At 52.2% G+C, this 57,671-nt stretch carries 50 protein-coding genes (1 of these 50 running past the window's edge); 24 read left to right on the top strand and 26 right to left on the bottom strand.

Annotated features, from left to right (window positions below; all coding sequences use genetic code 11):
• The 5 genes from DUE52_RS08565 to rny form a co-directional block, all read left to right on the top strand.
• Positions 1-40, top strand: partial view of a DUF1684 domain-containing protein gene (locus DUE52_RS08565; RefSeq protein ID WP_114405582.1) — the 3' end only. Its footprint begins 590 nt before the window's first position; only the last 40 of its 630 coding nucleotides appear in the window; its start codon lies beyond the left edge, outside the window; its stop codon occupies positions 38-40.
• A 134-nt stretch (positions 41-174) separates the two neighbouring features.
• Complete coding sequence (gene pheT, locus DUE52_RS08560) at positions 175-2,607, top strand: phenylalanine--tRNA ligase subunit beta (protein WP_114405581.1); 2,433 nt, start codon at positions 175-177, stop codon at positions 2,605-2,607.
• Positions 2,608-2,687: 80 nt separating this feature from the next.
• On the top strand, positions 2,688-3,047 hold the full coding sequence (locus DUE52_RS08555; protein WP_114405580.1) for a hypothetical protein: 360 nt from the start codon (positions 2,688-2,690) through the stop codon (positions 3,045-3,047).
• Between the two features lie 64 nt (positions 3,048-3,111).
• On the top strand, positions 3,112-3,405 hold the full coding sequence (locus DUE52_RS08550) for a cell division protein ZapA (protein WP_114405579.1): 294 nt from the start codon (positions 3,112-3,114) through the stop codon (positions 3,403-3,405).
• A gap of 141 nt (positions 3,406-3,546) precedes the next feature.
• Entirely contained in the window at positions 3,547-5,118 is a 1,572-nt protein-coding gene (gene rny, locus DUE52_RS08545) for a ribonuclease Y (protein ID WP_114405578.1), read from the top strand.
• A gap of 72 nt (positions 5,119-5,190) precedes the next feature.
• Here rny and DUE52_RS08540 read toward each other — a convergent pair whose 3' ends face one another.
• Positions 5,191-7,113: a tetratricopeptide repeat protein gene (locus DUE52_RS08540; protein WP_229312110.1), complete on the bottom strand. Its 1,923-nt coding sequence runs from the start codon at positions 7,111-7,113 to the stop codon at positions 5,191-5,193.
• 361 nt (positions 7,114-7,474) lie between these two features.
• Between DUE52_RS08540 and DUE52_RS08535 the strand changes: the two genes are divergently transcribed.
• Positions 7,475-7,840: a VOC family protein gene (locus DUE52_RS08535; protein ID WP_114405763.1), complete on the top strand. Its 366-nt coding sequence runs from the start codon at positions 7,475-7,477 to the stop codon at positions 7,838-7,840.
• Between the two features lie 77 nt (positions 7,841-7,917).
• Here the strand turns inward: DUE52_RS08535 and lysM are convergent, their stop codons facing one another.
• A complete protein-coding gene (lysM, locus tag DUE52_RS08530; RefSeq protein ID WP_114405577.1) occupies positions 7,918-8,391 on the bottom strand; it encodes a peptidoglycan-binding protein LysM in 474 nt (157 codons plus the stop codon).
• 191 nt (positions 8,392-8,582) lie between these two features.
• On the opposite strand from lysM, the gene DUE52_RS08525 reads away from it, so the two are divergent.
• Positions 8,583-9,410, top strand: a complete 828-nt coding sequence (locus DUE52_RS08525) for an outer membrane beta-barrel protein (RefSeq protein ID WP_133299794.1) — start codon at positions 8,583-8,585, stop codon at positions 9,408-9,410.
• 53 nt (positions 9,411-9,463) lie between these two features.
• On the opposite strand, the gene DUE52_RS08520 is transcribed toward DUE52_RS08525, so the two are convergent.
• The 3 genes from DUE52_RS08520 to DUE52_RS08510 all read right to left on the bottom strand — a co-directional run bounded on the left by DUE52_RS08520 (position 9,464) and on the right by DUE52_RS08510 (position 14,062).
• Positions 9,464-9,799, bottom strand: coding sequence for a winged helix-turn-helix transcriptional regulator (locus tag DUE52_RS08520; RefSeq protein ID WP_114405575.1), 336 nt, complete (start codon positions 9,797-9,799; stop codon positions 9,464-9,466).
• Between the two features lie 133 nt (positions 9,800-9,932).
• A complete protein-coding gene (locus DUE52_RS08515; protein WP_114405574.1) occupies positions 9,933-10,328 on the bottom strand; it encodes a RidA family protein in 396 nt (131 codons plus the stop codon).
• Between the two features lie 11 nt (positions 10,329-10,339).
• The gene (locus DUE52_RS08510; RefSeq protein ID WP_114405573.1) at positions 10,340-14,062 is read right to left on the bottom strand and encodes a PAS domain S-box protein; all 3,723 of its coding nucleotides are present in this window, start codon (positions 14,060-14,062) and stop codon (positions 10,340-10,342) included.
• Positions 14,063-14,287: 225 nt separating this feature from the next.
• Here DUE52_RS08510 and DUE52_RS08505 point away from each other — a divergent pair, with 225 nt between their 5' ends.
• The 3 genes from DUE52_RS08505 to DUE52_RS08495 are packed head-to-tail and all read left to right on the top strand — an operon-like array spanning position 14,288 to position 16,198.
• The gene (locus DUE52_RS08505) at positions 14,288-14,620 is read left to right on the top strand and encodes a PKD domain-containing protein (protein ID WP_114405572.1); all 333 of its coding nucleotides are present in this window, start codon (positions 14,288-14,290) and stop codon (positions 14,618-14,620) included.
• 14 nt (positions 14,621-14,634) lie between these two features.
• Positions 14,635-15,477 (top strand): hypothetical protein, encoded by an 843-nt coding sequence (locus DUE52_RS08500; RefSeq protein WP_114405571.1) that lies wholly within the window; start codon positions 14,635-14,637, stop codon positions 15,475-15,477.
• Positions 15,478-15,487: 10 nt separating this feature from the next.
• The gene (locus tag DUE52_RS08495; RefSeq protein ID WP_114405570.1) at positions 15,488-16,198 is read left to right on the top strand and encodes a hypothetical protein; all 711 of its coding nucleotides are present in this window, start codon (positions 15,488-15,490) and stop codon (positions 16,196-16,198) included.
• Here DUE52_RS08495 and DUE52_RS08490 read toward each other — a convergent pair.
• The 8 genes from DUE52_RS08490 to DUE52_RS08455 form a co-directional block, all read right to left on the bottom strand.
• On the bottom strand, positions 16,195-17,052 hold the full coding sequence (locus DUE52_RS08490) for a WG repeat-containing protein (protein ID WP_114405569.1): 858 nt from the start codon (positions 17,050-17,052) through the stop codon (positions 16,195-16,197). The two genes, DUE52_RS08495 and DUE52_RS08490, sit on opposite strands and share 4 nt — an antisense overlap.
• A 209-nt stretch (positions 17,053-17,261) precedes the next feature.
• Complete coding sequence (locus DUE52_RS08485; protein WP_114405568.1) at positions 17,262-18,296, bottom strand: hypothetical protein; 1,035 nt, start codon at positions 18,294-18,296, stop codon at positions 17,262-17,264.
• Positions 18,297-18,413: 117 nt separating this feature from the next.
• Positions 18,414-19,685, bottom strand: a complete 1,272-nt coding sequence (locus DUE52_RS08480; protein WP_114405567.1) for a hypothetical protein — start codon at positions 19,683-19,685, stop codon at positions 18,414-18,416.
• A gap of 27 nt (positions 19,686-19,712) precedes the next feature.
• Positions 19,713-23,297, bottom strand: coding sequence for a hypothetical protein (locus DUE52_RS08475; protein ID WP_114405566.1), 3,585 nt, complete (start codon positions 23,295-23,297; stop codon positions 19,713-19,715).
• 131 nt (positions 23,298-23,428) lie between these two features.
• Positions 23,429-24,925, bottom strand: a complete 1,497-nt coding sequence (locus DUE52_RS08470) for a hypothetical protein (protein ID WP_114405565.1) — start codon at positions 24,923-24,925, stop codon at positions 23,429-23,431.
• A gap of 111 nt (positions 24,926-25,036) precedes the next feature.
• Complete coding sequence (locus DUE52_RS08465; RefSeq protein WP_114405564.1) at positions 25,037-25,411, bottom strand: hypothetical protein; 375 nt, start codon at positions 25,409-25,411, stop codon at positions 25,037-25,039.
• A gap of 130 nt (positions 25,412-25,541) precedes the next feature.
• A complete protein-coding gene (locus DUE52_RS08460; RefSeq protein WP_133299793.1) occupies positions 25,542-26,813 on the bottom strand; it encodes a hypothetical protein in 1,272 nt (423 codons plus the stop codon).
• 178 nt (positions 26,814-26,991) lie between these two features.
• Entirely contained in the window at positions 26,992-27,612 is a 621-nt protein-coding gene (locus DUE52_RS08455) for a hypothetical protein (RefSeq protein ID WP_114405562.1), read from the bottom strand.
• Positions 27,613-27,733: 121 nt separating this feature from the next.
• Here DUE52_RS08455 and rsmA point away from each other — a divergent pair, with 121 nt between their 5' ends.
• The 6 genes from rsmA (at position 27,734) to DUE52_RS08425 (ending at position 37,570) form a co-directional block, all read left to right on the top strand.
• Complete coding sequence (gene rsmA / locus DUE52_RS08450) at positions 27,734-28,582, top strand: 16S rRNA (adenine(1518)-N(6)/adenine(1519)-N(6))-dimethyltransferase RsmA (RefSeq protein ID WP_114405561.1); 849 nt, start codon at positions 27,734-27,736, stop codon at positions 28,580-28,582.
• A gap of 68 nt (positions 28,583-28,650) precedes the next feature.
• Positions 28,651-30,003, top strand: a complete 1,353-nt coding sequence (gene mgtE, locus DUE52_RS08445) for a magnesium transporter (protein ID WP_114405560.1) — start codon at positions 28,651-28,653, stop codon at positions 30,001-30,003.
• 127 nt (positions 30,004-30,130) lie between these two features.
• On the top strand, positions 30,131-30,583 hold the full coding sequence (gene dtd, locus DUE52_RS08440; RefSeq protein WP_114405559.1) for a D-aminoacyl-tRNA deacylase: 453 nt from the start codon (positions 30,131-30,133) through the stop codon (positions 30,581-30,583).
• A 917-nt stretch (positions 30,584-31,500) separates the two neighbouring features.
• Positions 31,501-34,797 carry a SusC/RagA family TonB-linked outer membrane protein gene (locus DUE52_RS08435; protein WP_114405558.1) on the top strand — a complete coding sequence of 1,099 codons (3,297 nt, stop codon included), beginning with the start codon at positions 31,501-31,503 and terminating at the stop codon, positions 34,795-34,797.
• Positions 34,798-34,816: 19 nt separating this feature from the next.
• A complete protein-coding gene (locus tag DUE52_RS08430) occupies positions 34,817-36,589 on the top strand; it encodes a RagB/SusD family nutrient uptake outer membrane protein (RefSeq protein ID WP_114405557.1) in 1,773 nt (590 codons plus the stop codon).
• A gap of 138 nt (positions 36,590-36,727) precedes the next feature.
• Positions 36,728-37,570 (top strand): endonuclease/exonuclease/phosphatase family protein, encoded by an 843-nt coding sequence (locus DUE52_RS08425; RefSeq protein ID WP_114405556.1) that lies wholly within the window; start codon positions 36,728-36,730, stop codon positions 37,568-37,570.
• 654 nt (positions 37,571-38,224) lie between these two features.
• On the opposite strand, the gene DUE52_RS08420 is transcribed toward DUE52_RS08425, so the two are convergent.
• The 5 genes from DUE52_RS08420 to DUE52_RS08400 all read right to left on the bottom strand — a co-directional run bounded on the left by DUE52_RS08420 (position 38,225) and on the right by DUE52_RS08400 (position 46,446).
• Complete coding sequence (locus DUE52_RS08420) at positions 38,225-39,499, bottom strand: hypothetical protein (protein ID WP_114405555.1); 1,275 nt, start codon at positions 39,497-39,499, stop codon at positions 38,225-38,227.
• 176 nt (positions 39,500-39,675) lie between these two features.
• Positions 39,676-41,118 carry a RagB/SusD family nutrient uptake outer membrane protein gene (locus tag DUE52_RS08415; RefSeq protein WP_114405554.1) on the bottom strand — a complete coding sequence of 481 codons (1,443 nt, stop codon included), beginning with the start codon at positions 41,116-41,118 and terminating at the stop codon, positions 39,676-39,678.
• A 12-nt stretch (positions 41,119-41,130) separates the two neighbouring features.
• Positions 41,131-44,730 (bottom strand): SusC/RagA family TonB-linked outer membrane protein, encoded by a 3,600-nt coding sequence (locus DUE52_RS08410; protein WP_229312109.1) that lies wholly within the window; start codon positions 44,728-44,730, stop codon positions 41,131-41,133.
• On the bottom strand, positions 44,723-45,748 hold the full coding sequence (locus tag DUE52_RS08405) for a FecR family protein (RefSeq protein WP_114405553.1): 1,026 nt from the start codon (positions 45,746-45,748) through the stop codon (positions 44,723-44,725). Before DUE52_RS08405 ends, DUE52_RS08410 begins: the two co-directional genes overlap by 8 nt.
• 86 nt (positions 45,749-45,834) lie before the next feature.
• Complete coding sequence (locus DUE52_RS08400) at positions 45,835-46,446, bottom strand: RNA polymerase sigma factor (protein WP_114405552.1); 612 nt, start codon at positions 46,444-46,446, stop codon at positions 45,835-45,837.
• 195 nt (positions 46,447-46,641) lie between these two features.
• On the opposite strand from DUE52_RS08400, the gene DUE52_RS08395 reads away from it, so the two are divergent.
• A complete protein-coding gene (locus DUE52_RS08395; protein ID WP_114405761.1) occupies positions 46,642-46,968 on the top strand; it encodes a nucleotide pyrophosphohydrolase in 327 nt (108 codons plus the stop codon).
• 60 nt (positions 46,969-47,028) lie between these two features.
• On the opposite strand, the gene DUE52_RS08390 is transcribed toward DUE52_RS08395, so the two are convergent.
• A complete protein-coding gene (locus DUE52_RS08390) occupies positions 47,029-47,274 on the bottom strand; it encodes a hypothetical protein (RefSeq protein WP_133299792.1) in 246 nt (81 codons plus the stop codon).
• 386 nt (positions 47,275-47,660) lie between these two features.
• On the opposite strand from DUE52_RS08390, the gene DUE52_RS08385 reads away from it, so the two are divergent.
• Together DUE52_RS08385 and DUE52_RS08380 are read left to right on the top strand one after the other, a co-directional pair.
• Positions 47,661-48,416, top strand: coding sequence for a DUF5602 domain-containing protein (locus tag DUE52_RS08385; protein WP_114405550.1), 756 nt, complete (start codon positions 47,661-47,663; stop codon positions 48,414-48,416).
• A 61-nt stretch (positions 48,417-48,477) separates the two neighbouring features.
• Positions 48,478-49,074: a c-type cytochrome gene (locus DUE52_RS08380; protein ID WP_114405549.1), complete on the top strand. Its 597-nt coding sequence runs from the start codon at positions 48,478-48,480 to the stop codon at positions 49,072-49,074.
• Between the two features lie 50 nt (positions 49,075-49,124).
• Here DUE52_RS08380 and DUE52_RS32360 read toward each other — a convergent pair whose 3' ends face one another.
• Complete coding sequence (locus DUE52_RS32360; RefSeq protein ID WP_165840897.1) at positions 49,125-49,265, bottom strand: hypothetical protein; 141 nt, start codon at positions 49,263-49,265, stop codon at positions 49,125-49,127.
• A 119-nt stretch (positions 49,266-49,384) separates the two neighbouring features.
• Here DUE52_RS32360 and DUE52_RS08375 point away from each other — a divergent pair, with 119 nt between their 5' ends.
• Complete coding sequence (locus DUE52_RS08375) at positions 49,385-49,633, top strand: hypothetical protein (RefSeq protein ID WP_114405548.1); 249 nt, start codon at positions 49,385-49,387, stop codon at positions 49,631-49,633.
• Positions 49,634-49,762: 129 nt separating this feature from the next.
• Here the strand turns inward: DUE52_RS08375 and DUE52_RS08370 are convergent, their stop codons facing one another.
• Positions 49,763-50,116: a hypothetical protein gene (locus tag DUE52_RS08370; protein WP_114405547.1), complete on the bottom strand. Its 354-nt coding sequence runs from the start codon at positions 50,114-50,116 to the stop codon at positions 49,763-49,765.
• 127 nt (positions 50,117-50,243) lie between these two features.
• Here DUE52_RS08370 and DUE52_RS08365 point away from each other — a divergent pair, with 127 nt between their 5' ends.
• On the top strand, positions 50,244-50,714 hold the full coding sequence (locus DUE52_RS08365) for a hypothetical protein (protein ID WP_133299791.1): 471 nt from the start codon (positions 50,244-50,246) through the stop codon (positions 50,712-50,714).
• Between the two features lie 26 nt (positions 50,715-50,740).
• Here the strand turns inward: DUE52_RS08365 and DUE52_RS08360 are convergent, their stop codons facing one another.
• From DUE52_RS08360 to yidD, 3 genes are all read right to left on the bottom strand, one after another.
• The gene (locus DUE52_RS08360) at positions 50,741-51,181 is read right to left on the bottom strand and encodes a DUF4174 domain-containing protein (RefSeq protein ID WP_229312108.1); all 441 of its coding nucleotides are present in this window, start codon (positions 51,179-51,181) and stop codon (positions 50,741-50,743) included.
• Between the two features lie 52 nt (positions 51,182-51,233).
• Positions 51,234-51,611, bottom strand: a complete 378-nt coding sequence (locus DUE52_RS08355; RefSeq protein WP_114405545.1) for a co-chaperone GroES — start codon at positions 51,609-51,611, stop codon at positions 51,234-51,236.
• Between the two features lie 117 nt (positions 51,612-51,728).
• Positions 51,729-51,938, bottom strand: a complete 210-nt coding sequence (gene yidD, locus DUE52_RS08350; RefSeq protein WP_222930262.1) for a membrane protein insertion efficiency factor YidD — start codon at positions 51,936-51,938, stop codon at positions 51,729-51,731.
• A 145-nt stretch (positions 51,939-52,083) separates the two neighbouring features.
• Here yidD and lgt point away from each other — a divergent pair, with 145 nt between their 5' ends.
• Both lgt and DUE52_RS08340 read left to right on the top strand, forming a co-directional pair.
• On the top strand, positions 52,084-52,917 hold the full coding sequence (gene lgt / locus DUE52_RS08345; protein ID WP_114405543.1) for a prolipoprotein diacylglyceryl transferase: 834 nt from the start codon (positions 52,084-52,086) through the stop codon (positions 52,915-52,917).
• A gap of 131 nt (positions 52,918-53,048) precedes the next feature.
• Positions 53,049-53,681: a transposase gene (locus tag DUE52_RS08340; RefSeq protein WP_114405542.1), complete on the top strand. Its 633-nt coding sequence runs from the start codon at positions 53,049-53,051 to the stop codon at positions 53,679-53,681.
• A gap of 94 nt (positions 53,682-53,775) precedes the next feature.
• Here DUE52_RS08340 and DUE52_RS08335 read toward each other — a convergent pair whose 3' ends face one another.
• Entirely contained in the window at positions 53,776-55,128 is a 1,353-nt protein-coding gene (locus DUE52_RS08335; protein WP_114405541.1) for an MFS transporter, read from the bottom strand.
• A 162-nt stretch (positions 55,129-55,290) separates the two neighbouring features.
• Between DUE52_RS08335 and DUE52_RS08330 the strand changes: the two genes are divergently transcribed.
• Positions 55,291-56,712 (top strand): BamA/TamA family outer membrane protein, encoded by a 1,422-nt coding sequence (locus DUE52_RS08330; protein ID WP_114405540.1) that lies wholly within the window; start codon positions 55,291-55,293, stop codon positions 56,710-56,712.
• A 58-nt stretch (positions 56,713-56,770) separates the two neighbouring features.
• On the opposite strand, the gene DUE52_RS08325 is transcribed toward DUE52_RS08330, so the two are convergent.
• On the bottom strand, positions 56,771-57,226 hold the full coding sequence (locus DUE52_RS08325) for a DUF4488 domain-containing protein (protein ID WP_165840896.1): 456 nt from the start codon (positions 57,224-57,226) through the stop codon (positions 56,771-56,773).
• Positions 57,227-57,671: the final 445 nt, after the last annotated feature.

Genomic DNA, 57,671 nt, shown 5'->3' with positions numbered 1-57,671 from the left:
TGCGGTTCGGGCGGGGGAGAAATATGTTGAAATTAAATGATGAATGATGAACGATGAATGCTTTACAACCATCCATTCATCGTTCATCATTCATCATCCATCATTAAAATCAGGCCAATCAGCTTCATCAAGGTTCAAGACTCGTTATCTTTGTCATTCATTTTTAGTTACTGTATGAAGATTTCCTATAAATGGCTCAATCAACTGATTAGCCTGAGTGAAAGCCCGGAAAACGTTGGTAAAATCCTGACTGATACGGGCTTAGAAGTTGAAAGTATCGAGAAAATAGAGTCTGTTCCGGGCGGTTTGGAAGGGGTCGTGATCGGTGAAGTGCTAACCTGCGAAAAACACCCCGAAGCCGATAAACTGAGCCTGACGATGGTTGATGCCGGTCAGGGAGCGCCATTGCACATCGTCTGCGGGGCGCCCAACGTGCGGGCCGGGCAGAAAGTGGTCGTGGCACTCGTGGGAGCCACCCTGTACCCGGTCAGCGGAGAGCCGTTTACGATCAAAAAAGCGAAGATTCGGGGTGCCGCTTCCGAAGGCATGATTTGCGCAGAAGATGAAATCGGGCTGGGTATCTCGCACGCCGGGGTGATGGTGCTGGATACGGACCTGCCAAACGGAACGCCCGCTGTCCGTTATTTTGGCCTGGAAGCCGACTACCAGATTGAAATTGGACTGACGCCTAACCGCGCCGACGCGGCCTCCCACCTTGGCGTGGCCCGCGACCTGAAAGCCGTGTTGAAACGACCGGTTCAGTGGCCGTCGGTCGATGCGTTCAAAATTGACAATCAGAATCTGCCGATTTCCGTTTCGGTCGAAAGCCCGGAAGGCGCTCCCCGCTACGCCGGATTGACCATCGACGGGTTGACCGTTGGTGAGTCGCCCGACTGGCTGAAACAGCGGTTGCGGGCCATCGGCCTGAACCCGATCAACAACATTGTCGATGTAACGAATTACGTCTGCCATGAACTCGGTCAGCCACTGCACGCCTTTGACGCTGATCGAATTACAGGCAATCAAGTGATTGTTAAAACCGTGGCCGAAGGCACGCCGTTTGTGACCCTCGACGGAATTGAACGGAAGTTGTCGGCCAACGACCTGATGATCTGCAACGCCAGCGAACCGATGTGCATTGCGGGTGTTTTTGGCGGTCAGCAATCGGGCGTGAAAGCGCAGACGACCCGGATTTTTCTGGAATCGGCCTATTTCAGTCCGGCCTGGATTCGGAAAACCTCGCAGTACCACGGCCTGAAAACCGATGCGTCGTTCCGCTTTGAACGCGGCACCGACCCGAACATGCCGGTTTTTGCGCTCAAACGGGCCGCTCTGCTCATTCAGGAAGTGGCCGGCGGAACCGTCAGTTCGGAAATCATCGACCTCTATCCTACCCCGGTTTCGGACCGCACGGTTGCGATTCGGTACAAGAATGTTGACCGGCTCATCGGCATTCCAATCGACCGGGCCGAAATCCTCCGGATTCTGGAAAGTCTGGATATTCAAATCAGTGACCAAACCGACCTGGGCTTCACGGCGCTGGTGCCGCCCTACCGCGTCGATGTGGAACGGGAGGTGGATGTGATCGAGGAAATTCTGCGGATTTACGGTCTCGGCAATGTTCCGCTTTCGGACCATCTTTCCTCAGATTTCCTTTCGGAGTTTCCCGAAACCGATCCTGACCAATTGCAGGAACGCGCCAGCCAGCTTCTGGCGGCCAACGGTTTTTACGAAACCCTGAGCAACTCGCTGACCCGCCCGGCCTACCACGAAGCCATTCGGGCGAGTTTGCCGAACGCGGATGTACAGTTGTTGAACCCGTTGAGTGAAGAACTCTCGGTGATGCGGCAGACGCTGCTGTTTTCCGGTCTGGAAACGTTGGTATACAACATCAACCGGCGGCAGAAAGACCTGAAAATTTTCGAGTTTGGCAAGACCTACAGCCGCGACGGCGAGCGGTTTTTCGAACGACCCCGGCTGGGAATCTGGATGGCCGGTCGTCTGCAACCGGAAAGCTGGCTCACCGGAAACCAGCGTTCCGGCGAAACGGCCTTAAACTATCACGACCTTGCGGGTGTTGTACAAAAAGTCTTAACTTCGTTTCGGGTTAAAACGACTGATAACCAACCCGCTGACCCGGCTATCTTCCAGTATGGCTTGACTTTGCTGGTTAACAAAAAACCGCTGGTTTCGTTGGGTCTGGTAAAGGCCGGTTTAACAAGACGGGTTGAACTGAAGAACACCCCGGTTTTTTACGCAGATTTCGACTGGCAATACCTGTTGAAGTTGTATAACGCCAAAGTGGTTTTCGAAGAAGTGTCGCGGTTTCCGGAAGTTCGGCGCGATTTGTCGCTGGTGCTGGATACCGGCGTCACCTACGCACAAATCAGCCGACTGGCCTACCAAACCGAGCGGAAGCTGCTTCGGGACCTGAACGTATTCGATGTGTATGAGGGCGAAAATCTGGAGCGCGGCAAAAAATCGTATTCGGTCAGTTTCATCCTGCAGGATGCCGGGCAGACGCTGAACGATGCGGTTATCGACAAAACGATGAACCGGCTGATGTCGGCTTTTGAGCGGGAACTGGGGGCCGTGATCAGAAAATAAGATTTGATGGGTGATTCCTTTCTGATTCAGAAAAGAATCCGTTCCAACTGGTACCTTAGCCCGGAAATTTCAACGCAACCATGAGCAATACGTCGTCGGTTTTATCGCAACTGGACTCCTTCGAGGACAAGGCGAATCGCCTGGTCGAACTGGTCAAAGCGGGGCGGCAACGGATTAGCGAACTGGAGCAGGAGAACAGCGCCCTGGAGCGTGAAAAGGCCAAATTGACCAATGAGGTAACAAAACATCAAAATCAACTGAGGCAATTGGAAAAAATGGTGAATAATTCATCAAAAGAGTTTTCTAAACCAACAAATATTCCTAAGATTGTAAATAACAAACACAATGACGCAGAGACTACTGCCGAATTGAAGCAACAGCTCACGGTTTACATCGAAGAATTGGATCGTTGTATTGCCTATTTGAGTGACTTGTCATAAATCACTTGCCGGAAGGTTAGAAACGTCTGATGCGTTTCTGGCACCGGATGGACAAGCTGTACGGATGGAAGAGTTATTGTCAATAAATATCCGAATTGCAGGCCGGAACTACCCGCTTAGCGTTCTTCCAGAAGACGAAGAAACCGCCCGGGAAGCCGGACGTCTCGTCAATGAACGCTTTTTAGGGGAGAAGAATAAGAAAAAAAAGCGCGATGACATGGATATTCTGGCGGTAATTGCCGTCATGAATACCGTACGATGGCTAAACGCTCGCAGTGAAAAACTGGCGCTGCAAGAAAAGATAACGCAACGGATAACCCGTTTAGACGAGTTAATTGACTCGACGTTAACTACTTAACTAGTGAGTAGAAAACCAAACGCGAAAACCGCCTTCTTCCCGTACTCCCGACGCTGACTGCCTGAACAGTCGGCTTGCTTCATTTCTTCGGCACTGTAGTTGTCTGTGAAAACTATATTTTTCACACAAACGTCTACGGACATGAATAAAATTGATTTCTGGGTGATGCTCCTGTCGGATATAATCTCGATTGCAGTGGGCGTCTACATTGGCAGAAGGCTTCTAGGCCGCCTGTTTGCCCAGCGTGAGAAGGATGCCGAAACCCGATCGGCAGAGATCATCAAAAACGCCGAATTGACGGCTGAGAATATCAAGAAAGATCGCATTCTCGAAGCACGGGAAAAGTACCTCAAATTAAAAGCGGAGTTTGAAGAAGACACCAACCGGAAGAAGAACATTCTGATTACCAACGAAAACAAGCTCAAACAACGCGAGCAACAGCTTCAGCAACAAGCCGACCAGAGCAAACGCAAGGAAGCCGAACTCGACCAGCAGAAGCAACAACTGGCCCAGCAACAGGAAGCCATCGGCAAACGCCGGGAAGAGGCCGAGCGCATGCGCCTGCAACAGGTCGAAGCCCTGGAGAAAATTGCCAACCTTACCGCCGAACAGGCCCGCGAACAACTTGTGGATGCCCTGAAAGCCGAAGCCGATTCGCGCGCATCGTCCTACATCAAAAGTGTGGTGGAAGAAGCCAAACTGACGGCAACGAAAGAAGCCAAAAAGGTGGTGATCGAAACCATTCAGCGGACGGCCACGGAACACGCCATCGAAAACTGCGTGTCGGTGTTCAACATCGAAAGCGACGACATCAAAGGGAAAGTGATTGGTCGCGAAGGGCGAAACATCCGGGCGCTGGAAGCGGCTACGGGCGTTGAAATCATCGTCGACGACACGCCGGAAGCCATCATCATTTCCGGTTTCGACCCTGTCCGACGCGAAATTGCCCGCTTATCACTCCATCGGCTCGTTCAGGATGGCCGGATTCACCCCGCCCGGATTGAGGAAATCGTGGCCAAAACCCGCAAGAACATCGAAGATGAGATTGTCGAAATTGGCGAACGGACGGTGATCGACCTCGGAATTCACGGTTTGCACCCCGAACTGATCAAGATGATCGGCCGGATGCGTTTCCGCTCCAGCTACGGTCAGAACCTGTTGCAACACTCCCGCGAGGTGGCCAAACTCTGCGCCACCATGGCGGCCGAACTGGGCTTAAACGCCAAATTAGCCAAACGCGCCGGGTTGTTGCACGACATTGGGAAAGTATGGCCCGAAGAAGCTGAACTGCCGCACGCGGTTTTGGGAATGGAACTGGCCAAGAAATACAAGGAACACCCGGAAGTTTGTAACGCGATTGGGGCTCACCACGACGAAATCGAGATGACCACCCTGATTTCGCCCATTGTGCAGGTGTGTGATGCCGTTTCGGGGTCTCGCCCGGGCGCACGTCGGGAGATGATGGAGTCGTATATCCGACGACTGAAAGAACTCGAAGAACTGGCGATGAACTTCCAGGGCGTCATCAAGTGCTACGCCATTCAGGCGGGTCGCGAGCTGCGGGTGATGGTGGATGCGGAGAATGTTACGGACGAAAAAGCCAACACCCTCTCGTTCGATATTTCGCAGAAAATTGAGAAGGAAATGCAGTATCCCGGTCAGATCAAAATCACGGTTATCCGTGAAATGCGGTCGGTGGCATACGCTAAATAGGTTTAAGGTTTGAAGTTTAAGGTTTAACGTTGCTCATTTCCGTTAAACCTTAAACTTCAAACCTTAAACTTTTTACCTCACCGGAAACCGCAGGGCCGGAACTGCCGTTGGCGCGGGAGCGCCGGGTAACACAGCTTCGTTTTTCAGACTATCCGGTAAGATCTTCACATCCAGTCCAAGCTGTTTTTTCAGACCTTCCCAGTTATTCCGACCATCCTGATAGGCCGGGTTTACCATCATCGACATGTTGTAGAAGTACGAAGCGAGGTGATAGCGACGTTCGTTCTGGTAAATCACGCCGAGGTTATTGTAGGCCGGTGCGTAATTGGAGGACGCCCGAATCGCCTGTTTGTAGAAATACACCGCCGAGTCCCGGTTTGGAATCAGCTTCTGGTACGAATAGGCAATCGAGAAAAAAGCTTCCCCGAAACCGGGGTAAATCTCCGTCGACCGCTGTAGGTGATAAATGGCTTTGTTGAAGTAAAACCGCTTTTGCTTCGGGTCTTTTTCCTCCGCGCACTTGTTGATCCACTCATTGGCTACGTGCCGGTTGACCTGACAACTGTTGGAAGCATACTCCAGCCCGCTGTTGAAGAGCGTAAAGTTATCCTTCCAGTCTTCATTCCGAACCACCGTCCGGAAGCTGAACAACCCGCCAACCACCACACACAGGCCGATCAAAACACCGTATCGTTTGAGCATGGGCGCACTGTCGGACAGGTTCAGCCGTTTGGCCAGCAACAGATCCAGCCCGGCAATGGCAGCAATGACGAAGCCCAGAATCGGGGAATACAGAAACCGTTCGGCCAGAATCCCCCCCCGGAACAGCACAAAGCCCAAACCGGGAGTCATGGTGATGAACATCCACGTCAGGCCAAAGCCCCAGAGTGATCGTTGCCAGAAGCCTTTCCAGGCCAGCCAAACCAGTCCTCCAAAGGAAAACAGCCCCAGCAGGGTTTCCCAATCGCTCAGTTTGCCGGAAGGAATGACGTTGTAGGAATAATCGTAGGACAAATGAAGCGGAAAAATGAGCAGACGGGCGTACTGCGCGAAGAATTTGAAGGTGGTCAAAAATTTCGTGTTTTCGAGCGCATACGGATAGTTGGCCCAGTCGACCGGCGGATTCCCGCTCAGGGTTCCGATCATTTCCTTTTTCTGCCAGAAAAACAGGGCCGTCACCACCAGATACGGCCAGATGCTGATGATTGACTGGAAAAAATTCCGTTTGGCGAATGTATACTGCATAATTACGATCAGCCCCAATCCCACCAGCGACGATTCTTTCGAGAGATACGTCAGGTACATCCAGAAGGCCGAAAAGACAACCCAGCCCTTTTGCTGGGTTTCCAGGTATTTCCAGTAGGTCAGCATGACCAGCGTGATGAACAGAAAACTCAGCATTTCATCCCGGCTTTTGATGTTGGCAACCACCTCGGTATGAAGCGGATGTGCCATAAAGAGCAGTGCAATCAGGGTAGTCAGGACGGTGCGGCCCGGCAACCATTTCTGCAACAGAATCACCAGAAACAAACCGGTCAGGGCATAGATTCCCGCGTTGATCATGTGGCTGATGTGCGGATCACCGTTAAAATATTCCTTTTCCAGCGCAAAGGTGATGAGTGCCAGCGGTCGGTAATAGCCGAGTGAAATGTTGCTGAAGTGCCAGAACTCGGTCTTGAGCAGATCCGGAATGCCTTCGATGCCTTTCTGAACGAACAGGTTCTGCGTAATGGCCGCAATGTCGTCCAGCGCCAGTCCGTGGTTGAACGTGTTGGCATAGAGGGCAAATCCGGCGACGGCCACCAGCAAAGCCCAGGGCCATTGAATGGGCCGGGGTGTCAATGGTTCCGGGACGGTTGGAGACGCCTGTTTAGTCGGGGAAGCTGCGGGGCGCGAAGCCGCCGATACCGGGCGGGGTGTGGGCTTGGTTCCCCCATTGGATGTTGGCCGAATGAGGGGTTTTTGACTCGACGAGGATTGATTCTTCTTGGACATACGAACGGGTCAGGTCAGTTTTTTGTAGCGATGGTACGTTTGTTTAGTAAAGCAATCTTTTATCTCGATAGTTATTTGTAAAATTGGCAAGATTCCACCAAAAATCAATGAAGGATATTGGTCGAATCCCAACAATTGATTGGTAAAGTCAGTTAAACCAGTACACTAAGTATCCTGCAAATACCTTGCCGGGCGAGGTTCGGAAGTTGGTTCCCTGCTCCCGAACCTGACGGAATTGTCCATTTCCCGGAATGGGTATAAACCGGAAAAGAAATTCTATGGACGGTATTTGATCTTTTTTCTTATTTTTCCATTTCATTTCCATCCGGCTCCTGCCAGTTGGGCAACTGATCTGTTTTATATGGCATCCGCTTTTCTGGGCCTACGGACTATAATTTACGCGGCACCTGATTTACTCAACGCGAAAAACTGGTACTCAACCATCCTGGGCATTGATCCGTATTTTGACGAACCCTTTTACATTGGTTTTTCCGTGGGCGGCTATGAACTCGGGCTCGATCCGGCGGCCAAACCCGCCGATGGCAGTACGATTACATACTGGGGCGTTCCGGACATCGAAAAGGCCTGGGAACACCTGATCAGCCACGGTGCCAGTGTCCATTCCGGTATTGAAGAAGTGGGTGGCGACATTAAAGTCGCCAGTGTGAAGGACCCGTTTGGCAACGTGTTCGGAATTATTGAAAATCCGCATTTCAAGGCGGAGTGAGCTGACCGGATTTTTGAATTACACTAAAAAGCCGTTTACAGATGTCTGCAAACGGCTTTTTAGTGTATTCAGAAACCCTACAACCGCGGAATCCGCAGCACTTGACCCGGATAAATCAGGTCCGGGCTTTTCAGCATCGGTTTGTTGGCTTCGAAAATAATACCGTATTTCATGGCATCGCCATAGACTTTCTTGGAAATCGCCGACAGGGTGTCACCCGATTCGACCGTGTGGTACTGACCTTCCGGCTCCGGGGCTTCCACCACCAGGCGGTTATCGACCTGATGAACGCCTTCGACGTTCCCAACCGCCAACGCCAGTTTTTCGGCGTCTTCCTGGGTAGCCACTTCGCCTTCCAGCACCACCGTGTCGCCGGCGGTTTTCACCGTCAACTTCTTGTACGACAAACCGAGTTGCTTGACGTGATTGAGTAACGCGCTCGCTTTGAGCGGCTCTACTTCCGCAGCCTTGGCCGGTTCGGCAGCCGGTGCTTCGTGTTCTTTACCGAAAACTTTTTCCCCTACACCTTTGAAAAAACTGAGCAGTCCCATGGATTTTGTGTGTTTGATTAACAATGAATTGGGTTTGAATAGAACAACTGCGAACAGGGCGGAACTGTTTGTCTGCCAAGCCTCGCGATCCTATTTTAGACGCTAAATGTATCAGTTAGTAATCAATTGTCGACAAATTATTTTAAAATCTATTTACGACTTGGCAGAGTTTTCCGTTCTTGTGACAAGGAGTGGCGCAATGGAGCACCAAAACCGTAACGGCTTTATTCGGGATGAAATTAATTGGGGTCGCTTGTCTTGTCTTTCTGGTAGTCATCAAAGCACAAGCTCAGGGCGGTATGGAGTTGGGAATCAGGGGGGGAGGCACTTTTACACATGGGTATACGGTCATTCCGGCCCAGACGCTGTCGCCGGGTCTGGAACTTCCCCGGATCCGAAATTCCAACAATGGCATTGGCATCGGATATTTCGGAAGCCTATGGGTGCGCAAACACTACGACCGGTTTTTCCTGCAGGCAGAAATCAGTTATTCCTCGCTGGTGCTGAAACAGAAAGCCCCCATCGAACGCATCGATGTTGCCGCAGCAAAGGAGTTTGGCGTCAACCTGCCCAACATTCAGCCGGGAACGCTTTACGCCCGGTTGAATACCACCACTGAACCCACCCTGACTTCGTTGAATATCCCGCTATTTATTGGCAAACGAGGGCATGAAGGAAAATGGCGCGTCTATGGCGGCCCTACGTTTCTGTTCACCATCAAGGCCGAAGCGGCCCGAACCGCATCGGGGCAGGTTGAAGCCAGCGCCAGTTTGCCAAGCTTTACCCTTTCAGAAATATCCGATCAGGTCGATCTGACCAATGCGGATCAGGCTGGCATTCTACAGGTAAAAACGTTCAATTTTGGAGCTGAATTTGGCGCGGGCGTCACGCTCCTGAAACGGCTTGAAGTCGATGTCCGCTACGGATTGCCGGTTGGGGGCGTGTTCAACGACAGCGGCATTACCGGTTTTATCGGATATGCTACGCTAACGCTGGGGTATAAACTGGCTCATTTCTGATAAATATGCCATTCCGGACGCAAAAACAGGTGTTTCTGCGTCCGGGGTAGTGTTCAAATAAAGGCCTGACCTACTTCGCGGAGGAGATCGATGACGGGCAAAACCGTACGCCCTTTTTCATTAAGACTGTATTCCACCCGGGGCGGAACTTCACCAAATGACTGCTTGTCGACCATTCCCAGTTCGACCAGTTGTTTTAATTCATGAACCAGCACTTTCTCACTGATTCCGGGAACCCCACGCTTAATTTCTCCGTATCGCAGGGTTTTTTCGCGGAGCAGGTGGATGATAATCAGCCGCCATTTTCCACAAATAACTTCAACTGCTTTCTTGATAATCAGTTCGGTAGAGATAATTTGTTCGCTTGTTTGTTTTAGTTCGGGTGTCATTGGTTAATAGTACTTACCTTTTGGTGGGTAACCCACTGATTAAGAGATTATTATGTGCAACCGAAACAAAAATACAGCATTAACAACTAAGATGGAATGGGTTCTGAAAAATGATTTTTAATTTGGAATCAAGTCATTTTACGGGGGTTAAAAAAGCCGTTACCTCGATCTCGATCAACAAATCAGGATCGATTAAAGCGCTAACCTCAACCATGGAAGTTGCGGGCCGAATATCCTTAAAGACCTCACCATGAGCCCTTCCCACATCTTCCCACTTTGAAATGTCGGTAACGTACATCCGTGTACGCACAACGTCGTTTAGCGTTGCACCGGCCTCCGCCAGCACCAGGCTGATTTTCTGCAGTATAAACCGGGTTTGTTCGTAAATGTTGTCACGACCGATCAATTGGTCGCCGTTCATGGCGGTGGTACCTGAAATTTCGATCAGATTGCCGACGCGAACGGCACGGCTGTAACCGACCACCGGCTCCCAGGGTGTGCCGGAAGAAATGAGTTGACGAGAAGACATAAGTTTATCATTTAGCCGGCTTTTTCGGCGACCAGCTTTTCCAGTGTATTTTTATATTCGCTTAAAAATAATTTGAATTCTTTATCGAGCAGGTGCAAATCATCCGCCAGGGTGCTGCTGTCGCTCAACTTTAATTTGCCTTCGGCTTCGCGGGCTACCTGCGCAATACGGGCCACGCCAATCGTTCCGGCACTGCCTTTGAGCGTATGCAGATGGCTTTTGACGGTCGGAATATCGCCAATGGCAAAGGCATCGAGCGATTCCTGCACCAGGGTGGTGGCTTCGATTTCGAAATCTTCGTAAATCGACGTCACCAGATCCCAGCCACCCACCTGCTCCAGTTGACCAATAATTTCGGTGTCGACCATCGGCATCTCCAGTTCGCGGATGGTTTCCAGTTGTTTGGAGCGCATCTGGGCCGCTTCCCTGAAATCCTTACGGGCATCTACGGTTTCCTTCACTTTGGAAATCAGGCTCTGGGCCCGAATCGGCTTGGCGATGTAGTCATCGAGGCCCTGGCTCAAAAACCGGTCCCGGTCTTCGCGCATCGAATAAGCCGTCATGGCAATCACCGGCGGCAACTGCGGGCCGAACAGACTGCGCAGTTTCACCGTTGTCTCCACCCCGTCCATATCCGGCATCTGAATATCCATGAAAATCAACTCATACGGTTTGCCGTTTTCGGCCATAGCCACCGTCACTTTATCGATGGCTTCCTGTCCACTCGATGCGGTTTCGACCTGACAGCCCGATTTTTTCAGAATTTCGGTCGCCACCTTGCGGTTTACGGCATTATCATCGACCAGCAATAAATAGGGATGATGGTCGATGAACACATTCTGCAACGAAATTTCGGCCTGATCCGACTTCTGATTCGTCGGGCTGATCAGGGTTTCTTTCAATTCAATGGTAAACCAGAAGTTACTCCCCTTCCCGGTCACCGATTCAACACCAATCGTTCCTTTCATTAGGGCCGCCAATTCCTTCGAAATGGCCAGACCGAGGCCCGTTCCGCCAAAAGATTTGCGCGACGACATTTCGACCTGGCTGAATGAATTGAACAGAAGGCCCAGATCGTCTTTTGCAATCCCGATGCCCGAATCCTTCACCTCCACCTTGATCCGGTTGAACTTGCCTTTCCTGCTGACCAGCGAAGCCTCGACCGTCACCGCGCCGTTCTCCGTGAACTTGATGGCATTTGAGGTCAGATTAGACAAAATCTGCAAGAGTCGCGTTTGGTCGGCAATCACAAACTGAGGCAGTTTGTCGTCCAGATGGTAGCTCAGTTTATTCCCTTTCACGCTGGCCTGTTGCCCAAAAAGCGACACCAGTTTATCAAAAACCTCCCGGAACAGAATCGGCGCTTCATGCAAAACCATCTTCCCGGCTTCAATTTTCGACAAATCCAGAATATCGTTCAGAATGTTCAGCAGCGTTTCCGACGATTTTTTGATGGTCTGCACATAATCCTTCTGATCCTGATCCAGGGGCGTATCATTCAGCAGGTCGATCATGCCGATTACGCCGTTCATCGGCGTCCGGATTTCGTGACTCATGTTGGCCAAAAACCGCTCCTTCACCTTCAGCGACCGCTCGGCTTCGTCTTTGGCCTTCATCAGTTCCTGGGCGTTGCGCTTCAGTTCGGTGATGTCGCGGGCCAGGGCGGCCACTTCGTCCACCCGACCGTTCTTATCGTTCAGCGTCAGCATGTTGAGCATGATCTGCCGGATCGTGCCATCCTTCCGGTGCAGCGTGGCTTCGAAATTTCGCAGGCTCTTGTTGCGAATCAATCGGACGAGCGCCCGGCGGATATCCTGTTTATCGATAAAATTGGTAATCGGCTGACCCAGAACTTCTTCCGGCGTATAGCCGGTTCGTTTCAAGACCGACGGGCTGATCATCGTCACGAGTCCTTCGCGGTCGACGCGGCAATAAATGTCCTGGAGATTGACGAAAATACCCCGGAATTTTTCTTCGCTGCCGCGCAGTTCCAGTTCCGTCCGTTTCCGGGCGGTGATGTCGCGGGCAATTCCCGACACCTCCTCGATGACGCCCCCCGACAGCAGAATTGGATTCAGATGTACCTCCAGCCAGGCTTCACTTTTGGTGGTCTGGTAATGCAGTTCGACCGTTTGGGGCAGTCCCCGAAACGCCAGCCGGTATTTTTCTTCCAGCAACCGCCGGTTTTCGGCGCCGATGATCCGCCAGCCCAGCTTTTCGGTCGTCACGTTCAACTGTGGAATTTCGCCCAACTGGTTCTCGATCAGGCGCGTGTAATTCCGGTTGAATGAAGTCAACTGGAAGCTTTTATTCACCGACCAGATCAGGTGGGAACTGCTGTCGAAAATCGCATTGAGTCGGGCGGTTTGCTTGTTGATGGCGGCTTCGTCCTGCTTCCGGGCAATGGCCAGTGCCACCTGTCCCGAAATAAATTCGAGCAATTCCAGGTCACGGATGTTGTACGTATCGGCTTTGTCGTACGCTTTTACGCCAATAATTCCCGTAATCCGGTCGCCAATCCGGAGCGGAACGCAAAGCATTGCTTTCGGAATTTGCCCGTAGAGGTAGAGATTCTGCGTGTCTGCCAGTTGCTGAATATCCTGCTCGTAGAGAAACAGCGGGCGGTTGGCGCGGATGGCGTATTCAGTCAGACCATTGCCCAGCCTCCGTTTCGTAAACCGCATTCCCGTAAAATATTCATCGACGTAATACGGGAAATACAGGAAGCTTTTGCTCTGGTCATACAGCGCAATAAAAAAATTCCGGGCATCAATGATGTTGCTCAGTTCATCGTGAATATTCTGGTACAGCTCATCCAGATTCGGCGCGTTGAGCGTCCAGTTGGCAATGCTGTAGTAGAGTTTCTGGGCTTTTTCCGCGCGGATGCGGCTCGTAATGTTGTGCAGAATGCACCGGTACGCGGTCGGTTTTCCCTGATCGTAGCGGCAGTTGACGCTGCCCGACACAAAGACGGTTTTGCCTTTTTTACTCTGAAAAACCGTCTCGAAATACGGAAACTTCTCCCCATCCCGCACGCGTTGCAGCCGCATGAGCGTACTTTCGGCATAATCGGGATGCAAAACATCCTGCAACGTCAGCGAAGCAATTTCGTCGGAACTGTATTCCAGCACCTCGCGCCACGCCCGGTTGACAAACATGAATTTGCCGTCGAGCGTCACCAGTTGAATCAGGTCACTGGTGTTGTCAACCAGATCCTGCAACTGCGAGTTTGAATACGACAGGGCGGAAGCGACGCGTTTTTTATTGGTGACGTCTTCCCCAATAATGGTATAGGACGGCACAGAGGTATGGTCAGCTACTGTATTGATAATGAACGAATTCAACTGAACATTCCGCACGGCACCGCTCTTGGCCAGGAGGTTGATTTCTTTCTGCTCCACCACCCCCCCGCGTGCAATGGCATCGTCGAAATCCCGCTGCATCTGCACCCGCTCGCCCGCCGGAATAAAAATCTCGAAGAAGTTTTTTCCGATGACATCGGTCGGTTGCCAGGCCGTAATCCGCAGGGTATACTGGTTACAAAATGTCACCGTACCGTCTTTCTCGATCGTTAACCCGATGAGATTCAATTGATCAACCGTTTTGCTGACGTCGAAAACCGACGCGTGCGACAGTTGCGAACTTCCGTCCAGGGAGTTCCGTATATCGACTTCTTTACTCAGCCGCCGAATCTCGGCGACCAGCTCATTTTTTGTTTTCGCAGTCCAGGACATTATCAATGTGTGGGTGTTTGGAATTCAGCATATTTCAGGCTTCCGGCCCCGCTCGAAACGCGGTTTCCAGACAGGCGGTTATCCCTGAAAGACGGCAACAATACAGAATAAATTTACAAAAAAATACCGGCAATGTGATAAACGTTTGTTTGCTTATCGGAATGGCATTATTTTGGAAGGGCATTTCTCTTAATTTGATTAGTTTCGCAAGCCTTTTGAACGACCATGATGAAAGTCTTTATTGCGCTGGTACTGATCAGCCTGTGCTGTGCCGCCTGCGAACCGTTTGACCTGGATCAGAAGAATTTTCCGATCTGTGAAAAACCCGAAGGAACCATCGGTTTTACGGCCGCCAAACTGGAAGTTACTTTTTTTCTGGAAAATAAGAAAGGTGATATTGGAGCAGTAGGCTGGGATTTGGGCGATGGGCGCAATCGTTCCGGGAATCAGTTCACGGTTTTTTACGACAAACCCGGCACCTACAACGTTACAATGGTTCTTGCGAACCAATGCGACGATAAGCTTTCCGTTTCGCGCCTGGTTACAGTCACCAATTAGCCTTCTTCTCCGTTATGCATCAGCAATATGCTCTTTTCTGGCTGAAACGATGGGTTGCTTTCTTTCTGATGCTGTCTGCGTTACCCGCTGTCAGTCAGGTTGCTGTAACCAATATTCGCATCAATGTGATCGAAGAGTCGTCGGTCGAAATCCTGTACGACATTACCGGAAACCAACCCGCCGATTCCGTATATTTCCGCCTTCGCAGCCAGATTAACGGCGTCCTGAACCCCGCTCCGCAGTTTATTTCCGGCGATTGGGGGCAGGATGTTTCGCCGGGTACCAACCGGCGCATCGTCTGGAGAGCCCTGGAAAACGGATTTGAGCTGGATGAAAATATTCGGGCTACCCTGCTGGTCAAAGTCATTCCGGGGGCCGGTCGAAAACCCGCCGAGTCCGTAACAGAAACACCCATCGCTCTTCCGAAAAAGAAATACCGGCCCGGCGGCCCCGAATTCGCCTTGCTCTCGGTGGTTGCCCCCGGAGTTGGCAATATTTTTGTTCAATCGCCCAAACCCGTCATTGGCCACCGGCTGGGCATTACGGCTACTTGCTACGGCCTGATGCTCTACGGTTTTATGGAACGCAAAAAGTCGCGCGACGACTATGCGCTGTATGAACAGCAACGCAACCGCACAGCCGCACAACCGTTTTACGACAGTGCTAACGACCACCACCACCGGTATATGATTGCCACCCGCCTGTCGGGAGCCATCTGGATTACGGACATTGTGGCCACGCTGGTCAAAGGCGTGCGTAATCAGAAGCAACGCACCAAGACCGTCGAACCGAAGGTCAGTCTGAAACCCGGTTACCAGTCCGGGTATCCGGTTGCGGTGTTCAACTACAAATTTTAACGACTACGGCATGATGCGTTTTGCACTCACTTTGGGAGTTCTGTTCAGTCTGCTGGGAGAAAGCCAGGCGCAGGTTGGGGTCTATTCGGCATCCGGTTCGTGGGTCCACGTCAAAGTCAGGTCGAAAAACCCGGCTTCCGCTTCCAACCGACTCTTCACGGAAAACTTCACGGATAACCGGAATCGCTGGCTCATCGGCCGACGGGGGGCTTACGGGTACGACATGTCCCAGAACGCCTACCACATTTACAAACAGGCAGATGACTCACCGACATCGGCATTTAGCTACGTCTCGATTCCGACGGCCCTCAATCTGAACAAACTGGACACCTTCATGGTCCAGGTCGATCTGGCTGGTCCCGGCGGCATCATTCCCGACGCCGGCTTGCTGATCGGGGTCAAAGACTCGTTAAATTATTGCCACTTTCGGATCAACAACAAAAACCAGGTGTCCGTCAAATACGTGATCAACGGATTGAGCTACACCATTTATATGCGGGGGGATTATGTTCCGGCGGGCATCCCGCTCTCAACGACGAAGAATACGCTGACGGTTCGTAAAAAAGGGGAGCAGATTCATTTTTACCTCAACGGGCGGGAAATACCGACCAGTCCGTACCAGTTCCGGCAGTATCAGGGCAACGGAGTTGGCTTTGTTTCGATGACCGACGGCACACAGTTTCAGAACCTGACGGTGAGCGCCGGAGCGGGTCCGCGTTAGTTGTCGTCCCGAATACGCCCTCCGTCCCGATCAACGACAATTTGCTGACCATCCAGAACTACCGTTGCCTTCCCGTTCAGGAAAGGCGTCACGTCGTCATACACCGGGTCGATGTGCCACTTATCCTTTTGATCGACATAGCCCCATTTTCCTCCCTTGCGGGCAGCCCGTAACCCAAAATCACCCACTCGATTATCGACCGAATCATACGGTTTTGTTTGAACAGCCGTTGCCGGTTCAACCGTTCCTGAAGCAGCGGGAACGGGAGACGGACTAATTTCGGTGGGTGTAAGAAGAGGATTGTTGTTTTTTGCAACGGACTCGGCGGGCAACGATGCGACTTTCTTTTCCGTTTTACCTGCATTGGGTTGGCGAATGGTCTCTTTGACCTGAACGGTACCACTGCTCCGGGTTTGTTCCAGCTCAGACACCTCATCGCGTCCGGCTCCGCTATCGATTTCCGTCAATTTTCCTTTCCAGAGCCACAGCAAAATACTTACAAAAACGATCACCAGCGCAATCAGCACCTTATTAGACTGGCTGAATGGCGTGGATATGGGGTGAACCGACACATCGCCGGTTAGCGCAGCCACGGATTGCTGGGGCTCAACCAACCACGTTTTTGTCTCTTTTTGCCGCCAGTCGGTCGAAATAAGCTGTTCCCGAAGCGATTGACCTTTGGGCGTTTCGAGAGCTTCGTAATTATGCTCAAGCAGGTACCCCATGATTTCCTGCGTCAATGTGGTTTCATCGGACGGAATGGCAACAAACAACCGGTTGATCACGTGGGCTGGAACGTGCCGGTCGTAAGGCCCAAAAACCTCCTGTATTTTCTGACGAATGGTATCGATCATTTCATGCTTCAGTTAGTAAACGAGGAAAGCCATTCTTTTAGACCTTCAAAAGTTACGAAAAGTCAAACTAATCTTCCTAATTTTTTACGTTATCGGCTGCGATCGTTCAGTCAGTCAACACATACAGCCTGAGTCTGTTTATTTTTTTGATCATTCGGTATCCAATTCCAATCGCGCCCGGAAACGATTTCAGGGTCTCCAGGTCATTATCACCGTAGGAATGCCCTGGGGTATTGGTAGAGATCCACCCGCTGGCTTGTCTGTTTTTTTGAGCCTTTCCGAACCGGTTCCGGCTCAGATTCTTCGCCCCGCGTCATCCGCAACACCACCCAGATCAGCACCAGAGCCGATAAAATGGCCAGGCCAATCAGAGCGGCATCCGAAAAGCTGCTTTTTTTAGGCGGTTCCGGCGACACAACCTGGGGTGGCAAAACCGGCTGGGTTCCGGGTAACGTCCCTCCATTCGCTGGAAACCGGTTTGCCGGATTCGTCGGCGTTGTGGTATATCCGGTCTGGGTTTTCACATAGTCGGCCGGTTGTGGTTTGGCTTGCTCCTTTTCCCACCAGCTCAGGTGCCGCCAGTCGGTCGAAATCAGTTTTTCTTTCAGGCTGTTCCCCCGGGGTGGGTTCACCGATGCGTAATAATGCGCCGACAGATACAGACGGATTTCCTCGGCCAGTGCCGCTTCGTCATAATCAACGGCTTTGAACAGAAATTTCAGACTCTGCGCCTGAATGTGCTTGTCATAATCGTCCAGAATACTCTTGATTTTCCGCCGGACCGACTCCACTTTTTCAACGACCGGCACCGGGATGGGTGGGTTCTGTGGGTTTGATTGCGAAGCAACCGAACCTGATCCGTGACTGGTGGGCGCAACGGGTTCCTCGCTTGCGGACGAAACCGGAAGGGCTTCAAGAATAGCCGGAATCCACTGTTCGGTTACAAAAGCACGCGACAACTGAACCCGTTCAGCTTCGGCGACAAACTGGTTGATGTCCGCTTCCGACAACTGATTCTGGCGTTGCAGGGCCACTGTGACCATCTTCTTTTTCAGATCCAGAATCTTCCCGAAATCACGGTTTACCTGACGGCTGATGTCGTTGACCAGGCGGGTAAAATCCGTAATTCCCAGTTCATTGGCCTCCGCCACGAGCCCTTTCTGTCGCCATTGCCAGTCGGCCAATTCTCCTTCATAGAGAACGACTTCATTTTTAATACGATCCCGTAATTCTTCCAGTGTCATGATCTCCGTAAATCCCTGTTCATTGTAGCGAAGACCGGTTACAAGGCAAGCGGCTATCAGAATAGTGAAAGTAAATACTATCTTGTTACCAAATAATCCGGGCTGGGTATTAAATTACTAAATAAATCTAATTTTTGCTTTTTCTGTAATCTTCCATTTGTCGCCCTGAAGCGTCAACCGACCTACCTGCTCCGTCCGAATCCGGCTGTTCGGATTGGGCTGCGTCAGGTACTCACAGGCATCATTGAGGTACGAATACGGGTCGCTTAGTGCCAGCCTCTGCGCATCCGCATTCTCCGAAACCTGGTAAGTAGCCTGCGTATCGCCTTGCAGGCTAATATCAAAAACCGTATCGCGTTCGGGGGTGGTCAACAAACCGCCGGCACTGAAACCGTCGCCCAAATCCGCCGTCCGGGCATAGAGAGCCGTGGGTTTTGAGGGCAGGGTCGGCGTGCGAAAACGATTGGACGGACGCGCTGTTTCCGGCTCAATTGGCGCTTCCTGAACCGGTGTTACCACTTCAAGCGGCACTTTAACGGCCGGAGCAGCCGGTTTTTCAGCCCGGTTTTGTTCCAGTAACCGGACGGCCCTTTCGAGTGCTTCCAGTTGCGCATTCAACTGAAAATTTTCATTCGTCTGATTTTTGCGTACTTCAAGTTTACTGATCCGGTCAGAAAGTTTCGCCAATTGGGAGTCAAACTGCACATCGCGGGCCGATTGCTGCGGCTTCTGGTTTTTTATGACGAGATACGCCAGAAAAGCGACGGCAAAGAGACTCAGTACTGATAAAATAAGCGCAAAACTATCCATAGCATTCCAGTTTGATTGGGTGGGTGATGGGGTGGTTACCGGTGTTTTTTCTGCCATTTCTGCCGACTCGGCGGGCGCATTTTCTTCCGCAGCAGCAACCGGCTGCGGGGGTGCAACAACGGCAGGCCCCGCGCCTAAAGCACTGGTTATGATGCCGTCAAGCGCGGATTGAAAAGCCGGATAACTTGGCAACGTCTGCCGGGTTATCCGGTCTCCAGTGGCTACTTTCTGGACCAGAAAATCTTTGACGCCTTCCAGGGCCGTTCGGGGCTGGTTGATCTGGGCAATGTTTTGAGCTGCTCTTTTTTTAGCATCATCAGTCAGTTTATCCGCTCCGACAAGGTCATTCTGTTTGATGAACTCCTTCAGGCCGTCATAGGAGTCACAACTGCATTGTTTCGACTTGACATTCGGAAAAGTTTGGGCATCCGTTGCCAGAAACTCCACCGTCGCTTTGGTCATCAGAAAAGCTGCCTGATCGAGTTTTCGCCGGTATTCCGCATCATTTTGGGCAAAAGCCGGTCTGTTTAGAAGCAACACGCCAAGCAACAAAATCCAGCGGGTAGTTTGACAGATCATCCTTTGAAAAGAAAGTTTAGTTGAGGATTACGATTCGGCAATGAACTTCGACAGCTCATACAACGCGTGTTTGAGCGGCAGAAAAAAGTAGGTTTCACCCAGGGCATCATTCGGCCGTTGTTCAAAACCCATCCGCGCCAGCATGTAGCTGTCGTAGAGCCGTCCCCCGCGCGTAATGTCCGCGCCGACGAGGTAATCGACATACCGTTCGGGCGTCTGAATGTTGTATTCGCTCAGGAAATAGGCAATGTCGCGGTCGTGCAATGTCAGTTCCAGAAACCGCTGCATGTTGTGTAAAACCGAGTGGTGAAAAGCCTGCTGCGGGCTGACTTCCCCAATTTTCGTCCGGCGGTATTCAAAGGCAAAGGGGTTTGCCTGCTCCTGCCCTGCTTCGTCGGCCGTTGCGGGTTCGTTGCCCCAGTAACAGGTCGTTTCCCGGTTTTCATACTGCGCTTTTTCGCCACCGGCGTTTTCGTACAAAACCGCTCCGTTGGCCGTGGTTTCCTTTGGATTGTCGGACAGAATCACCTCAAAATCCGACGGCACCGACTGTTTGGAATACGCCTTGAACAGCATCTTGGTAAACTGAATCAGGCGCGAACGCGACCCGAGCATCGCCAGATACTGACTACCCCGGCCCGTAAACGTCAGGTAGCGCGGTAAGGCCAGGTTGTGCGACTCCAGCAATTGAACCAGGTGATAGACAATCGAGCTGTAGTGCAGGTAGAGTACGATCCGCAGGGCCGGTTTTCCGTCCTGAATCGACTGCGTAAACTTGAAGTGACTGTCGTATTTGAACAGTAAACTAACAATATCCTCGGCGGTCAGCTCCGGTTTGTTCAGGAACGTGTCGAGAATCGAATCTTCCCGGGCGGGGGTTTGATTCAGCGTTCGGCGATAGGCCAGGTAATTTTTGACGAAACCGCTGTCTTTCCGGTGCGACGGATGGCCCTGTTCGTCCAGACCGCCCCCCCAGATGTCGTAACCGGCAAACCGGAACGACGTATTCAGATACCGCCCCTGCTGTTTCATGAACAGCATGATGTCGGCCGTTCCGCCACCGATGTCCACGTTGACGGTGTCGGCAAAGGACTTGACGCCGTTTTTGACGAGGTAAAAATACGGAGCCAGCGACTCCGGCACCGGTTTGACCCGAAAGTTACTCGTGGTGCCAAAAACATTCCGGGCGGCCTGTTCCCACTCATGCACCAGGTTGTCTTCCGTGACGGCCCTCATGCTCGACGGTGCCAGCCACACGATGCTCGTCTGCTGCACATTGCCCTGATTCAGAATCACTTTATTCCGGATTAACAGCAACAGCGTTTCAAAAAAGGCCCGAACCCGGGGGCGGTTTAAGGTGTCGCCCGGCTGGTTTTCAAACAGCCATTTCAGGTTCGTTACGTAGTGATTGACGCCCGTGCTGCCTTCTTCCAGATCAATGTTGAAGCCCAGATTGACTTTGGAAAACAGGTTGTTACCGCTGTCGGTAAAACCGCTTTTCTCGTACACCGTCGTCCGAAGCGGGAACGCGAACGGCGAGCCAAATTCCTTGCCGATGATGGCCGGAATAAACTCACGCCGAACCAGTTGATCAAGCTGCACAAGGCCGCCAAAGCTGACCCGTTTTTCGTATTTGTCGTACACCGTCTGCGCTTCGTAGCCTTCATACGGTTTGTTAAACAGCACCATTTGCAGCTCGTCTTTGTTGAGCGACGTATTCTGATCGCTCACCGTCAGGGCTTTCGGCTCCACATCGCCCATCGCGGCATCGGTGTAGGCGATGTGCGTATTGGAGGTTCCGAAGTCGATGGCAAACGTAAAGTTTTTGTAGCCTTTTTCAGCAATGGTCGTAAACTGCGGCAACACCAGCCCCCGGTACGGAATACCGCTCCGCTCCAGCCGGATTTCCATGACGTCGAATGCCTGCGGAACTTTGTAATAATACGAGGCCGGTAACGGATCGACTTTTGGAGAACGGGCCTCGGGAGCCGGAACATTGAGCGGTTTTCCCGCAATAATATTCGGTAGTTCGTAAAAATGCACCGAGTTGTGCGCCCGAAATCCGATGTTGGGATCGCTCACATCGGCCAGCATCACATAATACTGGTTCAGGGACTGCAAATCGGGAACCGTAACGCGGTAGAACGGAAAAAACGCCAGACCAGCCCGGAAATCGATCACGGTTTCCGAGCGGGCCAAATTGTATTCTTTCCGGAATTCAATCGTCCGGTTGTTCCGAATCGGAATGCGAAGGATGGCAGTTATAATCTTATCGGTTCCCCGGTGTTCCGCCGAAAAGGCAAACTGCTTCTGCAAATCTTCAATTCGGAAGAAATTGAAATATTCTTTCCGAACGGGCAGCAAAAACTCACATTCACCGATCGTGCCGGTAAAAAAGCGCTTGTTATTGATTTTAAACGGAACCTGAATCAGAAAATCTTCCAGAAAATCGTCGGTCGTCAGGAATGGATACCGCACGTTATCGACGCCCGGCAAATACCGTTCGGCCAGTAAACCGCCTTCGCTGAGGTTGTTCAGCAGCGAGCGCATGATGACCGTCTGGGGATTCCAATTGGTATTTTTCACATACCGCCCGGCCACATCCATCCGCGATGCCAGTGCCAGCGGTTTCCGAACGTTGGTGGGTGCGCCGTTGCGGCTTTCCTGCTGGTAATACGAAACCGTGGGCTGCATGACGAAATCGCTGTTTTCTTCAATATCATCCAGCACATCGTTCTCGCGCACCTTATACAGCGCCAGTCCCGGCAACACCTGCAAAGTCGAGTTGCCTTCTCCCCCAATCTGAATCGGTTCGAAGTTTGCCAGCGTCGTGTTCGCTTCAACCGGAAGCTGGGTAGTATTGTCAAAAAACGCCTTGTAGAGGAATTCGGAAAAACCACCTTTCGATGGCAGCAAATCTTTATACTGATCATAGAGCCGTCGCAGGTAGGTCACAAAAGCCGTGTCCCGGTCCTGCAAAGGCACATATTCGTTCTGAAACAGCATTCGGCCCGTCGTACTTTTGGGCGGATCGATGAACTTGTTCTGGCGTTCCTGCTCCCAGTTGGGCGACGTAAAAACCAGCGACAAGGGCGACGTCCCGCCCAGCAGCGCGCCTTTGTAATAGATCAGCGTAAACTGTTGCAGGGTGCCCAATTCGTTGCGAAAATCCAGTTCCAGGGCTTTGGCCAAAATCTGGTGCGCATGGCGAACAGTGGTCGAGGGGTTGGCTTTTTTCCGCAGGGCGTCCAGTCGTTCGGCGCGGTTCCAGACCCGGTACGTCAGATCGGCACTATTCCCGGCCTGAAACAGCAGTTCGAGCATGTCGAGGGCGTGCGAAACCAGCACGTGGTACAATGACAGTTCACGCGGAAGCTGGTTGTTTTTAATCATCCGGAAAGCCGTATCGAACAGATACAGCCGCGCAAACGGCGACGGAATCGACGTGCCGGCTTTGGCAGCGGCTCCGGCCGCTCCTCCAGCCGCCCCGGAAAGCGTGTCGGGAATGTGTTCAATGCGGTTGCCCGTCAGGCCCGTGTGTGAACCCGTCCAATCCTGGTGGTTCTGCTGGCTGACGTTGGGGTCATTATCAATTCTGAGAATATGTGGCATGAGTTTCGAAAGATCAAAGAGGGGTTGTTTCGCGGAGTTGAGCGGAGGAAATCAGAGTTAAGCGGAGGAAAAAAGATAAAAAGCTCTGCTTAACTCAGAATTCCTCCGCTCAACTCCGCGAAACAACTTTTTTAAACAGCAGCATCCGACAGTTGCCGGTTCAATGGGCCGAGTTTTTCACGGGCTTTCTCCGCAATTTCAATCAGCAATTGCATAAACCGCTTTTCCGGCTCCGGAAAGGGCGTCTGGAACGTATTTTCGATTTTCCCAGCCTGGTCCCGGAGAAACTTCTCACTGAGCCCTTTGTCGAAGAAACCGGTTTCGATCCGCTTCGAGCGTACCATCGCATTGAAATCGTTCAGCATGTCGAACGGATAAAACGCCCGGTCATTCTGCGCCATTTCGTTGAGCCAGTTTTTAAAATGGTGGGTCATGAAATTTTCCAGCGACGTATAAAACGTGTTGGTACGCAGGTTCTGCGAAAGCGCCAGGTTTTTGGCAAACGCTTCGCCCAGGTTGGCCGGCACAAAGTCGGTAAAAAATTTCGTCGCGTAGGCAAACCGGATGAGCGGCTCGAGAATTCCGTTGTAAGTCTGGTCGTGAAAATGCGGGAGGTCGAGCGTCCGGTCGTTGCGCTTCAGGCCGTATTCAAAATACCGCTTGGCATCGCTGAATTCAGCTTCGGGTTTATTGGCAAAATCCAGAATGGCCGCAGCCGCCAGCATCTCCACCACGTGGGCGTTGTTGGTCTGCTTCGAACCGCCTTCCACATTGGGATAGAGCTTGCTGCCGGGCCGGTCGCCGATGTAATAGAGCGCATCCATGTTTACCTGCGTCTGGTAATATGACAGGGCCGCTTTGGTTTTCGACAAAAACCGGTTCTGGTCGATGGCACTCTGGCTGTTTTCTTCCAGCGCAAAATACGGCATCACCGTCACCGCGCCTTTTTTGGCGTTACGGATCTGGATTTTCTGACTCGGATGCTGCAACAACTTCACCAGTTGCGGAAAACCGGCCGAACCTGTTCCCCCAAAGATGGAGCTGATGACAAAAATCCGGTCGGTCTGGTCGTTGAAAGCGCCGGTGAAATATTTATACACCGCCGAGTCTTCCAGCGCGTTGAACACCACACTGCCGATGTTCGGATTTCCTTTGAAACCCACCGACAAATTCAGCTTCAATTCCGCACTCGTGGGCCGGGCCGAGTTGTCATAGAGCAGCTTGAGCAGTTCACGGTCGATGTCGTCCATGCTACTGACACTCAGAAACTCTTCAAAAGTCCCCTCGTGATCGGTCAGTTTGGGCAACACCGAATCGCCGATTTTCTCCTGCGCATTTTCGGCCTGAAGCGTCCCGAGCGGTTGCAAAGGCGTGGCAAAAAACGTCCGCCGTTCAGTCTGGCTTCCCTGACTGGCTGCGGTGTCTTTATACGCCGTCCGGCGGATGGCGCGGTAGAGTTCAACCTCCCGCAACGCCCGTTCGGTGTCACCGTTCTGCATGTCCATGTCGAGCAGAATCGGGATAATGGTCAGGTCGGCGGGGGTTTTGGACCCGGCGGCCAGTAACATGGTCAGCGAGCGAAGGACGCGGGCGCCCGTACCACCAATACCAAAAAGAAATAGTTTCATAGAAAAAAGGTCTGAACCCGGATTTGGCTGATTTTTCTGATTGAACTGATGCAATTCAAGATTGTACTTCTATTAAAATCAGTTGAATCAGAAAAATCAGCTTAATCCCGGTCAAAAGGGGGTTCTCTTCGCAAAAATGGAAAACCGTTTCAGGAGTAACGAAAAAACGAAAAAGTAAATTAGTGCGTACAATAAGTTTACGCCCCCAAATCCCTGCATGTAACTGTCGGTGTCCTCGGCACCGGTGGCATCGAGAGCGAACCAGACCGCATACCCAAATCCGAAAATACCAGCGATCACCAGCATGATCACCCAATGGGAGGTGCGGTAAAAAATGGACTTCCAGCGTCCCAGAATCAGGTAAAACAAGGCCGCCAGGCCCAGCGAAAACAAGAGGGTAAGAAGACCAACGGGCGTAAAGATTTCGTCGGCGTAGATAGGGTCATTGTTCTGGCCCAGCCAGAGTTCATACAGGGTTACAAACATGGGGATGAAAGTTAGTATTTGTGTTTTATTGCCCCCAACCGAAGCGTCGGCCCGGCCCCTAAAGGGGGCTTTAGCATCTGGCAAAAGCCCCCTTCAGGGGCCGGGCCGACGCTTCGGTTGGGGGTATTATTTACTTTTCCAATTTTAAATTCAGCACCAGAAAATCGTTGTTCGACGATTGGTAGGCTTCCTTGACGCCATTCATCAGGTGAACCAGCGCAAAAGTTTTATTAAACCGGCTGGTGGAAGTCCGATCATCCATGGTCGACCAGCCGCTGGCATACCAGTCATCAAACCGCACCGGCAATTTTATGGCAACGTCGGCTTTGTCGTCATACAGATTTTCTACCCGGAACGTCAGCACGTGGGAGTTCTGGTTGAGCAGTTTCAGTTCCCGTTCCTTGATCCGGTTGGTAGCGACTTTTTCTTTTTTCTGGACATTGATCAGTTTGACCGTGGCATTGGGAGCGGTTACGACCAGATTTTTCCGGATGAAATCTTCCACCTGTGCGTAACCCGGCAATCCGTTCAGGTTGACGCCCACCGCAAACTCAGCCGGGGCCGCCGGTTTGACCGTCAGTTCGGCAAGGCCCGCTTTTTCGGCGCGCCACTCGCCTTTTTTATTCAACGAAAAGAACAGGTCGAACTGTTTCAACGCCCCGCTGGCTCCAAAATCCAGTTGCTTGGCGGGTTTGGTAATCATCAGTTCGCTCAGTTTCCGGTTCAGATCGCCGACCAGCTCCTGCTTGCCAATAATCCAGATGTAAAACGGCCGGGATTCGCCCGTCAGCTTGTGTTTGTTATTCTGGTAATCGTAATAAGTTCCGTTGAAACCGGAGCTATAGGCCAAAACCGTGGCACTGATGCCCTGCTTTTTCAGGCTGGCAAACTGGTCGTTGATCTGGCTTTTCAGGACGCTTTCGGCATTTTGCCGGTTGATTTCCGGGTTTTTCCGAATTTCGGCATCCGGAAACGACAGAATGCAATCCGACACCAGCAGGGCAACGGTATTGCCCTTCGCCTTCGCCCCCACTTCCTTGAAAATTTTGTGCAATTCCGAACTCCGCTCCGTGGCCAAAGGCGTTGTCGCCAGATTGACCACAAACTGGTTGTAGCCTTCCACAACAGGTTTGGGTTTTCCGGCGATGGTCCAGACTTCCACCGGCGCAATCTGGTTCAGTTTGGTAACGACCTCAGAAACCGCAACTTTAAAATTCGTTTCACCTTTCAGGTAGCCGCCCATGCTGGCCGACGTTTCCATAAAAAACAGGATGTTGCTGATGCCGGCGGGTTTGGCTTCGGGCGGTTTTTCGGTCTTTTTTTCTTTCCGGCCGCAGCTTTGGAAAAACAGGAGGAGTACCAGAAAAAACAGGCTGGTGGCCCGCAGGGGTGGTTGATTCATTCGTTTGTGCACGTCGTCTTGTATCTGGTTTGAAACCGGTTCCAGGCCGGTTACTTGCTCAATATGGATTTTGCCCCCAACCGAATCGTCGGCCCGGCCCCTAAAGGGGGCCAAAAACTCAGGATCAAAAGCCCCCTTTAGGGGCCGGGCCGACGATTCGGTTGGGGGCAAAATACCTTCAACCGTTTTTTTGTTTAGGCAGTAAATAAACGATCAGTAATAGAATCGCCAACACAATGGTATAAACGTCAGCGAGTTTATCGGCTTCGTAATGATCGCAACCCCTCATTAACAGGCTGGCAAATACTGTACAAACGACGATACCCCAGTAATTCGTACGTATGCGCCAGCGGGCCGCGCCCACACTGAAATAAATCAGTTCGATTAGCAACAGTACCCCCGCCATAACGGCCCACATGGAGTCGATCAGTTTGGGATTGCTGCCCACGCCGTCTTTGCGCGGCTCTCCTCCGATGTTGATCAACAACAGCAAGGCCAGTCCGGACAATGCCATCCCGATCCAGTTGAGCAAACCCACCCGGGCGGGCGGCAACCCCGCCGAACTCGCCCGAGGCATGGCTTCCAGCGGTTTTTCGACCAGCAGCGGTGGCCCCAATGGTCGGCGATCAGGCTGAATAACGGGCATTACAGCCCCTACCGGCGGTTTTTCGGCGACTTCATACGTCCAGACATGCCGATAGACTGGATCGCCCTTGCGAAAAATATGAATCTGACCACTTGCATCCTTGAACAGCCCACATTCCGTCAACTCATCGTAATGAATAACACCTCTGTGCATGAATAAATGACGTATTACTCCGAAAGCGGTAAAATTAACCAATTCCCTCAGGAAATGCCACGAATTTTATACGGTTCCATCAACCGTCGGTGTACCTTTGCAGGAACAAAATTGTCAAATCATGCCTGTGCGTTCTTACGGAAAACCTTCAAAGCGAGCCACGTCAGACCGGGAACAGTCCTTCCGGGGTGATGCCGTTCGTGCTAAAAAACACCTGGGGCAACATTTTCTGAAAGACCTCAGCATTGCCGAACGCATCGCAGGGCTGCTTTCCGGCCATAATGGCTACAAAACCGTGCTGGAAATCGGCCCCGGTATGGGCGTGCTAACGCAATATCTGCTCGGCCCCGATCTGCCGTTCACAACGCACGTCATCGAGATCGACACCGAATCCATCGCCTACCTCACGGCTCATTTTCCCATGCTGCGCGGCCGGATTCTGGACGGTGATTTTCTCAAAAAAGATTTATCGGTTCTGTTTCAGGAACCCGTTGCCATCATCGGGAACTTCCCGTACAACATTTCGTCGCAGATTTTATTCAAGGTTTTAGACCATCGCCAGCAGGTGCAGGAAGTGGTGTGTATGTTGCAACAGGAAGTGGCTCAACGCATTGCTTCCCCACCGGGCAACAAGGACTACGGGATTCTGAGTGTTTTATTGCAGGCTTACTACGACATCCGGTATGAATTTACGGTGGATGCCAGCGTGTTTTCGCCACCGCCAAAAGTCCAGTCGGGGGTCATCAGTCTCCGGCGGAACACTGTCGTTGCCTTGCCCTGTGACGAGAAAAAATTTGTTCAGGTTGTTAAACAAGGCTTCAACAACCGGCGGAAAACACTGCGAAATGCCCTGAAACCGTTAAACCCTCCGGAGTCCATGTTGTCTCACCCTTTACTGGATAAACGCGCCGAACAGTTGGGCGTGCCGGAGTTTGTTCAACTTACCTTGTTAATGATGAACGGTGAATGATGAACGATGGATTGCGTCATAAGCCAGTCCACTCATCATCCATCGTTCATCATTCATCATTTCCATCCATGACTTTCGAGCTTACCAAAGAATACGTAGAGCACATTCAGACGGCTATCGAAGCCCACGACGACGAAACGTTGCGGGCGGAAATGGAAGAACTGTATCCTGCCGATATTTCAGGAATTCTCTACGAACTGGATACCGAGATGGCCCGGTATCTGCTGGCTTTGCTCGATAAAAAAGTGGGTTCCGAGATCCTGACGAACCTGGAAGTCATCGATCGACGGGAATTTTTGCAAAGTTTCACGTCGGAAGAACTGGCGCAGTACGTCGATGAGATGGATTCCGATGACGCCGTCGACTTGCTGAACGAGCAGCCCATCCAGACCCGCGAAGAAGTCATTGCCCTCCTGAGCGATCGCGAACAGGCCCGGTTTATTCTCGATCTGCTGCACTACGACGAGGACGTGGCCGGCGGTTTGATGCAGAAGGAGTTAATCAAGGTCAACATCAATACGACGGTCAATCAGTGCATCGAAGAAATCCGGCAACAGGCTGAGAATGTGGAGAATGTCTATTCGGTATATGTCATCGACGATGCCGATAAACTGCTGGGACGGGTTTCGTTGAAGAAAATTGTGCTGGCGCGGAAAAACGCCAAAATCGCCGATATCTACGAAGAAGACGTCATTTTTGTCGAAACCTACCGCCCGGTTCAGGAAGTGGCCGAAGTGATGCAACGCTATGACCTGGATGCAGTTCCGGTGGTGAATGTGCAGGGACGGCTGCTGGGTCAGATCACGATTGACGACGTGGTGGACGTGATCACCGAACAGGCAGAACTTGATATTCAGGCCATTACCGGGATTACGGGGGACGTCGAAGAAGAGGATGATACGATCTGGAAACTGGTGGGTGCCCGGCTGCCGTGGCTAATTGCCGGAGCCGTCGGGAGCCTGATGGCGGCCACCGTCATCAATACGTTCAATGTCCAGTTGAGCAAAATCGCGGCTCTGGCGGCTTTCATTCCCATTATTGGCTCCACGGGTGGCAACGTTGGCATTCAAACCGCGTCGCTGATTGTGCAGAGCCTGGCCGAAAAGTCCGGCCTGAGCGCGACCGTTGGGCAACGGCTGGCAAAAATGGTGCTGGTCGCCCTGATCAACGGTCTGATTATTGGTTCGTTAGCCGGTTCCTATTGTATGCTAATCGGTGAACCGCGCCTGGTACCGGTGGTATCGCTGGCGCTGCTGGCGGTGGTTTTGCTGGCGTCGTTTATGGGCACCATCACGCCCATTGCGCTCAACCGGTTCGGGATCAATCCCGCCATCGCATCCGGCCCGTTCATCACCACCGTCAATGACCTCATCGGCATCGGCGTTTATTTTCTGATTGCCAGTTTGGTGCTGAGTATTTAACCCCTTCGTTATTCATTATTCGATATTCAGCGTTCGTTATTGAGTGATTTTAGCCTTTCTGTTTAAAACTAAATATCGAATACTGAATTTTGAACACTGAATATTGAAATAACAACGCCACTACCTCGTGATTGCAGTCATCCAACGTGTTTCTGAAGCATCCGTCACCATCGACGGACAGGTAAAAGGCCGGATCGGTACCGGTTTTCTCATTCTGCTGGGCATCACCCACGCCGACACCCGCGAAGACCTCGACTGGCTGAGCAAAAAAATCGTCGGCATGCGGATTTTCAGTGATGCCGACGACAAGATGAACCTGGATCTGAAAACCGTCGATGGTTCAATCCTGCTCATCAGCCAGTTCACGCTCCACGCCAGCACCAAAAAAGGCAACCGCCCCTCCTTCATCGATGCCGCCCGGCCCGAGGTGGCCATTCCCCTTTACGAACAAATGATTCAGCAATTGTCGGCCGAGTTGGGAAAACCCATCGAAACCGGCGAATTCGGTGCAGATATGAAAGTCGCTCTGGTCAACGACGGCCCGGTAACCATTGTCATCGACTCGAAAAACCGGCAATGATGCTCCCCCAGTTTGAACCGGGGGCTACAAAATGGGTCATCCCTATGGGATTTTAAACCGCCATCGTTCATTTCCACCCCCGGTTAAAACCGGGGGCTACAAAATGGATCATCCCTCCGGGACTTTAAACCGATTCAACCGAATCCCGGAGGGATGAATCATCTTGTAGCAATGAATTAAAACCCGCCAAAAAAGGCAAACCTCAAGCCAAACGAATCCCGGAGGGATGACCCATTTTGTAGAATCCGTGTCGCGCACAAAACCAACAATCCCGGAGGGATGACCCATTTTGTAGAATCCGTGTCGCGCACAAAACCAACAATCCCGGAGGGATGACCCATCAAAAAGAACGGATTATCTGAAAATCAATGCGCTCATAAAACCTTTACGATTTCCAACGCGTAGCAAGGAAGGCTAATCTCTCAGTAAATGAAAGCGGCATCAACCATCCGACAGAAAGCACGTGAATTTTTCTTGACTATTTATAGGGTGAAAATCACAATTTGTTAACCCGCATCAGCATCAGTAAAATTCAATTTTCCCCTTTCTTCGCAGCCGAATTGAACCGTCCCCCCCCCGGAGGCCTTAAATGCTCAATCGTCCGGATAAGAGACACTACAATTCAATTTTGATAGTAAACTAAAGCAATAGTTTACTAATCGTGCTCCTAAACCCTACCAAAGCCAACCCAAAACGGGCGCATGTGAAGACCATATGGTAATATTATGATCAAATCATGCGATTGCATAGAGTAAAATAATCTAAAAAACCCTTTTTTTAATTACACAATTCCGGCGTCTGATTATCAATGCAGTAATCCCGATCGCCGATGAGGTGTCGGGCTCTGTTGCTTTGATTTCACCGTACCATTCATCCGTTGCAAAAACAAACTAACCAATTTTTTATCTATCCATTTTATGAAAAAACGCATACGAAAAACCGGTCTGCTGACCCTGCTGCTGACCGGTTGTCTGGCTTCGGGTTACAGCCAGACGACACTCGCCTACGGCGGGCAAAACCGACCGGTGTCGGACCGGAAAACGGTGGAAAAACCGGCTCCCGCTGATGTCAATATCGAAGGACGCGTAACGGAAGGCGAAAAAGGCGAGGGAATACCGGGCGTCAGCGTCGTGCTGAAAGGAACGACCAAAGGAACTACGACCGGTGCCGACGGTTCCTACCGCCTGGTCGTTCCGAATACCGACGCGGTGCTCGTGTTCAGTTTTGTGGGCTACGAGTCGCAGGAAGTGGCGGTGGGCAACCGTACCAGCCTGAACGTTTCGCTGAAACCGGACACCAAAACGCTGAACGAAATCGTGGTGGTGGGCTACGGAACACAGAAAAAAGTGAACCTCACCGGTGCCGTCGATCAAGTGACGAGCGAAGTGCTCGAAAACCGGTCGCTGCCCAACCTGACGCAGGGTTTGCAGGGCACCATTCCGAACCTGAACCTGAAAATGGGTGACGGAAAACCGACCCAATCGCCCTCGTACAACATCCGGGGAACTACCTCCATTGGTCAGGGCGGCAGTGCGCTCGTGCTGATCGACGGCGTGGAAGGCGACCCGAGTCGGCTCAATCCGAACGACGTTGCCACGGTTTCGGTGCTGAAAGACGCGGCTTCGGCGGCTATTTACGGTGCTCGGGGTGCGTTTGGTGTGGTGCTGATTACGACCAAAAGCCCGACCAAAGACCGCACCAGCGTGACCTACTCGCTGAACCACTCGATCAAAAGCCCGACGAGCGTGCCGGATTTTGTAACGAACGGTTACACCTTTGCCAAAATGTTCAACGAGAGCTGGTCGGCCTGGAACGACTACTCGCAAACACCCCAGAACGTCAACAAAACCGTACGGTTTTCGCAGGCCTATCTGGCGGAACTCGAACGGCGCAACAACGATCCGAGCCTGCCGAGAACAGAAGTCGATCCGGCTACGGGCGAGTACGTCTATTACCACAGCACCGACTGGTATAAAGAGCTGTATAAGAAGCAGAACAGCGCCACGGAACACAACCTGTCGGTATCGGGAAGCAGCGGCAAAGCCGACTTCTACGTAACCGGGCGGTATTACAACCAGGAGGGTTTGTTCCGCTACAATTCCGATGATTACAAGATCATTAGCTTACGCGCCAAAGGATCGATTCAGGTGTTTCCGTGGCTGAAAGTGTCGAACAACGCCGATTTTTCGTCCATGAAATATCACAACCCGCTGAACGTCGGTGAAGGCGGCAGCATCTGGCGGAACATTTCGGACGAAGGCCACAACATGTCACCGATGTTCAACCCGGACGGAACACTTTCGTATTCAGCGGCTTACACCGTCGGTGATTTCTGGTACGGCAAAAACGGCATCGATATGGACAAGCGCGTTTTTCGGAACACCGCCGACTTTACCACCAACTTCTTCGACAACCAGTTTCGGGTGAATGGGAACTTCACATTTCAGAACACCGATGATAACGAATACCGCACCCGTGTTCCGGTGCCGTATAGCCGCAAACCGGGTGTGATCGAGTACGTTGGCGTGAATACCAACGACCTTCAGAATATTTTCCGGGAAACGCTCTATACCGCGACCAATCTCTACGCTGAATACGAACCCAAAATCAACGCGAACCACTACGTGAAAGCACTGGTGGGCTACAACTACGAAACCTCAAACTTCCGCCGACTGGAAGCGGTTCGGAACGGGTTGATTTATGAAAATGCGCAGGACATCAACCTGGCTCTGGGGCAAGCCATCACCACCGCCGGCGGGATGGAGAAATGGGCGATTGTCGGCGGTTTTTACCGGCTGAATTATTCCTACAAAGACCGCTATCTGCTGGAGGTGAATGGCCGCTACGACGGATCGTCCAAGTTTCCGTCCGGACAGCGGTATGCCTTTTTCCCCTCGGTTTCGGCGGGCTGGCGCGTCGCCAACGAGCCTTTCTGGAAAGTGTCGCCAAAGCTGATTTCTGACCTGAAAATCAGAGGTTCGTACGGTTCATTGGGCAATGGTACGATCGCTTCCTATGCTTTTCAGGAAAAATTCTCTATTTCGCAGTCGGGGCGGATTCTGAACGGCGTGCGGCCCCAGAAAACCGGTCAACCCAGCGTGATCCCCGACGGGCTGACCTGGGAAACCTCCACCACCGCCGATCTGGGTCTGGATTTGGGTATGTTGAACAACCGACTGACGCTGACGGCGGATGCGTACGTTCGGAAAACGACGGATATGTTTACGGTTGGGATGACGCTGCCCGCCGTTTTTGGGACCGACGTTCCGAAAGGAAACTACGCCGACCTGACCACCAAAGGCTGGGAAGCGGTTCTGGCCTGGCGGGATAAGGCCAACGTGGGTGGCAAACCGTTCGGCTACGAAGTCCGGCTGACAATGGCCGACTATACGGCGAAGATCGATAAGTACAACAACCCCAACAGACGGCTGACGGATTATTACGCCGGGCAGACCGTGGGCGAAATCTGGGGCTATACGACCGAAGGCTTTTTCACCTCTGCCGACGACATTAAGAATTCCGCCAAACAGACGCTGTTCAAAGCCTCCAACACCAACCAGTTGCTGCCGGGCGACATCAAATTCCGCGACATCAACGGCGACGGCGTGATCGATCCGGGCGACAATACCGTGGACAAACCGGGTGATAAAACCATCATCGGCAACTCGACGCCCCGCTACACTTACGGGATTATGCTAAACGCCGACTGGAACAATTTCTTCTTCTCGGCTTTCTTTCAGGGCGTTGGCAAACAGGACTGGTGGCCGGGCGCAGAAGCCGGCACGTTCTGGGGAGCCTACAACCGCCCCTACAACCGGATTCCGACCTGGCACCTCGACAACATGTGGTCGGAAGCTAACCCGAATGCCTACTTGCCCCGGCCCCGGGGTTACGTAGCCCAGAACGGTGCGGGTGAACTTCGCCAAGAGCAAACCAGATACCTCCAGAGCCTGGCTTATCTACGGCTGAAAAACGTTCAACTGGGCTACAGCCTGCCGAAACTGCTCATCAGCAAAGCCGGGATGAGCAGCGCCAGGGTGTTTGTGTCGGCCGAAAATGTCCTGACGTGGGCTGCGCTCTACAAACGTACGAAAGATCTGGACGTGGAAAGTGCGACGGAATCGGACAAGGTCTTGACCAGCGGAACGAGTGGAAACGGCCACAACTACCCGATTCTGAAGAGTTTTACGATGGGTCTGTCCGTTACTTTTTAATCTTACAACCAGCAACACCATGAAATTACAACATATAGGACTTCTTCTGGCCGGTCTGCTTTTTGCCGGATGCAGCGAACTGGAGCAGATTCCGGAATCTACGGCCTCTAAAAACTCCGTTTTCAGCAGTGAACGAGGACTGGAATTGTACGCCAATTCGTTTTACGATAACCTGCCAACAGCCAACGACATCATTCGGAGCGACGAAATGGCCGATTTTGCGGCCCGGACGCAAGTGCCGGATTTGATTCGCGACGGGGCTTACGGGCCGCGTCAAAGTTCCGGCTGGTCGTGGACGGCTTTGCGGAACATCAATTACTTCATCGAAAACGCGACCAATCCGGCCATTCCGGCCGACGTCCGGCGGCATTACATCGGACTAGCGCGGTTTTTCCGGGCCTTGTTTTATTTCGATAAAGTGAAACGGTTTGGGGATGTGCCCTGGATCAACAAGGCGATGGGTGTGACGGATCAGGATTTGTACAAAGGCCGGGATTCGCGCGTGATGGTGATGGATTCCGTGCTGGCCGATTTGAATTACGCGACGCAAAACATCCGCACGACTTCCGACAACTCGCGCACGCTCATTACCAAATCCGTCGCCAACGGCTACAAATCCCGAATCTGTCTGTTCGAAGGCACGTTCCGGAAATACCAGACGTCGTATAAACTCGAAAGCACCGCCGAAAAGTGGCTGACGGAGTCCGTGACGGCTTCGGAAGCCGTGATGAAAGACGGCGGTTTTTCGCTGAACGAAGCCGGTGGCACCGATCGGTCGTACCGGCAATTGTTCATCAACAAGACGCCCGTAACGAATGAAATCATGTTATCGGCCGTTGTCGATCCGGCGTTAAGCGTTTTTAACGATGCCAACTGGTGGTGGACCAGTGCGACCTACGGCGCGCGCGTCAGCCTGACCCGGACGTTTGTCAATACGTATCTGAACCTCGACGGAACGCCGTTTACCAGCAAAGCGGGGTATAAAACCCTGACGTTTATGGAGGAAGTGAAAGGACGCGACAAACGCCTGCCGCAAACCATCCGGTCGGGCAACTATACCCGCGTCAACGGCGGAACGGTTGAACCGGCACCCCCGGTTTTCTCGTACACTTACACCGGGTATATGCCGATTAAATGGACACTCGACGACACCTATGCCGACGGCGGAACCCGAAACGACAATTCGATTTCGATCATGCGGTATGCCGAAATTTTGCTGAACTATGCCGAAGCCAAAGCGGAACTCGGTACCTTTACGGATGCTGACTGGACCAAAACGGTGGGTGCCCTGCGGAAACGGGCCGGTATTACGGGCGGTTTAACGGCCAAACCAACCGCGGCCGATCCGTATCTGCAAGCCAACTATTTTCCCGGCATTTCGGACCCCTCGCTGCTGGAAATCCGGCGCGAACGGGGCATCGAACTGGCGCTGGAAGGCTTCCGTTTCCCGGATCTGATTCGCTGGAAACGCGGGGAGTTGATGGAGCAGATCTGGAACGGTTTTTATGTCCCGGCCCTCGACAAACCAATGGATTTGAACGAAGACGGCAAAAACGACGTGGTGTTCTACAAGGTAAAACCGGCTACCCAACTGGCAGGCATCACCTACATCAACGTCGCCGAAACCGTCAATGGTGTGCCCAACCCACAGCGGTTGTCGAACGACACCTCGGGCGAACTGACGTGGCTGAGCAACATTCCGCGGAAGTGGAACGATAAATATTACCTCTACCCCATCCCGGAAAACGACCGGCTGCTGAACCCGGCCATCGGGCAGAATCCGGGGTGGTAATAGAAAAAAAGAGTTATTTCGCAGAGCTTAGCGGAGTAAATCAGAGTTTATCAGAGAAAAAGAACAATTTCTTCCTCCGATAAACTCTGATTTACTCCGCTAAGCTCTGCGAAACAATTCCATATCTAACTTCAAAACATGAAACAAACAATCCTACTCCTGCTTTGCACCTTTCTAATCATTCAAGACGGTTTTTCCCAGAAAGACACGCCGATTACCATTGCCACGTATAACATCCGCTACAACACCAAAAATGACGGCATCAACGCCTGGCCGAACCGGAAAGAAGAGGTCAAAGCTCTGATTCGGTTCCATGAATTCGATATTTTCGGCACCCAGGAAGCCCTGCGGGATCAATTGGACGGCATTGCCGAGTTGCCCGAATTTGCCTTTTTTGGTGCCGGTCGTGACGATGGGCAACAGGCGGGCGAACATTCGGCGATTTTCTACAAAAAAGACCGCTTCGAAATCCTGAAATCCGGCAATTTCTGGCTGAGCGAAACGCCCGACAAACCCGGCAAAGGCTGGGATGCCACCTGCTGCAACCGCATCTGTTCGTGGGCGCAGTTCCGGGATAAAACCACGAAGAAGAAGTTCTACTTTTTCAGCGTTCACTTCGACCACCAGGGCGTGAAAGCCCGGCAGGAATCCGGCAAACTGATGGTGCAGAAAATAAAGGAAATCGCGAAGGACGAACCCGTCGTGCTGGTGGGCGACCTGAACTCGACGCCCGAAACCGAACAGGTGAAAGCCATTGAAACCATCCTGAGCGATTCGTATAAGGCCACAGCCCAGCCGCCCTACGGCCCCGTCGGCACCTTCAACAGTTTCAAGTTCGACGCGCCGATGAAAAACCGCATCGATTATATTTTCGTCAAAAAAGGCATCGACGTGCTGAAATACGGTGTTTTAACCGACGCCAAAGACCAACGCTACCCGTCCGACCACCAGCCGGTTGTGATCAAGGCCATTATCCGCTAACCTGGACGAACCCCTTTTGTGATTATTCCAGATCCCTCAGGGACAAAATGGGTCATCCCTACGGGATTGGTTTTGCGCGTGACACGGTTTCTACAAAATGAGTCATCCCTACGGGATTTTTTTGGTTTTCCTACGCAGAACCGGTTACGCCATTCGTCCCATCGGGACAGCTCATTTTGTAGAAATCGCGTGTGCTTATCCGGGGATGAATCCCGTAGGGATGGGGCATTTTGTAGAAACCGTGTTACGCGCAAAAACAACAATCCCATAGGGATGACCCATTTTGTAGAAACCGTGTCACGCAAAAACCAAAACCAATCCCGTTGGGATGGCCCATTTTGTAGAAACCCTACCCGCATCGACAACGACGAATCCCGTAGGGATGACCCATTTTGTAGCACCAAATCCCACCGAAAAACCAAAACCAATCCCGTAGGGATGGCCCATCTTGTAGAATCCATGCCCACCGAAAAACCTAAAACAATCTAGTAAGGATGATGAGGAGGCTGCAAGCGGGTGCTGAACTACGTCACAATGGATATGTTGCGGGAGCTGGCGTTTGAGGAGTGAAAAGGAATGATGAACGATGAATGGGCTGACGCGAGATAAAAAAGAGTGCGTCAGCCCATTTCATCGTTCATCATTCATAACTCATCATTTTTTATTGCCCCAAACCGCCCGCAAATCCAGCAGATACAATTGCCGTCCATTGCCGCCGTGGGTGGAGTCGATGCAGACGAAATTGCCGTCGTTGCTCGTGCGGGGGTGCAAATCGCAACGCCACTCGGCCACGTAACGCTCCCCCGCCGGAAAATGCCCCAGGTCGATCCGCCGGTCGGAGGGCAGGTGGTAGAGATACGGCGTCTGATCCCGGCTTTTGGCATTGGCGTAGTTGTCGTTCAACAGCCATTCGTTATTCCGCCCCGGCACATAGGTCTGATGACCGTTGACGGGCATTTTGTCGGACTTGATCGGCACTATTTTTCCGGTTTTATCGCCCAGCAAATAGAATGACTGCGACTGACCTTCCGGTTTCGTAAAGGCACAGATGGTGGTTGGATCACGCCAGATGAAATGCGACGTAAAACCGGAGGGATCGATGATGAAGCGGTCGGTGCCGTCGGGATTCATCGTGAACATCCGGGTGACGAAATTGGTGCGGGCCATCACCTGCCGGTCTTCGCGTTTGGCCCGCCAGCGGTGCAGAAACGTCAGCCGGGTTCCGTCGGTATTGACCAGTAAGTGATTGAACCAGTGAAAATTATCTTCTACCGATGCGCCGTTATGCGGAATGGAAGCCGCGTCGGCCAGCGACAGAAGCAGTTGGGTCGCACCGGTTTTTAAATCCATCCGGTACAGACCGATTTCCTTGGGTGCCTTGACATCGTAATACGGATCGCGAATTCCGGCATAACCGTAACCGGGTCGCAGATCCTGAATCCGGCTAAACTCCGTGCCGATGGCCCAGCTACCGTCCGGACTCAGGGCATAAACCGCCATTGGCAACGTCCGTTTTTTGCGGGTGAACACATCGACGATGTGGCTGACATACTGATTACCCACGCGGTCGTTCCAGATCACTTCCGACGCCGAACCCGGCACCCACTGCAACATGCAGCCCTGCTGCCAGCCCCACGCCCGGCTTTCGCCCAGTTCCGTCCACGAATCGTTTTTCTGCAAGTCGATCAGGCCAATCTTGATGACATCATCGCCCACCGGCGAACGCCCTTCAAAACCGACTTTCATGCCCAGTACATAGCGATTCGACGGATCGAATTGCCGTTTGTCGTAATAGCCAAACCAGTGAAAACCGGGGCCTTTCGTCAAAGCCCGAACCGGAACCTCCAGCGGTTTTCCCATTGCCTGACCAAACGTCAGTCCGCCCAAACCGACCACGGCGGTTGTCTTCAAAAAATAGCGTCGATGCATAGAAAAGCGGCTTTGAATGCTGATGACTCAAACACCCAAAGCCGCTGATGGTCAATAATCTACTGACTAGAGCAAAGAGATGAGACAAGAGAAGTGAGACAAAATCATACGCTCGCTTCTCTTATCTCATCTCTCTTATCTCATCTCTCTTGTCTCATCTCTTTACTCTAATCAAATCAATACCCCGGATTCTGGGTAATTTTCGTCGGGTTGATGTCGATCTGGCTCTGCGGAATGGCAAACACCAGGTTGTTTTCGGTCAGATTGGTCTGGATGCCGATGGCGGCCGCCTTGGCTCGCAGCACCGGCAGCGCCCGACCCGTGCGCACCAGGTCGAACCAGCGGTGGCCTTCGAATGCCAGTTCAATCCGTCGTTCCTGTTCCAGGGCCAACCGCATGGCGGCTTGTGTTCCGGCATCAGTGGCGGTTTTGGCGGCCAGTCCGGCGCGTTGCCGGATGCGGTTCAGGAAGGGCAACGCCTGGGCCGTATTGCCGGTTTCATTCAGCGCTTCGGCATACATCAGCAAGACATCGGCATAGCGCAAAACCGGCCAGTTGTCTTCCGAATCGCCGGAAATAACGGGCGCATCGCGGTATTTGCGAACAAAATTGTAGTCTACCCGCACCCCACTGGCATTGGTGTAACTGGTCGCCAGCGATACATCTTTCCGCAAATCACCGGGTTCATAAGCCGCGATCATGTCGGCCGTGGGCTGGTTGTTGCCCCCACCCCCAAACTGAATCACCGCGTTGCCCGAGTTTTCGGGCGCATAGGTATTGGCAAAACCGCTGCCCTCGCCGATGCTGCCTTTTTTGTACTGGACATCAAAAATTGATTCTTTATGATTCTTGGCCGATGCCTGGAAAACACTGGCGTAACTGGGCAGCAAATCGTAGGTTCCGGCGTCGATCACTTCTTTCAGTTTGGCCGCAGCTTCGGCATACCGCCGTTGGGTCAGATATACTTTTCCCAACAACGATTTGGCCGCTCCGCGCGTGGCCCGGCCCACATTGGCTCCGGTATAACTAACGTCCAAAACCCCTTCCGCATCCGTTAAATCCTGGATAATCTGCGCATACACATCTGCAACCGGTGTGCGTCCGTAATTATAACCTTCCTGCGGGTCGACCACTTCCTGAACCACCAGCGGAACATCGCCAAAAACCCGGACGAGGTTGAAATACATCAGCGCCCGCAAAAATTTCGCTTCGCCGACGATGCGTTTTTTCTGGTCTTCGTTCATAGTAACCCCCGCGCTCCGGTCGATGATGGCGTTGCAGCGGTAGATGCCCCGGTAGCCGTCGCTCCAGCGAGTGGCCACGAATGGATTGGTGGTTCGCATGTAAAATTTATCGAACTCGTCCTGATCCGTTACCGAACCGGATAATACGGGGCGGGTATCGTCGGACGGTATTTCCGCAACCACGTAATACTGGCCATACTGACCGCCGGACTGCAAAGCCCCGTATGCTCCGTTCAAGGCATTCAGCAGGTCGGAACCGGTTCGGTAGAACGTCGCCGTGCTGGCCTGTGAAATGGGCGACAAGGCTAGAAATTCATCCTTACAGCTTGTTAATACAAGACTTAAAAAGGTGATATACAAATAGTTCCGTTTCATGGAAGAGTGAGATTAAAGACCAATGTTTACGCCAATTGTGTAGGTACGGGCCAGCGGGTAACTGCCGTAGTCGACTCCGCCGGTCAGCGGACCTTCATACCCGCTCACCTCCGGATTGTAGCCCAGGTATTTCGAGATCGTCAGGGCGTTCTGCACCCCACCATACAACCGCAGACTTTGCACCTTCACACGCTGAATCAGCGTTTTCGGGATGTTGTAGCCCAGCGTAATGTTCCGGATGCGGAAATAACTGGCATCTTCGACCCAGCGCGACGAAATGGCGTTGTTGTTCCCCGTCGTACGCGTGTTGGCGCGGGGCGTGGTGCCATCGCCGGGTTGCTCCGGTGACCGCCAGCGGTTGAGTGCCGTGGTCAGTGAGTTGGCATTTCCTTCGAGGTTTTCATAAAACCGGCGAGACAGATTCAGAATGGTCGAACCCTGAACGCCCTGAACTACAATACCCAGATCGAACCCTTTGAAACTGAATGTATTTGTAATTCCGTAAATAAAATCCGGCTGGTTGTTGCCAATCAGCGTCCGGTCGTTGGCGTCCACTTTTCCGTCGCCGTTCACGTCTTCAAATTTGACATCACCCGGCTGCGAATCGGCAAAGTGGGGATACGAATCCAGGTCGGCCCGGTCGCGGAATACGCCGATTTGCCGATAGCCGAAGAAGCTGCCCAGCGGTTCGCCAATCATGGTGATGTTCGACTCGCCGACGCCCGTACCGCTGCGGATGGGGTCGCCGGTGGGTCCGAGTGCCAGCACGGTATTGCGGTTAAACGAGAAGTTCAGATCCGTCGTCCAGCTAAAGGCACCCGTCAGGTTCCGGGTGTTCAAGGCCACTTCAAGCCCTTTGTTTTCGACTTTACCAATGTTTCTGACGGCCGATGAAAAACCGGTCAGGGTCGGAACCTGCACGGCCAGCAACAGATCGGTCGTGATGCGTTTGTAGTAATCCACCGTCAGGAAAATCCGGTTACTAAGAACGCCCAGTTCAAGCCCGATGTCGGTTTGCCGACTTTTTTCCCACGTCAGGTTGTCGTTCCCGATGGAGCTGACCGCCAGACCGTTGGCCAGTGCGTTGCCCAGCACATAATTGTCCGGACCCAACAGCCCCAGCGACGGGTAGTTGCTGGTGAAGGCATTGTTTCCAGAAATCCCGTAGCTCGCTTTGAGTTTCAATTCTGAAATAACGCGGTTGTTTTTCAGGAAAGACTCTTCAGATACGCGCCAGCCCACCGAAGCGGAGGGGAACGTACCCCAGCGGCTGTTCATGCCAAACCGCGATGAGCCATCGCGCCGGAAAGACGCATTGACCAGATAACGGTCTTTGAAGGAGTAAGCAACCCGGCCAAAATACGACGCCAGCGACCATTGATCCCGGAAATTGCGGCCCGCCTGGGTTCCGATAATCGTCCCCGCATTCACCGTCCGAACCAGGTCATTCGGGAAGTTGTTGGCATCGATCCGGCTGCGTTCGAAATCATTCTTCTGGCTTTCCAAACCCACCAGCACTTCGAACCGGTGTGTTTCGCCGATTTGCCTGGTATAGTTTAAGGTATGGTTGGTCACCCAGTTCAACTCCTGGAGATTTTCCGCATAGGCTGAGTTAGCAGTCGGCGGCAACAATTGATTCAGCGGCAGCGATGAGGTCTGGTAGTAGTTCTGCCGCGCATGCCGCACATCGCCACCAATAGTACCCCGATACAGGATGCCAAATGGCAATTTCACCTCGGCATAAGCGTTGCCCAACAGACGCGTAGTCCGCAGTTTGTTATCGATTTCGAAGATGTTGGCAACCGGGTTGGTAATGCCCGGCCAGTCGTAGGGGGCGGCATAGAAAGCCTGAGAGTTATAAACGGACGTTCCAGGCTGGTAGATCGGAACGAAAGGCGGCAAACTCAATGCGGCATTGATCACCCCGTTGCTGGCCCAGTGCCCGTCGGTATTGACCCGGTCTTCCACCGAAAACGACGGGCTTAGGCTGATTCCCATTTTCAGGTACTTTGTAATCTCGGCATCGATGTTAGTCCGGACGGTATACCGGTCGATCCCCGAACGTTTGACGACACCATCCTGTTTCAGGTAGTTTCCCGACACCATGTATTGCACTTTCTCGCTGCCCCCCGATGCCGTCAACTGGTAACTGCTGATGGGCGCATTCTGAAAAATCATGTCCTGGTAATCGTAGGTTGGCAGACTGCCCGGATCGTCGAAATTGACTCCGGCAAACTCCCCGCGCGGATACCGATACCGCTGACCAGCCGGGCGGGCCGAGTTGGGATCCGTAATGGCGGCACCAGCCACCCGCTGGAGGTAAGCATTGTTGAAGGCTTCTTTGGAAAACTCCGCAAACTGCTGCGAATTCAGCATGTCCATTTTTTTGGTAATCTGCTGAACGCCGGTGTAGTAATCGAAATTTACCCGCGCCTGACCCGATTTGCCGCGTTTGGTTGTGACCACCACCACCCCGTTGGCTCCCCGCGATCCGTAAATGGCCGTCGCCGAAGCATCTTTCAGGATGTCGATTTTATCAATATCGTTGGGGTTCAGCAGGTTCAATCCCCCGCCGTTGGCCAGATCGCCCGAGTTCAGCGGTTGCCCGTCGATGACGACCAGCGGACCATTGCCGGCACTGATCGACCCCAGCCCCCGGATTTTGATAGATGGACTGTTGCCCGGCGCTCCGGTATTTTGCTGAATCAGCACCCCCGGCAACCGGCCTGTCAAGCCTTCGACAATGTTCGGAACCGGCTGGTCCTTGATATTTTTGGTACTGATCGACGCAATCGACCCGGTTACATCCCGCTTTTGCTGCGTTCCATACCCCACCACCACCACTTCATTCAACGTCTGGTCCGACGGTTTCAGCGTTACATTGACCGTCGACTGGCTGCCCAGCGGAATTTCCTGCGTCAGATACCCGATGAAGCTGAACACCAGCGTTCCGCCTTCGTTCGGTACGGAAAAGGCAAAATTACCGGATGCGTCGGTCGTCGTACCGCGGGTGGTGCCTTTCAGTGCCACACTGACCCCCGGTAAACCGTCGGCATTTTCCTCCGCCGTGACACGGCCCGTCACCCGGCGCTCCTGAACGGTAATTTCCAGCGGTTGCCGCATCAGCAGGGCCGATGTAACGGCAAGATCCAGGCGCTCATCCGGTATGGTTCCCGGCCGCGACTGCACCAGTTGGCTGTTTTCCAGGGGCGCAACAAACGGAGCCAGCCGACTCGTGGCCTCGTCCGCGTCGACGATCACATAATAATAGTCATCGACTTTGCGGAAAGTCAGGTTGTTGGGTTTCAAAACCGCTTTCAAAACCGCTTCCCGGTCGGCCGTAGCGGGCAGCGGCAGGCTCACGGTTTTGTCGCGCAGGGTTTTCCGTTGAAAAGCGAACTTGATGCCATATTTCTTTTCCAGGTCGCGCAGCACGTCACTCAGCGACCGGACCGTTGGGTTGCCGTTTCGGGCATTCCGGGGAAATTCCTGTATCAAATGGGGATGCCGGGGAATCGTGTTCGATGCCAGCATCTGCGCTTCAGCCGTGGTCGTCAGACACCACAGGCCCAAAATCGCCAGTCGGATTCGGGTTGGTAGGGATTTATTCATTTTTGTAATTGGATAAAACGATTTGATTGTCCTGTTTATCAATTCGCAAGCGAAAGGTTTCGGCAATCAGCCGAATCAATAACTCCGGTTTGTTGGCCGGTACCGATCCCGTAAAGGGTTCATTGAGCAGGTTTTTGTTGGTAATCGAGACGGTGAGTCCGTACTCATCATTCAATCGCTGGACAATTTCGGCCAGACGTTCCTCTTCCAGCACCAGTAAATTGTCGCGCCAGGCCACGTAGCGCCCGGCATCGACCCGCTCCCGGCGGAGTGCGGTTTTGCCGCCCGTCGTTTCCACCAGATCCCCCGGCTGCATCATCACATCGGGTTGTTGCTGCAATGCCAGCTTCACTTTTCCTTCCTGCAAGACCACCTGCGTGCGGGTCCGGCGGGTGTTTACGTTGAAGCGCGTACCCAGCACCACCACGTCAGCAGCACCCGTATGCACCACGAACGGCATCCGTCGGCCCAGCGGTTTTTTGCTCACGTCAAAGAATGCTTCACCCGTTAGATGTACCTCCCGGCGCCCTTCCGTCTGCCAGTCGCCCGACATTTGCAAAATGGAATTAGCATTCAGCGTCACGACCGAACCATCCGGCAAAGTCACTGTCTGAATCTGGCCGTAAGCGGTTTTGTACTCAATCGGCGACGTGGCCCCTTCATACAGCCACCAACCCATGCCCGCCAGCAACAGCAGGGTGACGGCAGCCGCATACCGGTAAAAAACCGGTCTGAAAAACAGCCGCTTCGGTTCGGGTTGCAGCGCAAGCTGTTTCAGGCGGAGTCGTTGAAAAGAATTCTCTACGGCACTTTCGGGCAAGACCTGCCAGGTAGATTCCAGACCAATCACCAGCAACCGGGCCTGCTCGATGGTGCTTTGCTGCTGTGGATAGAGGGCTTTCACCGACTCCCAGAACTGATTCGTTTCTGACGTTGGGGCAACTATCCACGCCTGAAAGTCGGGATCCCGGGCGAGGTCAATGGATTCAAGGGTAGCGTAGTATTCCTGCGGTTTCATGCCGTGTTGAAGAATCAATTAACGGTAAGAGCAGAAACCGGGGGCTTTGTAGTATGAACGGAGGAAAAATTTGTAAAAAAAACGAATCAGCGATTCATAAACAGCCCCAGCAGCAGCAGTAAAACCGGCCAGTTGGTCTGCAGGCGTTTGCGGAGGGCGGTCAGGGCCTGGTACAACTGCGTCCGGGCGGTGTTGTAGGTGATGCCCATCACGGCGCAGATGTCATCGTAACTCAAATCCGTGAAGTACCGCAAATACAGGATTTCCTGCTGCCGGGGCGACAAGGTCGTGAAAGCACTCTGAATGTGTTCGTGCTGTTCCTGATTCAGTTTGTCCTCCAGCAGCCGGTCTTCGGCCGAAGGCTCGACCGGTAACAAACCGAATTGTTCTTCCACATCGGTTTCGGCAAACCGGCGCTGTCGCTCGGCGAGTTGGGTCACCAATCGGTTGCGGAATGCTTTCAGCAGATAAGATTGAACGGATTGCGGTTGCGTCAGCGTCTGGCGATACTTCCACAGGTCGATGAACACGTCGTGAATGGCATCTTCGGCGGTGGCCTGATCGGCCCCGAACCGCCGGCCGTAGTTGATCAAATGCCGGTAATGCGCCGAATACAAAGCCGCAAAAGCCGACTCGCTTCCCTCCCGGAAAGCATTCCAGTGCATCAGGTCGTTTGGGGTGTCGGAGCGGGCGTTCATCAGTCGTGTGCAAACTAACCTGCAAAGGCAGAAGAGGAGCAAACTTAACCGATTCCTGCAAAATTTGGTATTATTTGCGGATAAATTTGCGTTGGGCGTCTTGCTTAAAAACGCCTAGATTTGCAGGCAATGCTCCGGACAGGCTTTCCGTCGCAACGACGGTCCTGCACTTTTGGGGTATTGCCTGCTCCTTTTATGACACTACGCGAAGCCCAGGACACCGTCGATGCATGGATTAAAACCATCGGCGTCCGCTACTTTAACGAACTCACCAACATGGCCATGCTCTCCGAAGAAGTCGGCGAAGTGGCCCGGATCATTGCCCGCCGGTATGGCGAACAATCGGAAAAAGAATCCGACAAAGACAAGGATCTCGGCGACGAAATGGCCGATGTTCTGTGGGTTTTGATCTGCCTGGCCAACCAAACCGGCGTTGACTTAACGGCGGCTTTTCAAAAGAATCTGGAAAAGAAAACCAGCCGGGATGCAAGCCGGCACCTCGAAAATGAGAAGTTGCGGTAAGGCTAGGCATCCGGCCGGTTTTCCGGGTTATAACATACCAATTGGTAAGTAATTATCCCATTATTTATACGGTTTTAAAATCTGGTGTCCTTCTTTTATCAGGGCTTCCGCCGACTTCTTGGAGACCACCCAGAAAAGGGTCTCACTTTTATGCTTAACAACTGAAAATTCCTTTCCGCCGTCGCGAAACAAGCGGTTACAGGCCCGCATAGCATCAATTTGATTGGTGTACTGATTGTCCTGGGATTCATGCAAAGCTTTGGCAAGTCGTCTCAATCGAAGGTATGAGCGAATGGATTCAAACATGGGAAACGGAGGGCTAGTTAATTTTAAAGTTACACGTTAGAGTAATTTTACTCATAAACTTTAAAATACTCAAACAATTCAGGTGCCAATGTAACCAATATAGCCAAAAATGGTAACATAGGACACTAGAATGCTAAGATCCTGCACTTCTCCAATCAAAAAATCAGGCTTGTTCGGCCCTCCTCAGTGGCGCCGTTGTGTTCATAAAACGAGACGAAAATAGGGCCATTCTAGCCTCTGAAACCTATTTTGTCGAAAATGAGACAAAGAATGTCTATTTTGAGCTAACAGCAGTCTCTCACAAATCCCGACTTTTACGCCGTATTCCCAGCGCGTCGAAACAGCAGGAGTATTTTTTCTCAACTAAAAAAACAGCTCACTATCACATGAAAAAACTTTTTACCATTCCATTGCTGGCCCTGCTCTTTCTGACGGGCTGTGGCGACAACGACGACACGGTTGCAGTTGCCCCGACCTATAAAGGAACCGAACAGTCACTGGGCAATGGTAAGGCCTATTCCTGGGTGAAGTTTACAGCCGACAACAAACCTACTTCCATTGGATTCACCCTCACCAAAGGGGCGCTGGACAACCTGCCACACGGCGGAGTGGCGCTGGTGTTGAGCCTACCGGCCGAAGCCGTCGGCAAAACGCCCTTCGACCACATCATGCTCGATTACCTGCACACCGGACACGAGCCTCCGGGCGTCTATGACGTGGGCCACTTCGATATGCACTTCTACATGCAGCCCCTGGCCGAGCGGAAGGCGATTCCGGTCTATGAAGCCGCCAAAGCGAAATTCGACAATCTGCCGGCCGCCGGGTATTTGCCCAGCAACTACATTCGTCTGCCGGCCGGTGTGCCAGAAATGGGCGTTCACTGGGCGAATCCCGCATCTCCTGAACTGGCCGGTACGGGTAAGTTTACCGAAACGTTGATTTTCGGTTCCTACGATGGCAAAGTCACCTTTATTGAACCGATGGTTACGCACGAGTTTTTGAAGAGCAAACCTAATCTTGCCAAGAGCGTGCCGGTTCCTGCCAAGTTTGCCAGGGCGGGTTACTATCCGATGCAATACACCATTAAACAAGTGGGCGACGACATCCAGGTGAGCCTCGAGGGATTGATGATGATGCAATAGCGATCATCGGATTTGTCTTCGTCTGTTATACTGATAAGTAGTAATCAACCCAGCACATTGTATGAAAAAAATTCACTTGTCGGCACTCCCGATTGCCCTTCTTTGCGTGTCTCTTTTGGCCGGTTTTACCAAAAATGAAGGCCCTCCGAAAAAAAATAACGTGGTCGCCCCCCAATCGGATGAAGCCACGATCAAACGGGGGAAGTATCTGGTTGGCATTCTGGGTTGTCAGGATTGCCATTCTCCCAAACGCATGGGGGCTCAGGGGCCGGAGGTCATTCCGGAATTGCATTTATCCGGTTATCCGGCTGGTCGGCCGGTTGGGAAGGTGGTGCCGGAGGCCCTGAAAAATGGCTGGATGCTATTTGGTCCCGATGGAACGTCGGCTGTTGGTCCCTGGGGTGTTAGTTTTGCGGCAAACCTCACGTCCGACGCCACGGGAATCGGTACCTGGACCTACCAGCAATTCAAAACGGCGCTGACCCAGGGCAAATCCAAAGGCATTGCCACCGCCCGGCCGCTGCTGCCTCCTATGCCCTGGTTCAACTACACCGACATGGCGGAGGAAGACATTCAGGCGGTATTTCAATACCTGAAAAGCACCAAACCGGTCAAAAATGCCGTACCTGCTCCCATCGGCCCCGATAAGCTGAATTGATCAAAACGGGGAGGGCTTGCCAATGCCCTTCCCTCTTTTCTTTTCCTTTCTCACCAGAAACGAATAAACAAATAGACAATAATCAGGATCAGCCCGGCAAACAGGTAGATGCGTTGGGTGATTTTACGCCGTTGTTTGACAATCCACAGCAAAATAAAGCTCAAACCCAGAGCCCATAGCGTACCATCCATATTCCTTACCGGTCTTTAAAGGTGCTTGTCTTAGCAAAGGTAAGAAAGAAACCGACCCAAAGGTTGGCTTAACATTTCGTGGTGTCCGGTAGTTAAGAACGTATACCAGACATAAACCCATGAAAAATCTAAGTGACCTTTCGTTCGATGAAATTCAGAAAATGTATGCCTATGCCCTCAACCTGGCCGCTTCGTACGTAAAAGATGCCGAGAAGCATTACAAAGCGGATGAAAAAGAAAGAGGGGATGACTTTACGGCTGCTGATCAGGAGTGGACGGAATACGCCCGAATTCTGGATCTGGAACTCCAAAACCGGATCAAGTCGGCGGTAAACATCCAAACACCGCAACCACAGCCGTTTATTTAACCGGCTGAACAAAAAGCCCCCTGACCGCACCAATGCGGTCAGGGGGCTTTTTGTTCGGAAATAACCATTCAGGCGTTTGCGAACGATGGAATTCAGCGAGCAGTCTGCCAAAGGCGTGGCAGGAAATGCTTAGCGCAGGAAATGAACCGCTACCATCGCAATGTGAATCAGCAGATTAACGGTAAAAAGCTGGACACAAAACCGTACGGACAACAGGCCGAGGTTAGAAACCAGTACGCCGAAGAAACTAACCACCGCGACACCGGCGAAAATGTCGCTGTAACCGAAATCAAAATATTGAAAAACCAGTAGTGAAGCCGGCGTTATGACGCAACTCTGGATGATCAGCAGGGCCACCATGACCGTAAACCGGTAATCGCCGGTTTCCAGAACATTGATGGCACGGTTATACCGGGTACGCCAGTTTAAAGGAGCAGGTTGATCGGCAACAGAGTGGGCGGGAAAAGCGAGTTTCGTGTTCATCGTCGTAAGGAATAATTGATGACACAAAAGTCGCTGCGAAAAGACCGCCCGGGAATGAGATCCGTTAGCCAACCGGCTGATCTCTGTTTTACCGCGAATTAACAATCCTCACGTCAAAAACTGACGAATGTCATGGCGAAGGTCCGGGCGAACCGGCAGCTTTACGGAAAATATGAATACGATGGAACCGCTAAAGAATTCAATTGCCGATCTGGAAATGTATCAACTGGAAAATTGTCATTCCGAAAACAAGCGGTGGGCCCTTGCCCTGACGAGCTACGAACAGGAAATTGAGCAGTTGATGACCCTCCTGGATGATGTTCTGGAGCAATTCAACCACCAGAATCTTCGCCAGCGCGCCTTCGATTACCAACAGAGCCTGAACCGGCTGAAAGTGTGGTTTACGCGCCTGCATACCGACCTGATCTGCGACCGTTCTACCTGCGTTTCAGCCACACCACTTCCGTGCGGAGAATCCCAGTTTGGCCGCTACAAGGCCATTCCCAGCCAGTTTGCCGGTTTATCCGACGAATTTTCCAAAACCAAAGCAGGTTGTTACCAGTTCCTGTCGGTCGTGGTTCAATTAAATTTGATGTAACGTCCAAGGATTGTAACCCTTGTTACCTACTGTCTCCGGGTCTCCGCCTGCCGCATGGGCATGCTGTCGATGATGCGGAATACCTCGCCGGGTTTGATCGTTTTTTTGAACGTGTGTTTTACCCCGCCGTCTTTGCCGATGAGCCAGCCTTTGAAAACGTCGGCGGGGGTTAACTGAAACGCATTTTTTGCCAGAAACTGCCGGTCACTTTCCGGCAGTTCGGCGGCAGTCAGCATGATTACATCCAGGTCGCGTTCATCCAGGCCCGCTTTTTCAGTTTGGAGGATTTTTTGCTGCTGCAAAAAAGCAGGTTGCGCCGGATCAGTCCCATACACCAGCAAAATGCGCCGGTCGTTCCGCTTCTCATCCAGTACGGTTTTCAGGGATTTCTTTTGAAAACCATTATTTTCCGTGACTCCAACCAGGGTCATACTGAGCAGTACTCCCATCAACCATACCGTTTGCATACCGTAAAAGGTTTAAAAGCCGCTTTTCCGGCTTATCCTCCATAACCCTTTGTCAATCGAAGAGGTTTTCGGAACGTTCCAGCAACAGAATGGCCGACTGCGGAACAATGCAGTATTTTTCACCTTCGTATTCCAGTTCGATGGCGTTGCGCTGGAGGTAAATGGCCAGATCGCCTTCCAGGGCCTGGAGTGGCATGTATTTTACTTTTTCTTCGGTTTCCTTCCAGGGCTCCTCTTCCGACGGCGCAGGAATCGGATACCCCGGTCCCACTTTGATGACATAGCCGCTCTGAACCTGTTCTTTTTCCGTTACGGTCGGTGGTAAATACAAACCGCTGTTGGTGCGTTCACTCGGGTTTTTGGGTTTCACCAGCACCCGGTCCCCCACAACGATCAATCGTCTCAATCGGTTATCTGCCGTTATTTCCATGGTTGTCAATCAGTAGTCGTTTTTGCTCCGGTAACCGTCGCCAGCCACCCCGATCAATAATCAGGCTACCCCGGATTTTGCGACAAAATGTCAGCCTGCGACCGGTCTCCACCCCCATCAGGGAACCGGATCATAGCCGCTCCCGCCCCACGGATGACAGCGCGCAATGCGCTTCAACCCCAGTTCTCCGCCTTTCAAAGCGCCGTATTTCTGCACGGCTTCAATCATGTATTGGGAGCAGGTTGGCGTATACCGGCACGAATTGGGCAGGTAGGGCGAGAGGGCGCCCTGGTAAAATCGAACGAAACCAATCAACACGGTTTTCATAATAGATAACAAGTCCTTCATTAAATCTTTTCTATCTTTGCTTGCAATCCGCGCCGGGCCAGCTCTTCAACCAGCCGGTTGGGCCGCAGAACTCAAACCCTGAGCCGCCGATGCGGGTCTATTTTTTAACACGTCACGAAATCGAATGCTCTCCTACATCATCTGGGACGTTAATCCCGAATTGTTTTCTATCGGCTCTTTCTCCGTTCGCTGGTATGGTCTCCTGTTCGCCCTCGGTTTTCTGTTGGGCCAGCAAATCATGCTCTACATCTTCAAACGCGAAGGCAAACCCATCAGCGACATTGATGCCCTGACCCTCTACATGGTCATTGCCACGGTTCTCGGTGCCCGAATCGGCCATTTTCTTTTCTACGAACCCGAAGTTCTGTTCAAAAACCCGCTGGAGGTGATTCTTCCCCCCTACCGCGGACTGGCCAGCCACGGTGCCACCGTGGGGATTCTGACCGGTTTGTGGCTCTACTCCCGCCGGAAGTCCAGCCTGGCTACCCAACAGACGTTCCTCTGGGTGACCGACCGCATCGTCATCGCCGTGGCCCTGGGCGGCTGTTTCATCCGGCTCGGCAACCTGATGAACTCCGAGATTGTCGGCCGCCCCACCGACGTTCCCTGGGGATTCGTCTTTGTTAACAACACGGAGTATCTACAGATTCCCCGCCACCCGGCGCAATTGTACGAAGCCATTTCGTGCCTGTTCATCTGCCTCTTTCTGTTCTGGTTCTGGAACCGCTACAAGCAGAATACGCCCCGGGGCAGTTTGCTCGGCATCTTCCTGATCGGGGTGTTTGGCCTGCGGTTTTTCTACGAATTTCTGAAAGAAGATCAGGTTGAGTTTGAAAAAACGCTGGCCCTCAATATGGGTCAAATCCTGAGCATTCCAGCCGTACTCGCCGGTATTTTTTTACTGGTGGTGAGTTTCCGGAAACAGGCGGCTCTCCAGAGTTCCGGAAAAAACCGGTAGCAGCGGGCGATTTCTTACCGCTGCCTCAATAATGAATACATTGTAAACAGAATCCTTCTTTCTTTGCTTCAACTCCTCCGGCAGAATCCGGTTGGTGCATAAACTCTTGACTAAACCAATCCAAACTACGAATGAAACTGATCCAATCAGTACCCGTTTTCTTGCTGGCAGCTACGCTGTTGATGAGCTGTGGAGGCAATAAAGAAGAAGAAAAAGCCGAATCATCGGACGATGACGGGACCTCGATTTCGGCCAGCGAAAGCGTCGATGCACTGAAAAAAATGGCTGATCAGGCGGAAGAGATGCAGAAAAATGGTCCGGTCGAAACCGTCGATTTCCGCAAACTGAAAGAAATGCTCCCCGCCGATGCCGACGGTTTGGCCCGCAAAGAAGCCACCGGCGAGAAGAACGGCATGGCCGGTTTCAACATTTCCACCGCCAAAGGTGAATACCGCAACGACGACGACAGCCAATCCATCGAAGTGAACATCGTCGATGCGGGCGGGACAGGTGCGCTGATGGGTATGGCTGCCTGGTCGATTATCGAAGTGGACAAGGAAACCGAAAATGGTTACGAAAAAACCACCAAATTTGGCGACTACAAGGCCTACGAAAAATACGACAACGAAAGCAAAAACGGCGAAATTGCGGTATTGATCAACAACCGTTTCATCGTAACCACCAAAGGCAATGGCGTTGAGATGAGCAAAATCAAAGCCACGCTCGAAGACATTGACCTGAGCAAGCTGGCAGATTTGAAATAGGTGAACTAGACGAGAGAGGTGAGACAAGAGAAGTGAGACACCTGCGAATGGATTGGTCTTTACACTCTTGTCTCACCTCTCTTGTCTGATCTCTTCAATGCCCTCCGGCTCCAAGGGGAAAGGCCGCTTCTTCGGCCTGATTGGTTTCCTTCACCAGAAAACAGGCCCCGGCGGCCAGAATCAGGCAAACCCCGCAGAGCGCCAGTGCATTACGTGGGTCGCTGTTTAAGACGGTTTCGTACAAAAACCCGATCGTCATGTTGTTGATAATCTGCGGGACGACGATAAAACCGTTGAACAAACCCATGTAAACGCCCATCCGCTCCTTGGGAACGGAGGTGGAAAGCATGACGTAGGGCATCGACATGATGGAGCCCCAGGCCAGGCCAACCAGCGTCATGCCGATGAGGAAGATGTATTTGTCGTGCGAAAACAGCATGGACAGAAAACCCAAACCGCCGATGGTCAGGAAAACCGCGTGGGTGCTGCGACGGCCCAGCCGGTTGGCAATGGGCGGCAGCAAAAACGAGATTCCGAAACAGCCGACGTTGAAGAGGGCGAAACACAAGTTGCTCCATTCCAGCCCTTTCGCAAACCCTTCGGGATTGATTTTCGCATCCGGCGCATCGAAGGCATGGCGGGCAATGGCCAGCGACAGATACTGCCACATCAGCGGCAAACCGTACCAGGTAAAGAACTTTACCCACCAGAGCTGCTTCATGGTGGTCGGCATGTGACGAAAGGCATCGAACACTTCGGCAAACGCGTGAAAAACGCCCTGCTTCTCTTTTTTCATCCGCTCAAACTCCTCCATGTTCTCGGGCGGATATTCGGTGGTCGTATACATGGTCCAGATCACCGAAGCCAGAATGGCAACACCGCCGATGTAAAACGAGTATTTGACAAAGTCAGGAATCAGGTTGGCACCTGTGGCCGCCACGGCGATGCCAAAAATCGGCAAAATGAACGGCATCAGATTGGCCAGCGTCTGCCCGAACCCGACAAAGAAACTCTGTACGGCAAACCCCAGATTCCGTTGCTGGTTGTTTAATTTGTCGCCGATAAACGCCCGAAACGGCTCCATCGTGATGTTCAAACCTGCATCGAGCAGCCACATCAGGCTGGCAGCCATCCAGAGTGCCGACGAATTGGGCATCATAATCAGGGCGAAGCTGGTGATGAGTGCGCCGACGAGAAAATACGGTTTTCGGCGTCCCCAGCGTTTAGACCATGTCCGGTCACTCATCGCGCCGATAATGGGCTGCACCAGCAAACCAGTGACGGGACCCGCCAGCCAGAGGATGGGAATGGCGGATTCTTCGGCGTTGAGATACCGGAAAATGGGACTCATGTTGGCCTGCTGTAAACCGAAACCGTACTGAATACCCAGAAATCCAAAACTCATGTTCCAGATTTGCCAGAAACGTAGGTGGGGTTTGTCTTTCATGAGAAAAACGAAGAGAAGAAGGATGTTTAGGTTAGCGGAGGAGCCAAAAAGAGACTCGATTCTGACAATAATAAGGATTTTGTTGCAAGATTCGAAGATTGTTTTTACCTATTTTTTTATTGCGGTACTTTTGAAGATGCCCTCGTCAATGACGCACGTTTGATGCTACTATCCTTACTTTTCTGGACGTTGTCTTTGGCCGATTCAACGGCAAAACCATCCGCCGTTGCCGATACCGTGCAGCGTGATTATTGGGTGGTTCGGTCGGTTCACATTCACGGAAACCACCGGACGCGGGAGCGCATCATTCTGCGCGAACTGGAGGTGAAAGCCGGTGATACCATCCAACGCCCGCAACTAACCGAAAAACTGGCCTGGGATCAGAGAAAAGTCACCAACACCAATTTGTTTATCACCGTCGATGTGACGGCGAAAGAAGTCAGCGCGAACGAGATCGACATCGAGATCAATCTGAAGGAACGCTGGTACGTTTTTGTGATCCCGATTTTCGACCTGGCCGACCGCAACTTCAACGAGTGGTGGTATGAACGGGGTCGCAGCTTCCGCCGAACGATTTACGGAGCACGGCTGAACTACAAAAATGTGACCGGCAATGCCGACAAAATCAACGCCATTTTCGAGTTTGGTTTTACGCGCCGAACGCAGGTCGTCTACTCGCTCCCTTACATCGACAAGGCGCAGAAAACCGGGATTAGTTTTGGGGCTTCCTACCAGACCAACAAGGAAGTGGCCTACCGCTCGGCGTTCGATAAACTGGTGTATTTCCGAAGTGAAGACCTAATGCGCGACCGGTTTTTCACCAACGTCATTCTGACCCGCCGGAACCAGTTCTACAACTTCCACCGCCTGGAACTCCGGCTGGTCCGCAATGCCATTGCCGATACCGTTGCCAAACTGAATCCCGATTATTTTCTGAACGGCCAGACCAGACAGCGGTATTTTCTGCTGAGTTACCTCTTCACACACGACCGGCGCGATGCCGTGGCGTATCCATTGCGGGGGCATTACCTCAACCTGACCGCCAATCAATACGGGCTTCTGCCGTCCGACAATGTGCGGTTGTTTGAAGTCATGGCGAGTTATACCCGCTACTGGCCGCTGGGCGGAGCGTCGCCCGGAGCAAAATTTTACGCCAGCAACAGCGTGCGCGGCAAACTTTCGTGGCCAGAGCGTCAGCCGTATACCAACCTGCGCGGTCTGGGCTATTTGTCGGATTTTGTTCGGGGCTACGAATTGTATGTGATTGATGGGCAACGGTATGGACTGGTTCGCAACACGCTGAAATACCAGTTGCTGAATGTTCGGAAACACATCCGTTGGATGCCGATGAAGCAGTTCAACACCCTTCCACTGGCGTTGTACGTCAGTCTGTTTGGCGATATGGGGTATGTCAACAGCACGCTGGCGCAGGAATACAACAGCCGTCTGGCAAATTCGTGGCTCTACGGCGGGGGCGTGGCGCTGGACGTGGCTACGTTCTACAACATCGTGGGGCGCATCAGTTACTCCGTCAACCGGCAGGGCCAGACCGGTGTTTTCTTTAATTTCACCTACGATTTGTAAACCGATTCCCGGCAAAACGCATCCAAAAAACCGGACGACGCGGACGGTTCTGCAAACGCTATTCCTTCGTAACCCGGCGGTATTTCTCCACAATGATCCGGTCAATTCCCAGCTTTTCCAGTTTTTCAACGCCTTTTTGAACCAGCGTATCCCCGTGGAGTTGCACCACAAATTCGAATTTGTGATTTTCCCACGCTTTGTCGATGAAATACTCCAGGTGTTCGGTATACACGCTGTCCACCAGAGTATAACTGCCTCCGCCCGCCGTGAACGCCGGAGCAGTCGAGTCTTTTTCCGTCGGCAGGGCGTGATTGAGGAAAGCGAAATGGGTTGAATTGATAATTTTAATCATTTTCTGTTTCGGATTAAACGTCGAAAACGTCGAATCCTTTTCGGTGGCGGTGGCCGAAATCAGTTCCCAGGTGCCGACGAGGGGCACTATGGCTGGCTTGGTTTCACAGCCGACGAAGGCAAAACTGAGGGCAATCAACGCTAGCGTAAAGTTGTGTTTCATGTTTACTCGGGGACGGTTTTTCGTTATCTTGTCAATTGGTAAAGATAGAGGTCTTTGTGCTTAGTTTCTCACCTTGTCGGTTGGCACTTTGTACGTGGTTTTAGGCAAGTATTTTCTAGTTGAAAAGAAAACAAGTCGTAGATCCGTAAAGCACTTTCTACAAAGCGGTTCCAGATTTCTATCAGCCTATGGCTCGTATCCAGCGCATCATTGAAAATAAACATCCAGCAATTAGTTTTGAGATTATATTACGTCCCAAAGGCTAAAATTAACGCGAACAATGAGATTTGTTGATTGATTATGAGCCAATTAAGTACCATCATACCTTTGTTCGACACCCTCTTTGATTACCATTAACCGAATTATCTTTGGTAGTCACTCGGCTGAGCGGTAGGGGATGGATAAAAACAGCAGTGCCTTAGGTGCCTGACACCGTTACCTATGT

This window comes from Larkinella punicea (assembly GCF_003334855.1).
In the GTDB taxonomy this organism is placed as follows: Bacteria; Bacteroidota; Bacteroidia; order Cytophagales; family Spirosomataceae; genus Larkinella; species Larkinella punicea.
This window is presented reverse-complemented; position numbering and strand designations above follow the sequence as displayed.

What these genes read in the sequence shown, in the direction of transcription:
- DUE52_RS08380 (WP_114405549.1), top strand. Translation starts at nt 48,478, where the DNA reads ATGAAAAAAATTCACTTGTCGGCACTCCCGATTGCCCTTCTTTGCGTG.
- DUE52_RS08480 (WP_114405567.1), bottom strand. Translation starts at nt 19,685, where the DNA reads ATGATCTGTCAAACTACCCGCTGGATTTTGTTGCTTGGCGTGTTGCTT.
- DUE52_RS08485 (WP_114405568.1), bottom strand. Translation starts at nt 18,296, where the DNA reads ATGACACTGGAAGAATTACGGGATCGTATTAAAAATGAAGTCGTTCTC.
- DUE52_RS08365 (WP_133299791.1), top strand. Translation starts at nt 50,244, where the DNA reads ATGTCATGGCGAAGGTCCGGGCGAACCGGCAGCTTTACGGAAAATATG.
- pheT (WP_114405581.1), top strand. Translation starts at nt 175, where the DNA reads ATGAAGATTTCCTATAAATGGCTCAATCAACTGATTAGCCTGAGTGAA.
- DUE52_RS08465 (WP_114405564.1), bottom strand. Translation starts at nt 25,411, where the DNA reads ATGTTTGTAACCCTGTATGAACTCTGGCTGGGCCAGAACAATGACCCT.
- DUE52_RS08390 (WP_133299792.1), bottom strand. Translation starts at nt 47,274, where the DNA reads ATGTTTGAATCCATTCGCTCATACCTTCGATTGAGACGACTTGCCAAA.
- DUE52_RS08405 (WP_114405553.1), bottom strand. Translation starts at nt 45,748, where the DNA reads ATGAAACCGCAGGAATACTACGCTACCCTTGAATCCATTGACCTCGCC.
- DUE52_RS08510 (WP_114405573.1), bottom strand. Translation starts at nt 14,062, where the DNA reads ATGTCCTGGACTGCGAAAACAAAAAATGAGCTGGTCGCCGAGATTCGG.
- DUE52_RS08355 (WP_114405545.1), bottom strand. Translation starts at nt 51,611, where the DNA reads ATGGAAATAACGGCAGATAACCGATTGAGACGATTGATCGTTGTGGGG.
- DUE52_RS08425 (WP_114405556.1), top strand. Translation starts at nt 36,728, where the DNA reads ATGAAACAAACAATCCTACTCCTGCTTTGCACCTTTCTAATCATTCAA.
- DUE52_RS08370 (WP_114405547.1), bottom strand. Translation starts at nt 50,116, where the DNA reads ATGAACACGAAACTCGCTTTTCCCGCCCACTCTGTTGCCGATCAACCT.
- DUE52_RS08455 (WP_114405562.1), bottom strand. Translation starts at nt 27,612, where the DNA reads ATGCACAGAGGTGTTATTCATTACGATGAGTTGACGGAATGTGGGCTG.
- DUE52_RS08430 (WP_114405557.1), top strand. Translation starts at nt 34,817, where the DNA reads ATGAAATTACAACATATAGGACTTCTTCTGGCCGGTCTGCTTTTTGCC.
- DUE52_RS08415 (WP_114405554.1), bottom strand. Translation starts at nt 41,118, where the DNA reads ATGAAACGGAACTATTTGTATATCACCTTTTTAAGTCTTGTATTAACA.
- DUE52_RS08325 (WP_165840896.1), bottom strand. Translation starts at nt 57,226, where the DNA reads ATGAAACACAACTTTACGCTAGCGTTGATTGCCCTCAGTTTTGCCTTC.
- rsmA (WP_114405561.1), top strand. Translation starts at nt 27,734, where the DNA reads ATGCCTGTGCGTTCTTACGGAAAACCTTCAAAGCGAGCCACGTCAGAC.
- yidD (WP_222930262.1), bottom strand. Translation starts at nt 51,938, where the DNA reads ATGAAAACCGTGTTGATTGGTTTCGTTCGATTTTACCAGGGCGCCCTC.
- DUE52_RS08515 (WP_114405574.1), bottom strand. Translation starts at nt 10,328, where the DNA reads ATGTCTTCTCGTCAACTCATTTCTTCCGGCACACCCTGGGAGCCGGTG.
- DUE52_RS08410 (WP_229312109.1), bottom strand. Translation starts at nt 44,730, where the DNA reads ATGAATAAATCCCTACCAACCCGAATCCGACTGGCGATTTTGGGCCTG.
- DUE52_RS08330 (WP_114405540.1), top strand. Translation starts at nt 55,291, where the DNA reads ATGCTACTATCCTTACTTTTCTGGACGTTGTCTTTGGCCGATTCAACG.
- DUE52_RS08335 (WP_114405541.1), bottom strand. Translation starts at nt 55,128, where the DNA reads ATGAAAGACAAACCCCACCTACGTTTCTGGCAAATCTGGAACATGAGT.
- DUE52_RS08340 (WP_114405542.1), top strand. Translation starts at nt 53,049, where the DNA reads ATGAAACTGATCCAATCAGTACCCGTTTTCTTGCTGGCAGCTACGCTG.
- DUE52_RS08555 (WP_114405580.1), top strand. Translation starts at nt 2,688, where the DNA reads ATGAGCAATACGTCGTCGGTTTTATCGCAACTGGACTCCTTCGAGGAC.
- DUE52_RS08475 (WP_114405566.1), bottom strand. Translation starts at nt 23,297, where the DNA reads ATGCCACATATTCTCAGAATTGATAATGACCCCAACGTCAGCCAGCAG.
- DUE52_RS32360 (WP_165840897.1), bottom strand. Translation starts at nt 49,265, where the DNA reads ATGGATGGTACGCTATGGGCTCTGGGTTTGAGCTTTATTTTGCTGTGG.
- DUE52_RS08395 (WP_114405761.1), top strand. Translation starts at nt 46,642, where the DNA reads ATGACACTACGCGAAGCCCAGGACACCGTCGATGCATGGATTAAAACC.
- mgtE (WP_114405560.1), top strand. Translation starts at nt 28,651, where the DNA reads ATGACTTTCGAGCTTACCAAAGAATACGTAGAGCACATTCAGACGGCT.
- DUE52_RS08495 (WP_114405570.1), top strand. Translation starts at nt 15,488, where the DNA reads ATGATGCGTTTTGCACTCACTTTGGGAGTTCTGTTCAGTCTGCTGGGA.
- DUE52_RS08435 (WP_114405558.1), top strand. Translation starts at nt 31,501, where the DNA reads ATGAAAAAACGCATACGAAAAACCGGTCTGCTGACCCTGCTGCTGACC.
- DUE52_RS08490 (WP_114405569.1), bottom strand. Translation starts at nt 17,052, where the DNA reads ATGATCGATACCATTCGTCAGAAAATACAGGAGGTTTTTGGGCCTTAC.
- DUE52_RS08540 (WP_229312110.1), bottom strand. Translation starts at nt 7,113, where the DNA reads ATGTCCAAGAAGAATCAATCCTCGTCGAGTCAAAAACCCCTCATTCGG.
- DUE52_RS08400 (WP_114405552.1), bottom strand. Translation starts at nt 46,446, where the DNA reads ATGAACGCCCGCTCCGACACCCCAAACGACCTGATGCACTGGAATGCT.
- DUE52_RS08375 (WP_114405548.1), top strand. Translation starts at nt 49,385, where the DNA reads ATGAAAAATCTAAGTGACCTTTCGTTCGATGAAATTCAGAAAATGTAT.
- DUE52_RS08505 (WP_114405572.1), top strand. Translation starts at nt 14,288, where the DNA reads ATGATGAAAGTCTTTATTGCGCTGGTACTGATCAGCCTGTGCTGTGCC.
- DUE52_RS08385 (WP_114405550.1), top strand. Translation starts at nt 47,661, where the DNA reads ATGAAAAAACTTTTTACCATTCCATTGCTGGCCCTGCTCTTTCTGACG.
- DUE52_RS08470 (WP_114405565.1), bottom strand. Translation starts at nt 24,925, where the DNA reads ATGAAACTATTTCTTTTTGGTATTGGTGGTACGGGCGCCCGCGTCCTT.
- lysM (WP_114405577.1), bottom strand. Translation starts at nt 8,391, where the DNA reads ATGGGACTGCTCAGTTTTTTCAAAGGTGTAGGGGAAAAAGTTTTCGGT.
- DUE52_RS08420 (WP_114405555.1), bottom strand. Translation starts at nt 39,499, where the DNA reads ATGCATCGACGCTATTTTTTGAAGACAACCGCCGTGGTCGGTTTGGGC.
- DUE52_RS08535 (WP_114405763.1), top strand. Translation starts at nt 7,475, where the DNA reads ATGGCATCCGCTTTTCTGGGCCTACGGACTATAATTTACGCGGCACCT.
- DUE52_RS08360 (WP_229312108.1), bottom strand. Translation starts at nt 51,181, where the DNA reads ATGCAAACGGTATGGTTGATGGGAGTACTGCTCAGTATGACCCTGGTT.
- DUE52_RS08500 (WP_114405571.1), top strand. Translation starts at nt 14,635, where the DNA reads ATGCATCAGCAATATGCTCTTTTCTGGCTGAAACGATGGGTTGCTTTC.
- DUE52_RS08520 (WP_114405575.1), bottom strand. Translation starts at nt 9,799, where the DNA reads ATGACACCCGAACTAAAACAAACAAGCGAACAAATTATCTCTACCGAA.
- DUE52_RS08550 (WP_114405579.1), top strand. Translation starts at nt 3,112, where the DNA reads ATGGAAGAGTTATTGTCAATAAATATCCGAATTGCAGGCCGGAACTAC.
- lgt (WP_114405543.1), top strand. Translation starts at nt 52,084, where the DNA reads ATGCTCTCCTACATCATCTGGGACGTTAATCCCGAATTGTTTTCTATC.
- DUE52_RS08460 (WP_133299793.1), bottom strand. Translation starts at nt 26,813, where the DNA reads ATGAATCAACCACCCCTGCGGGCCACCAGCCTGTTTTTTCTGGTACTC.
- rny (WP_114405578.1), top strand. Translation starts at nt 3,547, where the DNA reads ATGAATAAAATTGATTTCTGGGTGATGCTCCTGTCGGATATAATCTCG.